Origin of the sequence: Sphingomonas limnosediminicola, assembly GCF_039537965.1 — a bacterium.
GTDB lineage: Bacteria > Pseudomonadota > Alphaproteobacteria > Sphingomonadales > Sphingomonadaceae > Sphingomicrobium > Sphingomicrobium limnosediminicola.
This window is the reverse complement of record NZ_BAABBM010000001.1, coordinates 2723279-2778421: the sequence shown is the minus strand read 5'-3', so window position 1 is coordinate 2778421 and position 55143 is coordinate 2723279. Positions and strand designations below refer to the sequence as shown.

Annotated in this window: 60 protein-coding genes (2 of these 60 only partly in view); 31 read left to right on the top strand and 29 right to left on the bottom strand. The window is 61.9% G+C overall.

The window, feature by feature from the left end:
- A protein-coding gene (locus tag ABD704_RS14315) for a cation-translocating P-type ATPase (protein ID WP_344700367.1) crosses the window boundary here: on the bottom strand, positions 1-1305 show its 5' portion. Its footprint begins 1200 nt before the window's first position; only the first 1305 of its 2505 coding nucleotides appear in the window; the start codon lies at positions 1303-1305; its stop codon lies off the left edge, out of view.
- 109 nt (positions 1306-1414) lie between these two features.
- Here ABD704_RS14315 and ABD704_RS14310 point away from each other — a divergent pair, with 109 nt between their 5' ends.
- From ABD704_RS14310 to ABD704_RS14270, 9 genes are all read left to right on the top strand, one after another.
- Positions 1415-2323, top strand: a complete 909-nt coding sequence (locus ABD704_RS14310) for a universal stress protein (protein WP_344700365.1) — start codon at positions 1415-1417, stop codon at positions 2321-2323.
- 135 nt (positions 2324-2458) lie between these two features.
- Positions 2459-4657, top strand: coding sequence for a copper-transporting P-type ATPase (locus tag ABD704_RS14305; protein WP_344700363.1), 2199 nt, complete (start codon positions 2459-2461; stop codon positions 4655-4657).
- Positions 4654-5076: a Cu(I)-responsive transcriptional regulator gene (cueR, locus tag ABD704_RS14300; RefSeq protein ID WP_344700362.1), complete on the top strand. Its 423-nt coding sequence runs from the start codon at positions 4654-4656 to the stop codon at positions 5074-5076. The genes ABD704_RS14305 and cueR overlap by 4 nt, the downstream gene beginning before the upstream one ends.
- Before the next feature lie 12 nt (positions 5077-5088).
- Positions 5089-5367 carry a hypothetical protein gene (locus tag ABD704_RS14295; RefSeq protein ID WP_344700361.1) on the top strand — a complete coding sequence of 93 codons (279 nt, stop codon included), beginning with the start codon at positions 5089-5091 and terminating at the stop codon, positions 5365-5367.
- Positions 5368-5402: 35 nt separating this feature from the next.
- Positions 5403-5732, top strand: coding sequence for a hypothetical protein (locus ABD704_RS14290; RefSeq protein WP_344700360.1), 330 nt, complete (start codon positions 5403-5405; stop codon positions 5730-5732).
- A 36-nt stretch (positions 5733-5768) separates the two neighbouring features.
- Positions 5769-5978, top strand: a complete 210-nt coding sequence (locus ABD704_RS14285) for a hypothetical protein (RefSeq protein WP_344700359.1) — start codon at positions 5769-5771, stop codon at positions 5976-5978.
- Positions 5979-6314: 336 nt separating this feature from the next.
- A complete protein-coding gene (locus ABD704_RS14280) occupies positions 6315-6731 on the top strand; it encodes a DUF2147 domain-containing protein (RefSeq protein WP_344700358.1) in 417 nt (138 codons plus the stop codon).
- Positions 6732-6929: 198 nt separating this feature from the next.
- A complete protein-coding gene (locus ABD704_RS14275) occupies positions 6930-8519 on the top strand; it encodes an arylsulfatase (RefSeq protein WP_344700357.1) in 1590 nt (529 codons plus the stop codon).
- 33 nt (positions 8520-8552) lie between these two features.
- Positions 8553-9824: a class I SAM-dependent methyltransferase gene (locus tag ABD704_RS14270; RefSeq protein ID WP_344700356.1), complete on the top strand. Its 1272-nt coding sequence runs from the start codon at positions 8553-8555 to the stop codon at positions 9822-9824.
- Positions 9825-9874: 50 nt separating this feature from the next.
- Here the strand turns inward: ABD704_RS14270 and ABD704_RS14265 are convergent, their stop codons facing one another.
- The 3 genes from ABD704_RS14265 to ABD704_RS14255 form a co-directional block, all read right to left on the bottom strand.
- Positions 9875-10315, bottom strand: coding sequence for an alanine-zipper protein (locus tag ABD704_RS14265; RefSeq protein WP_344700355.1), 441 nt, complete (start codon positions 10313-10315; stop codon positions 9875-9877).
- Positions 10316-10456: 141 nt separating this feature from the next.
- Positions 10457-11632: a sulfotransferase gene (locus ABD704_RS14260; protein WP_344700354.1), complete on the bottom strand. Its 1176-nt coding sequence runs from the start codon at positions 11630-11632 to the stop codon at positions 10457-10459.
- Positions 11633-11635: 3 nt separating this feature from the next.
- On the bottom strand, positions 11636-12088 hold the full coding sequence (locus ABD704_RS14255; RefSeq protein WP_344700353.1) for an RcnB family protein: 453 nt from the start codon (positions 12086-12088) through the stop codon (positions 11636-11638).
- Positions 12089-12413: 325 nt separating this feature from the next.
- Here ABD704_RS14255 and ABD704_RS14250 point away from each other — a divergent pair, with 325 nt between their 5' ends.
- From ABD704_RS14250 to ABD704_RS14240, 3 genes are all read left to right on the top strand, one after another.
- Positions 12414-12818: a hypothetical protein gene (locus ABD704_RS14250; protein ID WP_344700352.1), complete on the top strand. Its 405-nt coding sequence runs from the start codon at positions 12414-12416 to the stop codon at positions 12816-12818.
- Between the two features lie 242 nt (positions 12819-13060).
- Positions 13061-13744 (top strand): DUF2092 domain-containing protein, encoded by a 684-nt coding sequence (locus tag ABD704_RS14245; RefSeq protein ID WP_344700351.1) that lies wholly within the window; start codon positions 13061-13063, stop codon positions 13742-13744.
- Between the two features lies 1 nt (position 13745).
- Positions 13746-14105, top strand: coding sequence for a hypothetical protein (locus ABD704_RS14240; protein WP_344700350.1), 360 nt, complete (start codon positions 13746-13748; stop codon positions 14103-14105).
- Between the two features lie 43 nt (positions 14106-14148).
- On the opposite strand, the gene ABD704_RS14235 is transcribed toward ABD704_RS14240, so the two are convergent.
- Entirely contained in the window at positions 14149-14469 is a 321-nt protein-coding gene (locus tag ABD704_RS14235) for a hypothetical protein (protein WP_344700349.1), read from the bottom strand.
- A 153-nt stretch (positions 14470-14622) separates the two neighbouring features.
- On the opposite strand from ABD704_RS14235, the gene ABD704_RS14230 reads away from it, so the two are divergent.
- The 3 genes from ABD704_RS14230 to ABD704_RS14220 all read left to right on the top strand — a co-directional run bounded on the left by ABD704_RS14230 (position 14623) and on the right by ABD704_RS14220 (position 18689).
- Positions 14623-17004: an arylsulfatase gene (locus ABD704_RS14230; RefSeq protein WP_344700348.1), complete on the top strand. Its 2382-nt coding sequence runs from the start codon at positions 14623-14625 to the stop codon at positions 17002-17004.
- 157 nt (positions 17005-17161) lie between these two features.
- Entirely contained in the window at positions 17162-18121 is a 960-nt protein-coding gene (locus ABD704_RS14225; RefSeq protein WP_344700560.1) for a formylglycine-generating enzyme family protein, read from the top strand.
- 187 nt (positions 18122-18308) lie between these two features.
- A complete protein-coding gene (locus tag ABD704_RS14220; protein ID WP_344700347.1) occupies positions 18309-18689 on the top strand; it encodes a DUF1622 domain-containing protein in 381 nt (126 codons plus the stop codon).
- Here the strand turns inward: ABD704_RS14220 and ABD704_RS14215 are convergent.
- From ABD704_RS14215 to ABD704_RS14205, 3 genes are all read right to left on the bottom strand, one after another.
- Positions 18673-19521, bottom strand: coding sequence for a hypothetical protein (locus tag ABD704_RS14215; protein ID WP_344700346.1), 849 nt, complete (start codon positions 19519-19521; stop codon positions 18673-18675). The two genes, ABD704_RS14220 and ABD704_RS14215, sit on opposite strands and share 17 nt — an antisense overlap.
- 75 nt (positions 19522-19596) lie before the next feature.
- On the bottom strand, positions 19597-20508 hold the full coding sequence (locus tag ABD704_RS14210) for a bile acid:sodium symporter family protein (RefSeq protein WP_344700345.1): 912 nt from the start codon (positions 20506-20508) through the stop codon (positions 19597-19599).
- Entirely contained in the window at positions 20508-20981 is a 474-nt protein-coding gene (locus tag ABD704_RS14205; RefSeq protein ID WP_344700344.1) for a YidH family protein, read from the bottom strand. Before ABD704_RS14205 ends, ABD704_RS14210 begins: the two co-directional genes overlap by 1 nt.
- A 290-nt stretch (positions 20982-21271) precedes the next feature.
- Between ABD704_RS14205 and ABD704_RS14200 the strand changes: the two genes are divergently transcribed.
- The gene (locus ABD704_RS14200; protein ID WP_344700343.1) at positions 21272-21919 is read left to right on the top strand and encodes a response regulator; all 648 of its coding nucleotides are present in this window, start codon (positions 21272-21274) and stop codon (positions 21917-21919) included.
- Between the two features lie 28 nt (positions 21920-21947).
- Here ABD704_RS14200 and ABD704_RS14195 read toward each other — a convergent pair whose 3' ends face one another.
- From ABD704_RS14195 to ABD704_RS14180, 4 genes are all read right to left on the bottom strand, one after another.
- Positions 21948-22730 (bottom strand): sensor histidine kinase, encoded by a 783-nt coding sequence (locus ABD704_RS14195; protein WP_344700342.1) that lies wholly within the window; start codon positions 22728-22730, stop codon positions 21948-21950.
- Positions 22731-22940: 210 nt separating this feature from the next.
- The gene (locus ABD704_RS14190; RefSeq protein WP_344700341.1) at positions 22941-23630 is read right to left on the bottom strand and encodes a DUF3313 domain-containing protein; all 690 of its coding nucleotides are present in this window, start codon (positions 23628-23630) and stop codon (positions 22941-22943) included.
- A gap of 146 nt (positions 23631-23776) precedes the next feature.
- On the bottom strand, positions 23777-24985 hold the full coding sequence (locus tag ABD704_RS14185) for a patatin-like phospholipase family protein (protein ID WP_344700340.1): 1209 nt from the start codon (positions 24983-24985) through the stop codon (positions 23777-23779).
- A 66-nt stretch (positions 24986-25051) separates the two neighbouring features.
- Complete coding sequence (locus ABD704_RS14180) at positions 25052-25861, bottom strand: bestrophin-like domain (protein WP_344700339.1); 810 nt, start codon at positions 25859-25861, stop codon at positions 25052-25054.
- Between the two features lie 589 nt (positions 25862-26450).
- Between ABD704_RS14180 and ABD704_RS14175 the strand changes: the two genes are divergently transcribed.
- Positions 26451-27428 (top strand): P44/Msp2 family outer membrane protein, encoded by a 978-nt coding sequence (locus ABD704_RS14175; RefSeq protein ID WP_344700338.1) that lies wholly within the window; start codon positions 26451-26453, stop codon positions 27426-27428.
- 145 nt (positions 27429-27573) lie between these two features.
- On the opposite strand, the gene ABD704_RS14170 is transcribed toward ABD704_RS14175, so the two are convergent.
- The 3 genes from ABD704_RS14170 to ABD704_RS14160 form a co-directional block, all read right to left on the bottom strand.
- Positions 27574-27822, bottom strand: a complete 249-nt coding sequence (locus tag ABD704_RS14170) for a hypothetical protein (RefSeq protein ID WP_344700337.1) — start codon at positions 27820-27822, stop codon at positions 27574-27576.
- 166 nt (positions 27823-27988) lie between these two features.
- Complete coding sequence (locus ABD704_RS14165) at positions 27989-28450, bottom strand: DUF2721 domain-containing protein (protein WP_344700336.1); 462 nt, start codon at positions 28448-28450, stop codon at positions 27989-27991.
- A gap of 37 nt (positions 28451-28487) precedes the next feature.
- On the bottom strand, positions 28488-29006 hold the full coding sequence (locus tag ABD704_RS14160; RefSeq protein WP_344700335.1) for a DUF4136 domain-containing protein: 519 nt from the start codon (positions 29004-29006) through the stop codon (positions 28488-28490).
- Positions 29007-29225: 219 nt separating this feature from the next.
- Here ABD704_RS14160 and ABD704_RS14155 point away from each other — a divergent pair, with 219 nt between their 5' ends.
- From ABD704_RS14155 to ABD704_RS14130, 6 genes are all read left to right on the top strand, one after another.
- Positions 29226-29711: a DUF3833 family protein gene (locus ABD704_RS14155; protein ID WP_344700334.1), complete on the top strand. Its 486-nt coding sequence runs from the start codon at positions 29226-29228 to the stop codon at positions 29709-29711.
- A gap of 70 nt (positions 29712-29781) precedes the next feature.
- On the top strand, positions 29782-30564 hold the full coding sequence (locus ABD704_RS14150) for a nucleotidyltransferase (protein WP_344700333.1): 783 nt from the start codon (positions 29782-29784) through the stop codon (positions 30562-30564).
- Positions 30554-31282: a metallophosphoesterase family protein gene (locus ABD704_RS14145; protein ID WP_344700332.1), complete on the top strand. Its 729-nt coding sequence runs from the start codon at positions 30554-30556 to the stop codon at positions 31280-31282. The genes ABD704_RS14150 and ABD704_RS14145 overlap by 11 nt, the downstream gene beginning before the upstream one ends.
- Before the next feature lie 48 nt (positions 31283-31330).
- Positions 31331-32818 (top strand): sensor histidine kinase, encoded by a 1488-nt coding sequence (locus tag ABD704_RS14140; protein ID WP_344700331.1) that lies wholly within the window; start codon positions 31331-31333, stop codon positions 32816-32818.
- A 26-nt stretch (positions 32819-32844) separates the two neighbouring features.
- A complete protein-coding gene (locus tag ABD704_RS14135) occupies positions 32845-33255 on the top strand; it encodes a response regulator (RefSeq protein WP_425565461.1) in 411 nt (136 codons plus the stop codon).
- A complete protein-coding gene (locus tag ABD704_RS14130) occupies positions 33255-34289 on the top strand; it encodes a response regulator (RefSeq protein WP_344700329.1) in 1035 nt (344 codons plus the stop codon). The genes ABD704_RS14135 and ABD704_RS14130 overlap by 1 nt, the downstream gene beginning before the upstream one ends.
- 22 nt (positions 34290-34311) lie before the next feature.
- Here ABD704_RS14130 and ABD704_RS14125 read toward each other — a convergent pair whose 3' ends face one another.
- The 8 genes from ABD704_RS14125 to paaI are packed head-to-tail and all read right to left on the bottom strand — an operon-like array spanning position 34312 to position 42432.
- Complete coding sequence (locus tag ABD704_RS14125) at positions 34312-35526, bottom strand: dihydrolipoamide acetyltransferase family protein (RefSeq protein ID WP_344700328.1); 1215 nt, start codon at positions 35524-35526, stop codon at positions 34312-34314.
- A 2-nt stretch (positions 35527-35528) separates the two neighbouring features.
- Complete coding sequence (locus ABD704_RS14120; RefSeq protein WP_344700327.1) at positions 35529-37586, bottom strand: alpha-ketoacid dehydrogenase subunit alpha/beta; 2058 nt, start codon at positions 37584-37586, stop codon at positions 35529-35531.
- A gap of 2 nt (positions 37587-37588) precedes the next feature.
- A complete protein-coding gene (locus tag ABD704_RS14115) occupies positions 37589-38791 on the bottom strand; it encodes an amino acid aminotransferase (protein ID WP_344700326.1) in 1203 nt (400 codons plus the stop codon).
- A 19-nt stretch (positions 38792-38810) separates the two neighbouring features.
- Positions 38811-39884, bottom strand: coding sequence for a 2Fe-2S iron-sulfur cluster-binding protein (locus ABD704_RS14110; protein ID WP_344700325.1), 1074 nt, complete (start codon positions 39882-39884; stop codon positions 38811-38813).
- Between the two features lies 1 nt (position 39885).
- Entirely contained in the window at positions 39886-40713 is an 828-nt protein-coding gene (paaC, locus tag ABD704_RS14105; protein WP_344700324.1) for a 1,2-phenylacetyl-CoA epoxidase subunit PaaC, read from the bottom strand.
- A complete protein-coding gene (gene paaB / locus ABD704_RS14100) occupies positions 40713-40997 on the bottom strand; it encodes a 1,2-phenylacetyl-CoA epoxidase subunit PaaB (RefSeq protein ID WP_344700323.1) in 285 nt (94 codons plus the stop codon). Before paaB ends, paaC begins: the two co-directional genes overlap by 1 nt.
- Positions 40994-41974 (bottom strand): 1,2-phenylacetyl-CoA epoxidase subunit PaaA, encoded by a 981-nt coding sequence (gene paaA, locus ABD704_RS14095; RefSeq protein WP_344700322.1) that lies wholly within the window; start codon positions 41972-41974, stop codon positions 40994-40996. The genes paaB and paaA overlap by 4 nt, the downstream gene beginning before the upstream one ends.
- 32 nt (positions 41975-42006) lie before the next feature.
- The gene (paaI, locus tag ABD704_RS14090) at positions 42007-42432 is read right to left on the bottom strand and encodes a hydroxyphenylacetyl-CoA thioesterase PaaI (protein ID WP_344700321.1); all 426 of its coding nucleotides are present in this window, start codon (positions 42430-42432) and stop codon (positions 42007-42009) included.
- Between the two features lie 25 nt (positions 42433-42457).
- Here paaI and paaG point away from each other — a divergent pair, with 25 nt between their 5' ends.
- Entirely contained in the window at positions 42458-43237 is a 780-nt protein-coding gene (paaG, locus tag ABD704_RS14085; protein WP_344700320.1) for a 2-(1,2-epoxy-1,2-dihydrophenyl)acetyl-CoA isomerase PaaG, read from the top strand.
- Here the strand turns inward: paaG and ABD704_RS14080 are convergent.
- Positions 43234-44253 (bottom strand): phosphotransferase family protein, encoded by a 1020-nt coding sequence (locus ABD704_RS14080; RefSeq protein WP_344700319.1) that lies wholly within the window; start codon positions 44251-44253, stop codon positions 43234-43236. The genes paaG and ABD704_RS14080 overlap by 4 nt on opposite strands.
- Positions 44250-45485 (bottom strand): acyl-CoA dehydrogenase family protein, encoded by a 1236-nt coding sequence (locus ABD704_RS14075; protein ID WP_344700318.1) that lies wholly within the window; start codon positions 45483-45485, stop codon positions 44250-44252. The genes ABD704_RS14080 and ABD704_RS14075 overlap by 4 nt, the downstream gene beginning before the upstream one ends.
- A 46-nt stretch (positions 45486-45531) precedes the next feature.
- On the opposite strand from ABD704_RS14075, the gene ABD704_RS14070 reads away from it, so the two are divergent.
- The 7 genes from ABD704_RS14070 to ABD704_RS14040 all read left to right on the top strand — a co-directional run bounded on the left by ABD704_RS14070 (position 45532) and on the right by ABD704_RS14040 (position 50779).
- Positions 45532-46284 (top strand): SDR family NAD(P)-dependent oxidoreductase, encoded by a 753-nt coding sequence (locus ABD704_RS14070; RefSeq protein ID WP_344700559.1) that lies wholly within the window; start codon positions 45532-45534, stop codon positions 46282-46284.
- A gap of 10 nt (positions 46285-46294) precedes the next feature.
- Positions 46295-46693 (top strand): GFA family protein, encoded by a 399-nt coding sequence (locus tag ABD704_RS14065; protein ID WP_344700317.1) that lies wholly within the window; start codon positions 46295-46297, stop codon positions 46691-46693.
- Positions 46694-46753: 60 nt separating this feature from the next.
- Complete coding sequence (locus tag ABD704_RS14060) at positions 46754-47080, top strand: winged helix-turn-helix domain-containing protein (protein WP_344700316.1); 327 nt, start codon at positions 46754-46756, stop codon at positions 47078-47080.
- A gap of 94 nt (positions 47081-47174) precedes the next feature.
- Positions 47175-48044: a hypothetical protein gene (locus ABD704_RS14055; RefSeq protein ID WP_344700315.1), complete on the top strand. Its 870-nt coding sequence runs from the start codon at positions 47175-47177 to the stop codon at positions 48042-48044.
- Positions 48045-48067: 23 nt separating this feature from the next.
- Positions 48068-48895 carry a bestrophin-like domain gene (locus ABD704_RS14050; RefSeq protein WP_344700314.1) on the top strand — a complete coding sequence of 276 codons (828 nt, stop codon included), beginning with the start codon at positions 48068-48070 and terminating at the stop codon, positions 48893-48895.
- Between the two features lie 113 nt (positions 48896-49008).
- On the top strand, positions 49009-49899 hold the full coding sequence (locus ABD704_RS14045; RefSeq protein WP_344700313.1) for a hypothetical protein: 891 nt from the start codon (positions 49009-49011) through the stop codon (positions 49897-49899).
- A gap of 118 nt (positions 49900-50017) precedes the next feature.
- Positions 50018-50779 (top strand): OmpA family protein, encoded by a 762-nt coding sequence (locus ABD704_RS14040; RefSeq protein ID WP_344700312.1) that lies wholly within the window; start codon positions 50018-50020, stop codon positions 50777-50779.
- A 56-nt stretch (positions 50780-50835) separates the two neighbouring features.
- On the opposite strand, the gene ABD704_RS14035 is transcribed toward ABD704_RS14040, so the two are convergent.
- The 4 genes from ABD704_RS14035 to ABD704_RS14020 all read right to left on the bottom strand — a co-directional run.
- Positions 50836-51861, bottom strand: a complete 1026-nt coding sequence (locus ABD704_RS14035; protein ID WP_344700311.1) for a glycyl-radical enzyme activating protein — start codon at positions 51859-51861, stop codon at positions 50836-50838.
- 11 nt (positions 51862-51872) lie between these two features.
- Complete coding sequence (locus ABD704_RS14030) at positions 51873-53048, bottom strand: 6-phosphofructokinase (protein WP_344700309.1); 1176 nt, start codon at positions 53046-53048, stop codon at positions 51873-51875.
- Between the two features lie 102 nt (positions 53049-53150).
- Positions 53151-53822 carry a NifU family protein gene (locus tag ABD704_RS14025; protein ID WP_344700308.1) on the bottom strand — a complete coding sequence of 224 codons (672 nt, stop codon included), beginning with the start codon at positions 53820-53822 and terminating at the stop codon, positions 53151-53153.
- Positions 53823-53916: 94 nt separating this feature from the next.
- Positions 53917-55143 carry the 3' portion of an aconitase X gene (locus tag ABD704_RS14020; RefSeq protein ID WP_344700307.1) on the bottom strand. It continues 252 nt past the right edge of the window, so 1227 of the gene's 1479 nt are visible here — the last part of the coding sequence; its start codon lies off the right edge, out of view — the gene reads right to left on this strand; it ends in the stop codon at positions 53917-53919.

Below are 55143 nucleotides of genomic sequence, written 5' to 3'. Positions count from 1 at the left end.
CATATCGTGGATGGCCTGCTCCGCTTTGGTGCGGGTACCCTCGTCCAGCCGACACAGGTCGAGGATGGTTTCGGGAGCACCTTTCGCCGCGTAAACGAGCTGACCCTTAGTGTCGGTCCTCCAGACCTGAACGACTGCGAGGAACTGGGGGCTGAGTGGATAGGAACGGACCAGGTCGACGCCTGAACGGGGGCCTGCAGCCGCATGAACCGCAACGTCCATCGGATCGTGCGGCTGGACTGCCGATGCAAGCTGCGCCGCCTCAATGACAGTCCGAGGCTCGTCCAGAAGCTCGTCGGACAGCTCATGGCCCTGACCGGATCGCCAGATTGTGCGGAGAGCCATCCGGTTCTGAGTAATTGTGCCGGTCTTGTCAGCGCACAAGACAGTCGTCGCTCCTAACGTTTCAATGACAGCTGAGCGCCTCACCAAGACGTTGTGCTTCGCCATTCTCCAGGCGCCCAGCGCCATGAATATCACGAGCACCATCGGAAATTCTTCAGGGATCAGCGAGATCGCAAGCGTCAGCCCGCTGAGCGCACCTTGAAACCAGTCGTGACGTACCAAGCCGTAGGTGACCGCGACCACGACGCAGAACAGCAATGCGAGAACACCCAGACGGCTGATGAGCCATCGTACGTTCCGTTGAACCAGGGTCGGTTGTTCCTGGATATTCTGGAGCGCGGCTCCGATTTGACCGATGCGGGTGGCCATCCCCGTGCTCGTGACCTGCGCGAGTGCCTGGCCACGCAGCACGAGCGTTGAGGCAAATACCTTGGAGCTGTCCGATTCTGTCGGATTTTGATCGGCGCTTGCGGCTATCTTAGTGCATGCCGCGGCTTCACCCGTCAGGGTGGATTCGTCGACCTCCAGCGCGTTCCCTTCGATCAGTAATCCATCGGCTGGAATGCGTCCGCCTTCGTCAATCAGAACGATGTCACCCGGCACCAATTGCGTGGCTGCAATCGTAACAAGCACGGAGTCTCTCATCACCCGCGCTCTCGGCTCCGCGAGGGCGTTCAATGCCGCAAGTGCTCGCTCGCTGCGGGCTTCCTGCGCCACCACCAAAGAGAGTGAGAGCAGAGCGCCGGCAGACAGGAAAATGCCCTCCGCGAGATCACCAAAGATGAGGTAGAGGCCCGCCGCGGCCACGAGCAAAAGGAACATCGGCTCGCGAAGCGTCTCACGGGCAATTCTGCCTACGCTCCTGCGTTCCTGCCGCGCGATCGCATTTGGGCCGAATTCGGCCAACCGCTTCGCAGCCTCTTCGCTTGTCAAACCAGAGAGCAGTGCCCGATCGGCCATCGCCGTCACCTAGTCTCGCTACTGTGCATCCGGATTAAGGGATACTCCTGATTCTGGTTGGCCGTCGAAAGGACGAGTGATGCCGTCATCTCGACCTACGGAGGGCACAATGTCTCAGCGACAACTAGTGATGGAACACGAGGGCCAGCCGGTGAAGGCTCAAACCCCTCCTGATTCCGGCATTAAAACAATCCTTCTCCACGTCCTCGACGATGAGTTCCACGACCAGCGGATCGAGACAGCACTCACACTCGCTCGCGCGGCTTCGGCGCATGTTTCGTGCCTGCACGTTACGCCGATAGAAGCCTATGTCGCCTACGAGAATTTCGGCGGCGTGTTTGTCATGCAAGACGTCATGCGCAAACTCGATGAACGCAATGCCGATCTCGAGTTGCGGGTGACGAAGCGCTTCAAACGCGAAGATGTCAGCTGGGACTATGAGAACGTCACCGGCAATGTCGCCTCGATCCTGCTCAGCCGCGCTTCTCTTTCCGATATCCTCATTTCATCGCGCCAGCCGGTGCGCCGCGACTTCGCCGGACCCACGGTCGGGTTTCTTGGCGACCTGCTGCACCGCTCCCGCACGCCGCTTCTGATCCCCGGCTCGGACGGCAACGCGTTCGATCCCACCGGATTGGCGCTGATCGCCTGGAGCGGAAGTGTCGAAGGTGCGAATGCAGTTCGCGCCTCGGTGGGTCTGCTGAAGCTCGCGAGCAATGTGCGTGTCCTCCAAGTGCCGGAAACCAAGCAAGGCCCGAAAGATTTCCCTGCGACCAAACTCCTCGAATATCTTTCGCGTCAAGGAATCCATGCCGAACTGATGGTCGAACCTTCGCCAACGGGCGACGTCGGCCATGACGTGATCGCAGGCATGATCGTCGCCGAAGCCAAAGGCGCTGGGGCGGCCTATGTCGTGATGGGCGGATACAGCCACACGCGCGTGGGGGAATATGTCTTTGGCGGAGTAACACGTACGCTACTCAAGGATTGCCCCATATCGTTGGTCATCGCTCACTAACGAATCTCTGAAGCCGTGAATCAGACGATCGCCCTCGTTCGAGGGCAGGTTTCGGGTGGAAAGCCGCCATTAGATTGCGCTCATAGATCGCGCGCTTGACCTTGACATCATGTCAGGGTGCACAACGTTTTAATCATGAGTCGAAAAGAGCACGAACACGCCCACTGCGGGCATCACTGCCACGATCATTCGGCAGCGCCCGAAGTTCACCTGGAAGCCCCACCGGGCAGCGTCTGGACCTGCCCGATGCATCCGCAGGTCAGACGCAACGGACCCGGTCAGTGCCCAATCTGCGGGATGGCGCTAGAGCCGCTCGAGCCCACGTTGGACGAGGGGCCGAACCCTGAGCTCGTCGACATGACTCGGCGCTTCTGGGTGAGCGCCGCACTCTCGGTTCCGCTGCTGGTGCTTGCGATGGGGTCCGAGTTGTTCGGCTGGGAACCGCTCCCGATGCGCGTGTCAATGTGGGCGCAACTCGCCCTTTCCACGCCAGTCGTGCTGTGGGGCGGGTGGCCATTCTTCGACCGCTTCTGGGCATCGCTCAGGACGCGGAACCTCAACATGTTCACGCTAATCGGGCTCGGCGTCGGTGTCGCCTACGGATACAGTCTGGTTGCAGCCCTCTTCCCTCAGGCCTTTCCGAATTCCTTCAGGACGATGGGTGGAATGGTCGCGGTGTACTTCGAATCCGCTGCCATCATAACCACCCTGGTCCTTCTTGGTCAGGTGCTGGAGCTGCGGGCACGTTCGGCTACCGGCAAGGCAATCCGAGCGCTGCTTGGCCTCGCTCCCAAAACGGCGCGTCGAGTTGATGCGGATGGCAGCGAGACGGACGTCCCGCTGAATGACGTACATGTCGGAGACCTTCTGCGCGTGCGACCGGGTGAGAAGTTGCCGGTGGACGGTGAGGTCGTGGAAGGCCGAAGTCCCGTCGACGAGTCCATGATTAGTGGCGAACCGGTGCCGGTGGAAAAAGGGACCGGCGACAAGGTCATTGGCGCAACCGTGAACGGTACGGGCATGTTGCTTGTGCGCGCTACGCGCGTCGGCAGGGACACGGTGCTTTCCCAGATCGTCCGCATGGTAGCGGATGCTCAGCGCTCCCGTGCGCCCATCCAGAAGCTCGCTGACAAGGTCTCGGCCTTCTTCGTGCCGGCCGTGGTGATGACGGCCATTGTCACGTTCGGGGTGTGGGCGCTGTTCGGGCCGGAGCCGCGTCTGAGCCACGCTCTCGTGAACGCTATCGCCGTTCTCATCATAGCGTGCCCGTGCGCTCTCGGTCTCGCCACACCTATGTCCATCATGGTCGGAACGGGTCGCGGTGCGAGCGCAGGCGTACTCGTGAAGAATGCCGAAGCGCTTGAGCTGACCGAGAAGATCGACACCCTGGTTTGCGATAAGACCGGCACGCTCACGCTCGGCAAGCCAAAGCTGGTCGAGGTGATACCTCAAGGGGGGATCAGCGCAGATGAGCTGGTACGACTCTCCGCTGCACTCGAACGTGGCAGCGAGCACCCGCTTGCCGCAGCTATTGTGGAAGGCGCGCTGGAACGCGGCCTGGGTGTGCCTGCCACGACGGACTTCCAGTCGCACACCGGGCGCGGGGTTTCGGGGACCGTCGAGGAACACAAGGTGGCTTTGGGCAATGCTGCGATGTTGGCCAGCGTAGGTGCCGACCCAACCCCCCTGCAGAGCGAAGCGGACCGCTATCGCAGTCAAGGACAGGGCGTGATGTTCGCAGCAGTCGACGGCAAGCTGGCTGGGCTACTTGTCGTGGCGGACCCCATCAAGGAAAGTGCAGCAGGCGCGATTGCCCAACTCCACAAAGAAGGCATCCGCGTCGTCATGCTCACCGGGGACAACAGGCAGACAGCCGTAGCGGTCGCGAAGAAACTTGGCATCGACGAAGTGATCGCCGAGGTGCTTCCCGAAGAGAAGCAAGCCAAGGTCGCTCAACTCCGTCGCGAGGGACGTCGCGTGGCCATGGCTGGTGACGGCATCAACGATGCGCCCGCGCTCGCCGCAGCAGACGTGGGGATCGCCATGGGAACCGGAACTGACGTGGCGATGGAAAGCGCGGCGGTGACGCTGGTAAGAGGAGACCTAACTGGCATCGTTCGCGCGCGTCGATTGAGTCGAGCGGTAATGCGCAACATCCGCGAGAACCTGTTCCTGTCGTTCGTCTACAATGCGGCCGGCGTGCCCATCGCAGCGGGCATCCTCTACCCTTGGTTCGGCATACTCCTATCGCCCATCATCGCGGGGGCTGCGATGGCGCTGAGCTCGGTTAGCGTGGTTGGGAACTCGCTGCGGCTCAATGGCGTGCGGCTATGAAGATCGGTGAGGCGTCAGCCGCGAGCGGCATCAGCGAACGCATGATCCGCCACTATGAAAAGATTGGTCTCATCCCGGCCGCGGCTAGGCGAGACTCCGGTTATCGCGACTATGACGAGCGGGACCTGCACACGTTGCGGTTCATTGGCCGCGCTCGTGACCTCGGGTTCGCTGTGGAGGAAATCCAACGGCTTTTGGAGCTGTGGCAGGACCGCAGCCGGGCGAGCGCGGATGTTAAGGCTTTGGCTCTCGCTCGGGTTGCGGAACTCAAGCGGAAAGAACTGCTGCTTCATGAGATGCGGCGGTCGCTCCAGCACCTCGCGGCAAGTTGCCACGGCGATGACCGTCCGGACTGCCCCATCATTGGTGGGCTGGAAGGCAAACCAGCCGCCCTGTCGACGCGTAAGGTTGCCAACTGAAGGAGCAAGATGATGGCTACTCAGTCGATCACCACGCACAGGCTAGATGTCCTGCGTCTCGCACTTACTGGTGCAATCACAGCAGCGGTCGTGTTCGCCCTTTGTTGGTTGGGAACACTCGTTCCCTTCTCTAGCCCAACACACGCTTACATCCGCCTGTTCACGCCTGCCGAGATCAGTTCCGACGCGGCGTTAGCGCCAGGTTTGTGCTGGTCCTTCCTCTTCGGAGGACTCTCGGGCGCGGTACTCGCAATCGTCTACAATATCCTCGGCCCACTCGGACGGAAGTGATTGTGACCATTGCCCGTGAGGCGTAGATAGAGCCAATGAGCATCCTTGGTAGACTGCTGGTGCTCCTAGCGGTGTTGCTGATGCCAGTTGGCATGCAGCCCGCTGCGGCATCTGCGCCTGTCGCCCATCTTCATACCATGATGGCCGGAACTCCCACGGGACAATGCCCGGCGCAATCGAACGGCCATCGACACAATGATGGCTTGGCAACGTGCTCAATGGTGTGCGGATCGACATTGCCTGCGCAGGAGCTGGCGAGAGATGAGACGCACTTCAAGGATCATCAGCTCGTTTCACCGGTGCCCGCGCAGACATTGCATGGCATATTGCTGGAGATTGCCACGCCACCTCCCAAGCTAGCCTGAGCTTCGACACAGACACGCGAACTCAGGAGAACAACCATGATGATGTTGATTGCAGCGGCTGTCGCAGCCGCCCAGCCCGCACCAGCGGCTACCACTACTCCGCCACCCCATGCTCATGCACAGCACCAGCAGATGGGGCACATGAGGATGAGCGAGAAGGAAATGGCGGACTGCCACAAGTGCTGCGAAGAAATGATGGCCAAGATGCACAAGGGCCATGCGGAGCACAGCGGCCATAAGTCCTAATAACCCGTAAGAACAGTAGAGGCGTCGGCGCTGATGGCGGCGGCGTCTCCTACCGCCACGGTCCACTAAATGCCTCGATTAGCTAATTGCCGACATCAGTGACGTAGCGAGACAGAAACTTCCCAATGACCTGAGTGCCCACCATTCATGGCGGGTGCACCAGTCCCATGCGCGCGCGGACCCAGCTGCGGCGGCGCTCAACTCCGTCATTACCCCTATGTTGGCGGGCCACTGACCAACCTAGTCATCGCCCGAGCTACGGCAACTGCGGGACGCAGACGGGCTAATGACTCCAGGCGGCACGCAGCCCTCTGGGTGTGCGAGACAGGGGGAACGATGCGCCATTTCACGATATTCGTGCAGTTTGCCGCCGTTACGGCGTGCTTCGCCTGTTCCCCTGCGGCCTTTTCCCAGGCGAGCGCCCAGGACCTGGTTCTGCGCAACCCCTCGAACAGCGTCCATGTCCGTATTCATCGCTGCGGCAAAAGTCGTTGCGGAACGGTCGTATGGGCGAACGAAAAGGCCAAGGCGGATTCGGCCCGCGGTGGGACGCCTAAATTGGTAGGCACGGAGCTGTTCCGGGAGTTCCATGAGGTTAGCCCGAAAGTCTGGAAGGGAAAGGTCTTCGTCCCCGATCTCAACAAGGTCTTTACCGGAACCGGGACCGTCAAGGACCAGAACACCGTCGTGGCCCGCGGATGCCTTTTTGCGCGCATCGGCTGCAAGTCGCAGACTTGGACGAGGGTAGAATAAAGCCGTCGGCCGCCATCGTCCCTGCGGGTTTCGCCGTTCGTCCGCTCGGCGCGTTCGTAGCTAGCTTCCTTTGCCAACGTAGGGACTTTGACCGATGTTTGCGGTCGGAACGCTCGCCTAGCTCCGCCCCGACGCTTGGGCTGAATGCGGATTCGCGTGGTTCGGCAGCTCCGGCGCCTGCGCGAAACGGAGAAACACATGTCTGCGAAGAAACCCAATATCCTTATCCTCTGGGGCGACGATATCGGTATATGGAACGTCAGCCACTTCAGCCGTGGTGCGATGGGCTATCGCACGCCGAACATCGACCGGATCGCCGAAGAAGGCGTTACCTTCACCGATTACTATTCGCAGCAAAGCTGCACGGCGGGCAGAGCCTGCTTCATCTGCGGCCAGAACCCCATTCGCACCGGACTGACGAAAGTCGGAATGCCAGGAGCCAACGTCGGCCTGCAGAAGGAAGATCCGACGATCGCGGAACTGCTGAAGCCGCTGGGCTATGCAACGGGCCAATTCGGCAAGAACCACCTGGGCGACCGCAACGAATATCTGCCGACGGTGCACGGCTTCGACACGTTCTTCGGCAACCTCTACCACCTCAACGCCGAGGAAGAGCCCGAACTTCCGGATTATCCGAAGGACCCTGCCTTCTTCGCGCAGTTCGGCCCGCGCGGCGTGCTGGATTGCAAGGCGACCGACAAGGACGATCCCACGATCGATGAGCGTTTCGGCCGGGTCGGCAAGCAAACGATCGTCGATACCGGACCGCTGACCAAGAAGCGGATGGAAACGGTCGACGAGGAGATTACTGCGCGCGCGATCGCCTGGATGGAAGAGCAGGTCAAAGCCGACCAGCCATTCTTCCTCTGGTACAACTCCACCGCGATGCACTTCCGGACCCACGTCGCCGAGAAGAACCTCGGCAAGAGTGGGCAGGATCCATACAGCGACCGCATGGTCGTCCATGACGAGCAGATCGGCGAAATTCTCGACAAGCTCGACGAGCTTGGAATCGCCGACAACACGATTGTCATGTACTCGACCGACAACGGGCCAGAGAACGACACTTGGCCGGATGGCGCCAACACGCCGTATCGCGGCCAAAAGGATTCGAACTGGGAAGGCGGCTGGCGCGTCCCTTCGTTCCTCCGCTGGCCGGGCAAGATCAAGGCGGGGTCGGTGCTCAACGGTATCGTCTCGCACATCGACATGCTGCCGACCCTGTTGGCCGTTGCCGGTGCTGACCCGGACGACGTCACCAAGAAGCTGCTGACGGGCTATAAGGTCGGCGATGTCACCTACAAGGTGCACCTCGATGGCTACAACATGCTGCCGTACGTCACCGGCAAGGTGAAGGAGAGCCCAAGGAAGTCGCTGGTCTACTTCAGCGATGACGGCGAGGTCGTCGCGGTGAGAGTCGGCGACTATAAGTTCAACCTCGCGCTTCAGCGGGCCAACACGATGGCGCAGTGGGCCGAGCCGTTCGTCAAGCTTCGGTTGCCGCACATCACGAACCTGCGTCGCGATCCGTTCGAGCGCGCCGATTTCAATTCCAACACCTATTGGGATTGGATGGTCGACCATGCTCCGCAAATGTATTTGATGCAGGGGGTCATCGCCGAACAAATCGAGGGCTTCGTAAACTTCCCGCCTCGGCAGAAGCCGGCGTCGTTCAACCTCGATTCGGTGATGGAGCAGGCGCAGGCCATGGGCAAAGCCGCACAGTCTCCAAGGCCGAAGGCGGACCCGACGCCGGCGTCAAAGAGGCAACCGGAACCGGCGAAGTAACGACCTACCGTGGATGGACCTGGTTACGTACCAATGGCAGCGTCCGACGAGCATATCGCCGGCGCTGCCATTGGCGCCGGTGTAAGGGCATTCTACGATGAGCACCCCTATCCGCCTCCGGTAACCGATCTCACCGGCTACGCGCGGACATGGGACGACAGACGGCGCCGCGTCGAGGCGCATTTGCTGTGGCCAGGCGAACCTTATCGCGACGATCGCACCATATTGATCGCCGGCTGCGGAACGTCGCAAGCCGCGAAGCATGCGCTCCGCTGGCCCAGAGCGCGCGTGACCGGGATCGACTTCAGCCAGTCCAGCATCGACGCCACGGCGAAGCTCAAGCGTAAACACAGCATCCACAATCTCGAACTGCAGCAACTATCGATCGAACTTGTTGGTGAACTCGGTCGCAGCTTCGATCATATCGTGTGCACGGGTGTGCTTCACCATCTCCCCGATCCTGCGACCGGGCTTCGCGCCCTGGCTGACGCGCTTCAGCCAGACGGCGCCCTGCAGTTGATGCTTTACGCGCCTTACGGTCGCACCGGCATCTACATGCTTCAGGACTATTGCCGCCGCCTCGGCATCGGCACCGGCGTCGCGGACCTTCGCGACCTAGCCGAAAGCCTGAATGCGCTGCCCCCGGATCACCCACTCGTTCCATTGCTTGGCAAGGTTCCGGACTTCCGCACCCCGGCCGGCCTCGCGGACGCGTTGCTCAACCCGCAGGACCGCGCTTATTCGGTGCCGCAAGTCTTTGAGCTGCTGCGGTCGGCAGACCTTGAGTTCGCGAGATGGGCAAATCAAGCGCCATACCTGCCGACGTGCGGGGCGATGGTTCGCTCACCTCATCGACCGCGGATCATGCGGCTGCCCGCCGAAGAGCGGTACGCCGCACTCGAACTCTTCCGGGGTTCGATGATCCGGCACAGTCTGGTGGCGTACCGGCGGGATCGCAAACGTGACCGTCAGGTGGTCTTCGAAGGTGAGAGCTGGCTCGACTATGTGCCGATCCGCCTGCCGCGGACGATCATGGTCGAGGAACGCCTACCCCCGAACGCTGCGGCGGTGCTGATCAACCAGGGGCACACCTTCACCGATATCTACTTTCCGATCGAAGCGCCTCAGCGAGAAATCTTCGAGCGCATCGACGGTGTGAAAGCGATCGGCGACATCGCCACAAACGAGGCGGAGCGCCAAACCGCCCGCATATTGTTCGAGCAGCTTTGGCATTACGATCAGGTCGTGTTCGATACGTCGGCACTCCGCGCGGCACGAGCGCGCCGATCTAGTCGCGGGATGTGAATAGGGCTGCCGGAAAGGCAGCCCTATCGATCAGACCTAACGCAGCGGCGTTAGCCCTTCTTGGCCGCTTTCTTCGAATGCGACTTCTTCGAATGCGCCTTCTTGGAATGCGACTTCCTCTGGCTTACATCGCGCCACGTCTTGTGCGCATGGTGGTGCTCCAGGTGAGCCACTTCGGCCTCGACCTTGTCCAGCCGCCCGTTGGCGCGCGCCGCGTCGGCGGAGGCGGCCTGCGCCGCACTACCGGCCTGCTGAGCCGCGCTTCCGGCCTGCTGCGCCGCGCTCATGGCACCGTCCGCCTTCTGCGAGACTTCGTTCACACGGCCTTCGAGAGCGCCGAGCCTGGAGTCCGTCTGGTCGACACGGGCGTTTACGGTCGCAACCTGCTTGTTCACATAGTCTTCCGTCGCGCACGCGCTGAGGGATAGTCCCCCGACGGCAAGCACCGAGGCAAGCAGTACATTCCGGTAGGCAATGTTTGATTTGCGCATGATCGCATCCTTCCTCTCAAAGAAGGCCCTCATGCCTCGGCGTAATGCGCTGCGACATCCGCATTAACCCCTAAGTTAATACGTGATGAACCGCGGTCTGCGGGGATACAGAACTCAGGTAAATTCGGTAGCGGCTGTCGATCAGGCGGCGCTGGAAGCACGCCGGGAAATCTCCGGCGTCATCTTGCTCAGGCCGTCGTCGCTCTTTCCGCCCAGCCAATGGCTAAGATCTCGGCCGATCAGCTTCGCCAGACCTTGCACATCATCGCTCAGAAGTTCCCGGATTTCCTCTTGCAGTTCCGGCGGCAGATTGTGTGTCTTCACCACTCGCTGGTTCCACTTCAGCAGTTTGCGCCGGGCCCGCGTCAGCGCGCGCTCGATCAGCGAGCTAGGCTTGGCCGGTGCGGCGGCAAAGCGGTACTTGAAGGATTGTCCCGCGAGTGCGTTCTTCGTAAGAAATGTCGGCCGCTTCAGAAGCCGCTGAAGCCAGCCATAGCGAAAGCTGCGCGACGGCCGGTTTACACTGAAGTCACGGAATCCGTCATCCTCAAGCCCGAGAAATTCCAGCAGCTCGAGATAGGTGCTGGTGGGATCGTTCTGCAGATCGTCGAACAGTATGACGTGACAGTTCTCTCGCCCAACCGTCGCGAACATCCGGCGGACATGCTCGCCGAGCCGGGCTACTTCGAGATATTGAAGCTGGCGCGCATCGATGCAGCTGCGCGGTATGCTGCGTCCCTCTCGCCGCGCCTTCTGGAGACGCCAGGCGCTCGCGAAATCTTTGACTACCTCGTCGCCCTGAAACAGCAGTCTCTGGTGAACTGATGGCAGCATCGCGAACGGGTCGCGAAGAGCGATGATGAACTTCGCGTTCGGCCAAACCTTGAGCATGGGCCGCAGCCGCTCAGGCGCGTAAAGATACGATACCGATCCTTCAGCGAGTAGCTCCGTCGCGGCCTCCCGGTGCGGGAAGAACCGGTCGACATAAAGCTCCATGAGCATCGTCGGAACTTCGGCGTCCGATGCGTCGCGCAGATCGGCAAGCGTGAAGAAGTGTGGCTCTTTGATCTTGGAAAAGCAGACCTCGGGCCGACGTCGCAACCATCGCGCGTAGGTCGTCGTTCCACAGCGCGGCGCGCCGACAATGCAAGCCAGAGGCGGCAAGCCGGCAATGCGCTCGCAAGCGCGCCCATTGTTCGACGCACCCAGCTCGACGGGTCGAGAATCCCGGTCCGGCGTCGGGCGCGGCTGTTCAGGCTCGCGAGGCTGAAGCATCACCGTCGAAATCCCACGCGGTCCCCCCACCGTTGTAGGCATCGATCACCCGAATACTCCGTATCGTATGTCTACGACGTTGCCCGTGGCAAGGTTGACCAGCATCAAATCCGGACCGTAGCGAATCCATTGATAATTCGGCGGGGGCGCCATCAGACCCAGTGCCGCGTAGCCCGCATAATAATAGGCCGGCGTCAGGAAGACGCGCGCCAACGGACGGCCGACCGTCCACCGGTGATAGCTGTAGCCATGCGGGTAGTGATAAACGCCGCCATGAACCACCGCTCGGTTCCAATTGCCCGGATGATAGACCGGATGACCCGCCACCGGGCGATGATAATTTGCGTGACCGTGGCCGGTGCGTTTGACGGTCGTTGTCGATCGATGAACGGTCGTACCGCTCCTGTGCACTGTGGTTGATGAACGGTGGACGCGCTGCGCGGAGGCGAGCGACGGGACGGCCAGCAACGCCACCCCGAGCAGGAAGAACTCTTTCATTGTCTCTCGCCTTTCGGGTCGGATTACATGTCGTGCTTATATCAGGACAGAAGCAGCGCACCCGCCATTAGGAGAAATCCCTAGTCAGACATGCTTTCGCTGATTTGAGCTCAGGAAAGACGACCGACTGTTCACTTCTTCTGGAAAGAAGGGGCGTTGCGAGAAGCGCACCCCAAAGCGATTCAAAGACCTCCGAATGCCGCATCGCGCTCGGTATTTCGCCCGATGGCCCTCGCATGCGAAGGGCCTTCAAATAGGGCTGGCCGAAATGAACTTCGGCGTCCCTGCCGAAGGAGGCTGTCGTAAAAGTCTGCAACTTCAGGCCATGAGCGTTCAACTTGAGCGTCGGCGCTTGCTCGCAGTCACGGCGATCCTGGAAGCTGCAACGGGACTGGCACTCATTGCAACGCCGGCTATGGTCGCGACGCTCCTCCTAGCAGCTCCATTGGACAAGACCGGAGTGACGGTGGCGCGCATAGGCGGAGCCGCACTTATCGCTCTTGGCATCGCTTGCTGGCCAAGCAGATCGTCAACTCGGGACGGGCCCTACTTGGGGATGCTGGTTTACAGCGTGCTCGCGACACTCGTGCTCGCGGAAGTGGCGATCAGCGGGCAAGGCGGCGGGAAGCTCTTGTGGCCGGCAATCGTTCTTCATGCGATATTGTCCGGACTTCTCGCCCTGGCGCGTTTCGGCGGCGCGAGGCCAGACAGAGCTCCAGCACCGCTCTAAGGCCTGTTCGTCCCGTAACTACGGATAACCACCGATGGTCGCAGGGCGCGCCAGGCCCGACTTGTGCGCATTCCCGAGCTGACGTTGCACCCGACAGCGCTGGCCCGCGTGATGGAGAACAGCTCATGACCTGCAGAACTCTAAGTCACGGATCACCTGTCGTTGCGGCATTACTGGCGGGGAGCATTCTGTGGTCCGCGCCGGCTCTGGCCCAAGCCCAGGACGCGAGCGCGAAACAAATTTTGAAAACGATGTCGACCTATCTGGCGAGTCAGAAAGACCTGTCCGGCAGCTTCGACGCAGCGCTGGACGTGGTGACGCCGCAGCTCGAGCGCGTGACCTTCAACGCATCCGGCACGTTGCTGCTGGCGCGCCCCGGCCAGATTCGAGCGACGCGCAAGGGTGGCTATGCCGATATGGAACTCGTTTCCGACGGCACGACGGCGACGATCATCGACCGGTCAAGCGGGTCGTACGCGCAGGCCAAGTCGCCTGGAACGATCGACGGGCTCATCGACATGATCCGAACGGGTTATGGAATGGACATGCCCGCTGGCGACCTGTTGATGACCAACAGTTACGACCGGCTGATGGAAGGGGTCGTCGAGGCCAAGCATATCGGCCTCGGCGTCGTTGACGGCTACGACTGCGAGCATCTCGCCTTCCGCAACAAGGACACGGACTGGCAGCTTTGGGTCCGGACGGGCGACCGCCCGCTACCCTGCAAATATGTAATTTCCAGCAAGACCGTCGTCGGCTACCCGACCTACACGATTCAATTCCGCGATTGGTCGACAGGACGCGCCGCTGCGGCCAACGCATTCCGCTTCACCCCGGCCGCGGGCGCCAAGAAGGTCGGCTTCGATCAAATGTCGGCAATCGGCGAGCTACCCCCGCCCGCAAAGAGCACCAGTGGAGGACAGTGAGATGACTTTACGCCTCGGAAGACCAGCCCGCCTGGCGTTGGGCGCCGCGACCTTTGTCGCTCTCGTCGCTGGCGATGTCCGCATTAGCCTCCAAACCGGATTGTCGCTGGGCACGCCAGCTCATGCGATCATCGGCCGACCGCTGACGCCAATGAGCTACGCAGGCGTGGCCCGCAGGTCGACATACCGGGCCGTCGGCTATGGCGCGGCGGGTTACGGCGCGGTGGGTTACGGTGCAGCCGCATACGGCGCGGCTGTGGCCGCTCGCCCCGTCTACGTGGAACCCCCCGTCGTTGTGGTTCAACCGACCTGTGTCGACACCGTCGACGCTTATGGCGTCGTCACACGGGTCTGCCGCTGATCTCCACTAGGCGCAACGCCGGCGCGGCGCCGGCGAGTGGCCTCTAATGCTCGAACTCCGGCACGAGGTCGGGGGCTGTCTTGCTGCTGCTCAGTAGAGCCCGAAGAACCGTCAGCCGGTCTTTCTCAGGCCCTTGCACACGGCGGAAACGTCGGCTGTCCCACCCGCAATTGCCGCAGTTGCACGGCCCGCCCAAGTGGCACTCCGGCGTTACGTCGAAAAGGCGGACGCTGTATCCGTCGCCGATCTTCCGGACCGACTGGACCCGGTAGAGCCGCCCGAGTCGGGGCATGGTCTTGCTCTGCTTAAGAACCGGCGTGGCGTCGATGCATTCCACGACGTCCAACGCTTGCAGATCACACATCTCCCGTCACTCCAGGCCCCCGCCCGATCCTTGCGCCACCATAATCGGCTGGTTGCCCGGCGCCACAACGCAGTTTGCATAGGGGAAACCCCGATAGCGAGCAGTCATCGACAGTCATAATCGGACGGCAACTCTTACACCCGGGAGGTCCTAATGTCCGACGCAAATGACAACCTATCGAGGACGGTCCTGCCGATCCCCGCGAAACCCCGCGTCGGATTGGTCACTTACGATGCCAAAGACCCGGACACGCATTTTGACCCGATCTCCCAGCTCCGCCCGCCCAAGGGCGCGCCCAATGTCCTGATCATTTTGATCGATGACGCCGGCTATGGCTCATCGAGCGCATTCGGGGGGCCGTGCCAGACGCCGAATGCAGAGAAGCTGGCCGCCGGCGGTCTTAAATATCGCCGCTTCCACACGACCGCGCTTTGTTCGCCCACTCGCCAGGCTTTGCTCACCGGCCGTAACCACCACTCGGTCGGCATGGGCGCCATTACAGAGGTCGCGACGGGTGCGCCCGGATACTCCTCCGTACTTCGCAACACCGCGGCTCCGCTTGCCAAGACGCTCAAGCTCAACGGTTACAACACCGCGCAGTTCGGCAAGTGTCACGAAGTGCCAGTTTGGCAGACCAGTCCGGTTGGCCCGTTCGACCAGTGGCCGAGCGGCGGCGGCGGCTTTGAATATTTCTATGGATTCATCGGCGGCGAATCCAACCAATGGTACCCGGCTCTCTTCGAAGGCACGACACCCGTCGAGCCCGACAAGACACCTGAGGAAGGTTACCACCTCGTCGACGACATGACGAACAAGGCGATCAAGTGGGTCGGTCAGCAGAAGATGCTCGCCCCCGACAAGCCGTTTTTCGTCTATTTCGCGCCCGGCGCCACCCATGCTCCGCACCACGTGCCGAAGGAATGGGCCGACAAGTACAAGGGCAAGTTCGACCAGGGCTGGGACAAGGTGCGCGAGGAAACCTTCGCCCGGCAGAAGAAGATCGGCGCCATTCCGCCTGATGCGGAGCTGACCGTCCGTCACAAGGAAATTCCCGCCTGGGACGACATGCCCGAGGATCTGAAGCCGATCCTTAGGCGTCAGATGGAAGTCTACGCTGGCTATATGGAATATACCGACCACCACGTCGGCCGGCTGATCGATGGCATCGAAAAGCTTGGGCTGCTCGAAGACACGCTCATCTACTACATCATCGGCGACAACGGCGCGTCGGCTGAAGGAACGCTCAACGGCACCTTCAACGAAATGCTCAACTTCAATGGACTTGGTGCGCTGGAGACGCCGGAATATCTGACCAGCAAGATCGACGAGCTGGGCGGACCGACGTCATACAACCACTATGCGGTCGGGTGGGCCCACGCCATGGACACGCCTTACCAGTGGACCAAACAGGTCGCGTCGCACTTCGGCGGGACCCGCAATGGCACGATCGTGCACTGGCCCAGCCACATCAAAGCCAAAGGTGAAAACCGCGACCAGTTCCACCACGTCATCGACGTTGCGCCGACGATCCTTGAAGCGGCTGGCCTGCCGCAGCCTGAGGCGGTCGACGGAGTCATGCAAACGCCACTCGAGGGCGTCAGCATGCTTTACTCCTTCAATGACCCCAAAGCGCCCGACCAGCACGAAACCCAGTATTTCGAGATGTTCGGTAACCGCGGCATTTATCATTGCGGATGGACCGCGGTAACGCGTCACAACACGCCATGGGTCTTGGTCGGGGGAAAGATGCCCGCATTCGACGATGACGTCTGGGAACTTTACGACACGACCAAGGACTGGAGCCAGGCCAGGGACATCGCCAAGGAGAATCCCGACAAGCTCCACGAGCTTCAGCGCCTGTGGCTGATCGAAGCGGTCAAGTACAACGTCCTACCGCTCAACGACGACTTGGCATCGCGCATGAACTCCGACACCGCTGGACGGCCCGTCCTGTTGACCGGTAACAGCCAGATACTGCTATCGGGCATGGGGCGGCTTGGCGAGAATTGCGTCCTGAACCTCAAGAACAAGTCGCATTCGGTGACCGCCGAACTGGTGATACCGGACGGCAAACCCGCGCAGGGGGTCATCGTCGCGCAGGGCGCCAATATCGGCGGCTGGTCGCTGTACGCGAACAACGGCAAGCTTAAATATTGCTACAATCTGGGCGGCTTGAAATGGTTCTACGTCGAATCTGACAAGCCAATCCCGAGCGGCGAGCATCAGGCGCGGATGGAATTCGCTTATGATGGCGGCGGCTTGGGCAAGGGCGGCGACGTGACTCTATTCATCGACGGTGCACCCGCCGGCAAAGGACGCGTCGACGCTACCCTTGCGATGGTTTTTTCCGCCGATGACGGTTGCGATGTCGGCATCGACAATGGTGCCCCCGTTTCCCCGGATTACGGCGCAAGCGGCAACGCATTCAACGGAACGGTCAAGGGCGTGCAGCTGGCGATCAACGCCGATGCGGAATCATCCGATCATCTGGTCAGCCCGGAACAGGCTCTCGCGATCGCAATGGCACGGCAATAGCCTGCTGTCGAAGCCGGCGTTCCTGCTCCCGTGGGGGCGCCGGTTCTCGTCAGCCGCCTAGGGGAAAACCCCGATGGAACGTGATCGCGCCGAATGGTGATTGAAACGCATGAGCACCGCCCCTGAACTGACGAATCCCGCGCAGTCCGATGCCGACATGATCTGGATCCCGGGCGGCGAGTTCAACATGGGATCCGACAATCATTATCCTGAAGAGGCCCCGCGGCACCGTGTTCGCGTCGACGGTTTCTGGATGGATCGGACGCCGGTTACGGTCCGCCAGTTCGCGGAGTTCGTGGAAGCCACAGGCCACGTGACCACTGCTGAGATTGCGCCGGACCCTGCAGATTATCCCGGGGCGCTGCCGGAGCTTTGCCATCCCGGCTCGCTGGTGTTCTCGCCGCCCAACCACGCGGTCGACCTCGGCGATTGGAGCCAGTGGTGGGAGTTCCGCCTCGGCGCCGACTGGCGCCACCCCTACGGCCCGGGCAGCAGCAGCGAAGACTTGCTCGATCATCCTGTCGTTCACGTGACCCACGGCGATGCGGCGGCGTTCGCGCATTGGGCGGGTAAACGCCTTGCCACCGAAGCGGAGTTCGAGTTCGCGGCTTTGGGCGGAACGGACGAGGCCGAATTCGCCTGGGGCGACGAGCTCGAACAAGACGGTCGCCACCATGCCAACGTCTGGCAGGGGGAGTTTCCCTGGCAGAACCTGGCGACCGATGGCTTCGAGCGAACGTCACCCGTCGGGTCGTTCCCGCCGAACGGCTTCGGCCTGGCCGACATGATCGGTAACGTTTGGGAATGGACGGACGATTGGTATCGCGCCCGCCATCCGGAGGCCGCGAACAAGCCGTGCTGCATTCCCACCAACCCGCGCGGCGGACCCAAGTCCGACAGCCACGATCGCTGCGACAACGTCCCCATCCCGCGCAAGACGCTCAAGGGCGGTTCGCACCTATGCGCTCCGAACTATTGCCGCCGCTACCGGCCGGCCGCGCGTCATGCGCAACCGATCGATACGTCGACAAACCACATCGGCTTTCGCTGCGTCAGGAGCGGTTCGGCACAAACCTTATCTGAGGTCGCGTCCGCCGCCAGACCGTCTGAGGGATAGAACGGTGCGCGGCAGCGGACGCGCGAACGAGCTCAACGGCCTTTTGCTCCCGAAGCCCATCCGAAACAGTGAGCCCTAGCGCCTTCGGCGCCGAGCCTGTTTTGCGGAACTATGCTGTGCGCCCCCGCACGGCCATCAGGATAAGCCCGGATGGATTGGCCGGGCGCTGCCCCCCTAGCCTCCCCCGATGAACGACACTGTCCTGCAGATTTTCAGCTCGGCCGCTGGCCTAATGGAGCTGATTGTCGACGCCCTTGCGGTCTTGATGGTCGGCGTGGCCGCAATCGACGCCGCCTTCCGCTCGCTTCAGAACGCGTTCCGGCCGTCACGCGCGCTCAAGCAGCGGACCATCTGGCTCAACTTCGCGGGATGGATCCTGCTCGCGCTCGAATTCTCGCTCGGCGCGGACGTGATCGGCACCGCGATCGCGCCCACCTGGGACACGATCGGGAAACTGGGCGCGATCGCCGTGATCCGGACGTTCCTGAGCTTCTTCCTCGCGCGCGATTTCAGGGATGCAAGGTCACTCGTCCCAGAGTCAGAGCCAGCGCCTACATCCGATAAGTGATGGCCAGGATCGGCCCATCCAGCGCGACGTGCAGATTTAGTCTGTGTTCATCGTCCTTGACCGAATAGTGCCGCCATCCCCCGGCGATCTGCCAGTGATCGCTGAGCCGATACTGGACGGTACCCAGCAACTGCCATGAATGGGCGGGAGTAATCCCGAACCCCGCGACGTCCCCGTAGAAGGCCGCGCCCCAGCGCCCGCCGAGCGGTGCGCGGAAACGCGCGCCGAGGACGGGAGCGACACCAGAAGCGCTGGGATTGCGATGAACCGTCGTCAACGGACCTTTGAGGTCGAGGTCGAGCTTGAGGGACGTAAGCTGCGCTCCGGCGAGGAGGTCGAGGTACATCGGTCCTTGATCGACGACGCGATATCCTGCCTCGAGGTTCGTGATCAGCATTTTCACGTCGATGTTCGCATCGAGCGGCACTGGACCAAGGTGACCGTTGGCGGAGCTGCCGACGTTCGAATAGATGAGGTCCCCGATGACGACGAAGCGTTTGTGCCTCGCTTCCGCGGCGCCCATGAAGGCGAATTTCAAATCCTTCAGGATGTCGAAGAACGATTCCTTCGAAGTCACCTGTTCGCCTTGTCGGGTCGTGACTTGCGACTTTATGCTCGTCGCCCAAAGATATGACGTCGTGGCGAAGTGCCAGCCGTCATCTCCAGCCTCTACCGCCTTGGCCTCCGTCGGGACAGGAGCATCGGTGGCCGGCGCGACCGCATACTCGCTCGCTTGCGAAACCGGCGCAAGATCCTGGCCGTCGGCATGAGCGGCGGATGCGTAGAAACACGCAGCGGCCGAAGTCAAAAGCAATCCCAGGGCCTTGGTCATCTTTCCCTCCGCAGCGGCGGATCCCGCGTGGCTGTGGTACCCAAGCGCCGGCGATCGATTGATCCGTTAAAACCCCTAGTTGTGCGGAAGATCTTCGGCGTTCTTCGGCGAATGCCAAGCGGCGGACAGGACGACCGGAGAAGACGGATAGGCCCGCTTGAACCACACGCCGTACAGCGCAGTGACTACGAAGCTGGTCAGCAGGAAGAGAATGACCGTCAGCATCACGCGCGGCTCGGTGAAATTGTCCCGAACGATCAGCGCCGCGATCCCGGGGTGCCGGATCGCGGCGGAGACCGCGAGTACGTTACTGTGAAGCGGACTCGGTCTGCCGAGAAGATGTCCGGCGAGGATCCCGGCCAAGACGATTAGGACGATCACGACCAAGGTGCCGTCACCAATCAGGCCGACGATCGCTCCGCCTTGCTTGTACAATATTGCGGTCACCAGAAGGACAGCCGCGATCAGGCCTGTCCAGAATGTAACGGGGGCGACATAGTCCGCGATGCGAGGCGCCAATGTTGCGATGGCAACGCCGATGCCAATCGGCGCAAGAATGGTGAGTGCCACCAGCTTGCTCACCGCGCCGACGGAAATTGACGCATTCGGGGGATAGAGGGCGCTGAGTAGCGCAACCGTCGCCGGCACGAAGAACACCGCGAACAGGATCATCGTGACGTAATAGTGGACGGCCTTGGCAGGATCGAGCCCGGCCTGCATGAACCTGGCAGGGATAACGGGCGCAAGTGGCGAAACCGCCATCAACACGATTCCGATCGCAATCGTGCGGTCGATCGGCATGATCGTACAGATGATCACGGCCAGGGCTGGGACGACGATGTAAACGGCCAGTATCCCTTTGAGGATAAGGCCTGAGTGTCGCATCGCCTCGAAGACACGCGCCGCGTCTGCTCGAAGTCCGAATGACAGGACGACCAGCCACAGGGAACCCTGCGCGAAGAGCGGAATGAGCGTTTTGGGGTCCATCAGAACGGGCCCAGGCTCAGGCCGACGCGAAGGATCGCGAACAATCCCACCAGCAGCAGAAGAAACGCCACGATCGTCGCGCTGTTAGGCGTCTTAGACTCGGCATGGCCGATCAATTGCTGATCGAATAACGCCTGTCGCCTTCGCCGGCGGTTCCTGCTGTCGTGATAATGATTCAAAAGCCCGAAGAACAGCAGCACGATCCCAAGCGAGATCAGCGCGAAGCCAAACCGTCTTGGCGCGTCGGAAGGAAGCGCACCTTTGGGCAACACGCTGTCACTGAGCTTTCGGAAGAATTCAAAGATCGTGAACCCGAACCCGATCAGAGCAAGCGACGTGCGCACCACCGCCATGAGCGTCCGGTCGCTCGCCATTGCCGTCCGCTCGAACGACATTGCCGTTCGCTGCGATGACAGGTCGTTGCTGATCGTATCCCCGATCAAGTGCGGTGCAGGACTGATTTTCTGATCCAAGACTTCGCCCCCGATGGACCGGTAGATGAATCAACTATCAAGGTGGCGCTTTGGGGGCGCCATCGGGGAAAGACCGGAGGGTGGCCGCCGCTTCGGTCGGAAAATGCGAAACGGGGCTGTCGTTTTCCATCGGGTTTACCCCGATTGGAAGCTCGAGCGTGCTGGTTAATCTCGGCTGCAGGGGGCGGCGAATTCGCTCGCCCAAAAGGAATGCGATAGAAGCTTTATTGAGGACCGACGGGGGATCTGAAAGGCATCAGCAACCCGCAAAATCGAAGGTGTATTGGACAATGTCCACTCCGGTGAAACGGATCTTGATCGTTGACGACCACGACGCAGTGCGCCGAGGCGTTCGTCAGCTCATTGAGACGAAACCCTATTATCAGGTGGTCGGAGAAGCGTCCGACGGGCGAAGCGCTATCGACATCGCCAATGAAACGAAGCCCGACATCGCGGTTCTCGATTATTCGATCCCGGAACTGAACGGCCTAGGCCTGGCCCAGGCATTGCGGCGCACCTTTCCGCGCATCGAGATACTCCTCTACACGATGCACGATCGCGAAGAGATCGTCATGGACGTTCTTCGCGCCGGCGTGCGCGGGTTCATCCTCAAATCGGATGCCGAGCGGCACTTGCTTGCGGCCCTGGACGCATTGTCACTTCACCGGCCATATTTCTCGGCCGCGATATCAGAAACGCTGCTTGAGAAGTTTCTGCAATCGAGACCAACGCCCCATTCGGGGAGCCTGACTCAGCGCGAGCGAGAGATCGTTCAACAGATTGGCGAAGGACGCATCAACAAGCAGATCGCCGAGGTCCTGAACATCAGTGTGAAGACGGTGGAAACGCATCGCGCCAGCGCAATGCACAAGTTGAAGCTGCGAACGACCGCCGACCTCGTCCGCTACGCAATTCGCAACGGCATCATTCAGGCTTGATAGAGCTGCGACGCGCGCTGTGGTCGCGCTACGCTGCTGTGGGGGCCGACGGAACGATGGCGACGATTTTCGTGCCATTCTTCATCCGTTCAATGAAGAGCTCTCCGCCAAGCCGTTCCGCGCGGTCGCGCATCCCGATCAGGCCCACGCCGTGGTCTCGATCGAAGCTCTGGTTCGGCGGCATTCCGCACCCATCGTCTTCCACCGTGAGCTCGAGGCCAGCCGGCGATCTGACCAGATTGACATGTACGACGGACGCATGCGCGTGCCGATAGACGTTCACGAGCGCTTCCTGACAGATCCGCAACAGGGCTAACGCCGTCCGCTGATCGGTGACGCCGCCGCCCATCCGGTGACAGTCGAAATGCAGCTGCAAGCCGGTGCGCTTCGCAAACCCCCTGGAGAATGTCTCGACGGCCGGCACCAGTCCCGCGTTCAGCTCGGCGGGGAATTCCAGAAATGCAAAGGTACGAATTTCCCGATCGATCTGTCTGATCGTGTCCCCCATTTCGTCGAGCATCACATCAAGACCGCTGTCGTGCGGGGTTTGTCTGAATCGTGCGAAGCTGAGAGACAGGGAAAGGAGTAATTGACCAGTTGAATCATGGAGAGCCCTGCCCACCCGGATGCGGTCAATGTCCTGGGCTTCGGCAAAGAGGTCGCGGACGACGTTGGGCTCAGTTTTTCCCGTAGAACCATTTGACCTGGACGCGAGTAGCCCGTTGACCACTTTCGCGGATCCATCATCACGAAAGCCCGGTTTCGCCTGGCTCGTCCGCTCTTTCGCGGCGATTGGGCGACGCTTGATCACGGCCTTGGCCCGAGATGCGGTGATACACTCATAGGACACGTCCTGCGAAAGCCGGATGTACTTACCGAGCGAAGCACGCGGACTGGAAACACGGTAAACGCCCCCGTGAACGCCAGGACTATACCAGCGCTTATGGGGTTAATCCAAGTTAAATTTAGGTAGATGTCCTGATGGCGACCTTCTGCGGCATTCGCGTGGACCCTGCGGGAGCTACGGCGCTACCGTCATTTGCTCCAGGCGCTGGCGTGCAGTGACGGCAAAGTCGCGAGCCACTGCCTTGACCGTGTCGGTCGTGGACAAGGTTGCCGGAATATCGAGCGCGTCAGGAGCACGACGGCGGACGGCCGCAAATAGGAGTTCGCCGGTCTTGGCGTCATAGCCCTGCACAGAGAACAGGACGGAGCCGGTCAGCGACCCCTGCCTGCCGGTGATGCTTTTCAGGGCGCTCAGGCCAAAACCAATCGGGGTCACGCGGGTCGCGGTAGCGACGCCGCCGACGGTGTTCTTCACCCCAATCAAGTCAACATGCACTCGAATGGTGTTCGGGGCGGTGCGCGCCGCTGTCGGGAAGGATTTTCCGATTTCCGCATGAAGCGCGTTCGACAGGATCATCGCATATTGTGCCCTGTCCACATCGCTTACGCCGTCGAACTGGGCATCGGGACCCTGGTATACGACGCCAGGCTCAACATTGACGTTCTTGTATTTGGTCAGGACCGCGTTCGGATTGATATAGGTCCAATTCTCCTTGTCGGCCTGGTCCTGCGTCAGTTCCGGTGCCGACTGGAGGCCGACCGGCGCATGGTCGCGCGTCTGCGCAAAGCTGGGGCTCGCGATTGCCAGCCCCCCGATGGCCAGGACGCTGGTCAGGAACATCTTATTGACTGAATAGATCGTCATGGTCGCTCGCTCCCTGCCGACCATCAACGGCGGCTCAGCTGAGCAACTGGCATCGCCGGCTGCGGCGCTCCATCGGCAAAAACCCGGATGTCAGTTGAAACAGCGTGACGTGACGCTTGCGGGAGTCGACGCGGGCGATGCCCTACCTATTTTTGTAAGTCGGCGCCGATCGGCCGTTCATACCCGGGTGGGTACTTCTCCCACTTAAGGCCTGATGCGGCCATTTGCCGTCCGGCGGCGTAAAGCTCGCGCATGTAGGCGGTATTGAACTCCTCCTTGCCGTGCTGCGTGAATGTCGAAGGAATGTAGGCCAGGTTGAATTCAACGCCGTCGCGCTGCGTCGTGGAATAGATGCGGTACAAATCGCCGATACCCTGCGTCGTCGTCAGGGAACCGATCGCACGAGTGGCGATCGACATGGTCTTGCGCGGAACACTCTCCCAAGGGGAGTCAAAGCGGGCATTGCGAATGACATAGAGGACGCGCCGCCGCTGGGTTTGCTGGAAGATCTTCGCATCGATCGAAGGCGGATAGACGAAGACTTGCGCGACGGTGCCGCCATCGGAATGCATTTCCTGGTGACGGACGCCGTCCGACGTGACGTCTATCATCACTGGGGGGAAAGCGCCCGGGATCGAAGCGGATGCGAGCAACACGCTCCTAAACAGCGCCAGCCGGTTCGGGTTCTGGCTGGCCGCGATTGCAGTCATGTTCCAGATGACAGGCTCGAGCGAGTCCATGTTGGTCGTCCCGACCAGCAAGATTCGGCCCTTCGCATATTCGGCGGCGATCTCGTCCAGCATTTGCTCACTGGTGTTTTGCGCAATCAGGTTCGCAAGCGGCTTTGAATCCGCCATCGCGTCGCTCATGACGCCCTTCAACATGCCTCGCGACTTGAAAATGTCTTTGGCAGAAATGGTCGTGTAAAATTTCTCGATTGCGCCGTCGTAGCGCGAGCCCAGGAAGGCAAAGGGTGCGATCAGTGCGCCGGTGCTGACGCCTGTGACCATCTTGAATTCCGGTCGGGTGCCTGAGGCAGTCCAGCCGTTGAGCAGGCCGGCGCCGAACGCGCCGTTGTCGCCGCCTCCTGAAATAGCCAGGATGTAAGTTGGTGGCAGCGGGCCAGTCACGCCCTGAGAGGCCAGCCAGGCTTTCTCCTTGGCCAGCGATCTCATTCCTTCGGCCTGGAACTCAGCACTGTCGCGGGCCACAAGGTAGCGAACGTTGTCGACGGTCGGCCTTGCTTGGGGCATCGCTGTGAAGGGTTCGGCAGGCAGACGCGGCAGCGTCGAGCATCCGGGGGTCGCCACCAGGAGAACAGCAGCCGTCAGGATGAGAGTTCTTCTGTTTCGCATCGCGCCCTCGAATGAAGAAAGTCTTGTGATCGACTCAATTTTGGCAGTGAGCCATCAGGGTTATCCCTACTCGGCTCGGCCGGGCTCCAGCTTGACCTTGTCGAGGGCGGTGACGAGATCCTTCATCGCAGTTTGCGGGACCCTGATTGCTCCGGCTTGAGCGCTGTCCAGATCGACGATCATCATGATCGCAATGGCAAACAAGATGAACAGGACGGCAAAGGTCAGGCGAGCCTGGATGGATCCGCTGCCGGTGACGAAGCCGAGGATGAAGCTCGCACCGAGCAGGTAGAGCAGCAGCGAGTTGAAGATCCGCGCGGGGATGTGCGTTCGTCCTGCCAATTCGCGGCGAGTTCCGATGTCCAGCGTCTCGTTCAGTGACACGACGAAATATGACGCAAGTTCTGTCGTCCGGATTGGATAGAGCGCCGCGTGAGCCTCATTCCAAAGCCTATCCTGAATCTGATGGCTTTGCGCCAACCGGGCATTCATCCGCTCGTCCCAGATTCCGTCCGGCGAAATCCGGCTGTGCGCATACATTCGAAGGGTGGATTGGATCTGCGTTCGGAACGGTTCGTCCAGCAGCGATGCGCGCAGGAACGTCGTATTGATCGCGTTCGCCTCCTGCGCTACCCACCCGCGCCGTTCGTCGTACCGGTTGATCGCGATCGAAAAAGTCAGAGCCATCAAGAGCGCGAGAAGGCCGAAGACCGCACCGACAACGTACCCTTGGATGTCCGATGGGAAGTCCGCATCGGGCCGCGAGGGAAGTTTGCGCCGCACCACGCGGCCCAGCTCGCTTGCAATCACGCATGCGGAGACCAACAGCAGCCCGAAGAGCCAGAACGGGATCACTTTGAGGATGAGCTCTGACATCAGTCGGGTTCTCGCTTGTGCAGGTCGCGCGACCTGGAGCGCGCAAGGGCCAAACTGTAAGTTCCAAGGCTGGACTGGCTATCGGGGCAAATGCCGACCTTCGCCCGTCGTTTGCGAAGCGCGATCGACCAAACTGGATCAGGAAAAGCATGGGACTTGCGCCCCGGCGCCCGACGCCGGCGCTCAGTCGATGAAACCGGCTCTGCGGCGTGCGGTTCTCCCTCGAAACCCCACGAGGAAAAAATTTAATGTTCTTGGACTTGCAGTCATATGAGCCGCGTGGCCCGAGGTTCCGCTTTGCCGCCGATGCCAAAGGCCCGTTCGCTTTGGTGAACCGGCAGAGGTGCTGGTTTTCCAAGACGTTCCCGACCATCCGCTGAGCGAATTGAGCGGCACTTATCATGAAAAATGTGCGCGGCCGCTCGTCGGATTGAAGCGGGCGTTCGACCTGCTTGGTCGGAGCGAGTTCTAACCCCCTCACAGCGGCGATACGCATTAACCCTGATAACAATGGACGTGCGCGACTGCGAAAGGAGGTGCACGGCACGCTTAGCGCGTGACCGATCCAGATTGCTGAAAGGTCATTTTCATGCGCAAACTGCTATTGGGGACCGCGCTAGCGCTTCTCGCTTCTTCACCCGCGATAGCCAAAGACGGTTCGCCCTATATCGGGCTGGATCTTGGCATCCTCTTTCCAAAAGACCCAAGTGGCGGAAAAGTCCTGGTCGACTATTCGGCCGTTCAGACTCCTGCGACGCCACTCGCGCCGATTCCCGCCGATACTTCATTCGCTGACATCGGCGGCAACCTGAATGCGAAGACCGGCTACGACATCGACCTGGTCGGCGGCTACGACTTCGGCATGTTCCGGCTCGAAGGCGAGCTTGGCTACAAGCATTTCAAGGTCGAGGCGGGTAACATCAACCAGTCCTTCCTCGATGCCCTGAACAACGCTCTGAATCGGCCCGTGGTCAATCCATTGGTATTGCCCGGCATCGTCGCGTCCGACTTCAACATCGACAACAAGGCGCATGTCTTTTCCGGCATGATCAACGGCCTGCTCGACTTCGGCGGAGAAAACGGCGGAATCGGGGGCTATGTCGGCGTTGGCGGCGGCTATGCCAACTTCCACGCCTTGGACAACAGCAAGGATAGCTTCGCTTACCAATTGCTGGCCGGCGTCTATTATCCGATCTCCGACAGCATCGATATCGGACTGAAAGGGAAGTATTTCGCGACCGGTAACCTCAGTGGCAGCGACCACCACACGCTTGTCGGCAATCCCCGCACGGTGATCGTCGGCGAAACGCCCGTCGTCCAGACGGTTACCGCCGACGTTTTCACCAATTCGTCCTACAAACTCAGGACGCTGAGCCTGATGCTGAGCCTGGCGTACAATTTCGGCGCGCCACCGCCACCTCCGCCTCCGCCACCCCCGCCGCCACCTCCGCCTCCGCCTCCCCCGGCGACGCAGACGTGCCCGGATGGTTCAGTGATCCTGGCGACCGACGCGTGCCCAGCACCGCCGCCACCGCCACCGCCGCCAGCACCGGAGCGCGGAAACTAAAGGGACACAGTTCCGGATTCTTGATCATGTAAATTCGGCCTGGGCGATGCATCATTGCATTGCCCAGACCGCTTTTTTGGGTCGATGAGTTGCTGGCAGCTGTCGGAGTTAAGGCGCTGCGTACTCGCCCGCCCGGAGCTTATTTCTAACCGGCGGATCTTTTGGTGACGTCGCTAGCGTTCGTTAGCCGGTCGCCCAGATCGCACTGAGCCAGGAAATCCAACATTACCGCCGTGACGGATTTTTGACTTCCAAGCCTGACCGACGCGATCGCACCTGGCCAGCTCGCCCACACGAAACCATCACGCAAGCTGAAAACAACGTCGCTTCGGGGCTGGTCGAAGTCGTGTTCACGCGCACTCTTACTCTCAGTCATCGCGATCACCTCGTACATCTCGTTCCTATCGGCCTGCGCGGACCCGCCCAATCAGCTGAAATAACCAGCGGCGTCGCGCTCAACCCCATAGGCAAACGGCCGCAACGGGCCGAAATAACTCGTTACATTCCACACATAACCTGAACGGGGGAAACACAACGTTTACGCCCGCAAAGGGCGCAAATCACATATACTTATCGGGCTCGCCAAGGCTGATGCTGACCTCCTGCGCGAAGCGAACTAGCGCGATGCCCAGGAAGAGCGTGGCGATCACGAACATTAGGCCTGCCCCATAGGCATATTCAGCGCCGACGAATTCCGTGATGAAGAGGTCGGCAAGAAGTAAAGTCGCGCAAACGCCTGCGGCAAGTGCCGAGAAGATGCCGCTCTTGAGCAGCGCCGCCCGACGCAACAGGCGCTCGATATCCGCTTTCAGGTGCGCGCGGTTTGCATCGTCGTCAGGGATCGCGTTCAACGTTCTGACACGGTCCATGGCGGCTGCCATTCTCGAGGTCATCAGCGACGCGAAGGCGGCGACGGCCGCAAGGAAAAATGTCGGTGACGTTGCCGAGGAAAAAATCCTTGCCAGCCGGTCCACGTCGGGCACGAACCCTGGCAACGCCGGCAATGCAATGATGTCGATCATCGGTTGGTCCCTCGCTGTTTCAGCGCAACTCGCGCACTTAGCGGGGCGGAGTCGAAGGCGCAGGTGCTGCAGTTGGCGGGAAATGCAGCATCAGCTTTGCAATCGCCGCGTCGATCGCCTTCAGATTCGGCTTGTCCGGATTGACCGTCTGACTTGCCTGTCCGTGCCACAGCGCCTGCTGTGTCTTGGTATCGAACACGTCGAGCGACAGCTGCCCCTGGGTATATTGATAGACGTTGGTCTGCAGCCCGAAGCGGCCCCAACTTTGGACATCGGTTCTTTGCTGCGCACCTGTTGTGATGATCATGCTCAGGTCGCCGGGGTCGCCCTTCTGATAGCCTAGGCCAGCGAGCGCTGCGTCGAAGTCGGCCTGGATGCGTTGGTACATCACCGGGTTTGCCACCGAAGAGACGGGCGCAACCCAAGTGTATGTCTTGTAGGCGCTGAAGTTCACGCCCGGAACGACGTTGGTTGAAATGGTCGGGCCAGCATTGGCGGCTCCTGAGACGGCGACGCCAAGTGCCAAGGCTGAGATCATCAAGTATCCGCGGCGCATCTTCATCGCTCCTCAACCCGCGTGATTGCGGCATTCCGAACAACAGCATCATTGCTCGCTATTCTATCGGGGGTTTCCCTGACGGTGTTCCGAATAGGCGCGAGGGATCGGATTGAGGGCCGAACCCCGACACGCTCTGAGGCGCGTGTTCTCCCTAATTTCCCCGATGTTGTTCCGGGGCGCAGCGCTGCATACTCGATGAGCCAATTGGGAGATCGAATGCCTCGCCTGTCTCATCTGCCGGCCGCGCTCCTTCTATGCGGCACTGTGCTGACCGCCAGCGCGAGCCCTGACCCGAACCCGAAGCAAGACGCGCTGCGCTTCTTCGAAGGCACCACGGAAGGTACTGGCGTCGTCAAGATCGTGACGAGAAAACCCTATCGCTCGCATTCCACGGGCAATGGCGTAATCAAGGCGGACGGCTCGCTTTATCTGGTTCAGCGCATCACAGACGAAGGCTCAGCGCCGAAAACGCGGCGCTGGAACATGCGCCGCGTGGGTCCGGGCCGTTACACCGGAACGATGTCCGACGCTGTCGGACCGGTCGACGTGGAAGAGGTCGGCGGCAAATACCGCTTCCGGTTCAAGATGAACGGCCATCTTTCAGCCGAGGAATGGATGATCCCGGACCCGAGCGGGCGGTCCGCCACAACCCAGACCAGAATTCGAAAATTCGGATTCCGCGTGGCCACGCTGGAAGGGTGATCCGCAAAGTCGGTTGATCATGGAGCGTTGGGGCGGAACCCGGCTCCCTTGCCTCCCGTTGTGGGGGCGCATGGACCAGATGACCCTTAAGCGGCCTAGCGGCAACTTGATCAAGCCCGCGCCCGAGGCCGAAGCCTTCTATTGCGAAGTGCTGCAGCTGATGGCCGCATCGAACATCCCGTTCCTCGTCTCGGGGACGTTCGCGCTCGCAACCTACACCGGCATCGACCGGCCGACCAAGGACGTCGACGTCTTCACCAAGGCCGGCGATGCGCTGAAGCTGCTCCATTACTTCAAGGAGCACAGCTTCGACGTCGAAATCGTCGACGAAAGGTGGCTCGCCCGCATCACCCGGGGCGAGCTGTTCGTCGACGTCATCTACAACATGCCGACCGTAACCACCCATGTGACCGACGAATGGTTCGAGCACGCACCCAGCTGCGAACTGTTCGGCGCGCACGTGAAGCTCGTACCGCCGACCCAGTTCGTATGGTCGAAGATATTCGTTCAGGATCACCATCGTTACGACGGCGCGGATGTCGCCCACATGATCCTAAAGCGACACGAGGATATCGATTGGCGCCAGCTGCTCAGCCACATGGAGCTCTATTGGGAGGTGCTGTTAATCGCCCTCCTGAACTTCCGCTTCGTTTATCCCAGCGAACGGCACGTCGTTCCCGAGTGGCTGATGACGGAGCTTCTCGAGCGCCTGCGCGACCAAGCGGACGTCAAAGGGCCGGGTAAGCGCGTATGCCGCGGCCGCATCTTCTCCCCGCGGGACTATGCGATCGACGTCGAGCGCTGGGGATTTTCCGAAGCCGTCGGCAATCTCGAAGAGCAATATGGCGAGTGAAAACGGCAAGCTCCGCGTTGCGGCGATCGGCGATCTTCACGTGCAGGAAAACGACGTCGCACCTTATCGCGAGCTGTTCAGTGAAATCTCGAGCATGGCGGATGTGCTGGTCCTCTGCGGCGACCTGACGAATTTCGGAAAGACCGGCGAGGCAAACATCCTCGCCGATGACATTAAGTCCTGCTCGATCCCCGTGGTCGGCGTTCTCGGCAACCACGATTACGAGTGCGGCCAGCCGGAGAAGGTCTGCGAAATCCTGCACGAAGCGGGGATGACCATCCTCGATGAGCAAGCAATCGAGATCCAGGGTGTCGGCTTCGCCGGCGTTAAGGGCTTCATGGGCGGCTATGGCCGCGGTGAGCTGGCGCCGTTTGGCGAGCCAATCGCCAAAGCCTTCGTCGACGAAGCCATGAACGAAGCGCGCAAGCTGGAGAACGGCTTGCGCTCGCTCCGCACCGACCGCAGCGTCGCCGTCCTGCACTATTCGCCCACCGTTGAAACGCTCGAAGGCGAGCCGGAGGCGATCTTCCAATATCTTGGGTCACAGCGCCTGGCGGATGCGATCGACCGGTTCGATCACGTGAAAGCCGTCGTTCACGGCCACGCCCACCACGGAACTTATGAAGGCCGGACGCCAGGCGGGACGCCCGTCTATAACGTCGCGCAGTTCGTGCTGAAGCCGACCTTCGGCAAGCAATATGTCGTGCTGGAAATCTAAGCCCTAACGGCTTGAACCAACGGCCGTAATCCCGCAACGCGCGCGGCAATGTTGCAGATCGACGACCGCCGCTTCAGTCGGCTTGCCCTCTTCGGCGTAATAATCGGCTTCGGGCTGCTGCTGACGGCACTCGTCGCCGTCATCATGGCCTTTGCCCTGAACCAACGCAGCAACGCCCTGGTCACGCACACCTACCAGGTCGCCGACCAACTCGCTCAACTCGAAATCTACGTCGAGCGGTCAGAAACGTCCTCGCGCGGCTATCTGCTGGTGCCCGACCCGGCTCGCACCCAAACCTTCCGCGACAACTCAAGCAAGATTCCCGCAGCGACTGCGCGGCTCGCCCGGCTGACTGCCGACAACCCAAGGCAGCGCGAAAACCTGAAGCGGCTGATGCCGATCCTGAACACGGAAATTCAAACGCTGAAGGGCGTCATCAGGCTTGCTGGCAGCGGCAAGCTCGACGAGGCGCGCAGGATCTTCGCCGCCGAAGTCGCGAAGAAGCGCGTCAACGCGATCCGCGCGCTGAGCACTGCCATGCGCGCGGAGGAAGAGCGCCTTCTCGAGAGCCGATCGAAAACGGTTCGCAATTTTACGACGATCCTGTTCATCATCCTGTCGATCACAGCCGTTCTGCTGCTGCTTTTCGCGGTCGCCGTGATCGTCATCGTCCGACGCTACACGGAGACCCTGCTCACGGCGCGCAACCGCCTGAACGTCCTGAACAACGATCTCGAAGGCGCGGTCCAGGAGCGCACGGCGGATCTCCAGCGCGCAAAGGATGAAATCCAGCGCTTCGCCTACATCGTCAGTCACGACCTCCGCTCACCTTTGGTCAATATCCTCGGCTTCACCGCAGAGCTTGAGGAGACGAACAAGTCGCTGGTCGCGCTCCTCGATCGCGCCCAAAAGGAGGCGCCGCAAATCCTCACGACGGATAGCCTGGCCGCGCGTCAGGATCTTCCGGAGGCCATCGGCTTCATCCGTTCTTCGACCCAAAAGATGGACCGGCTGATCAACGCCATCCTCAAGCTATCGCGCGAAGGTCGGCGGACCCTGTCGCCCGAGAGGTTGAAAATGACGGACGTCGTGAAAGGCATCGTCGACAGCCTCGAACACCGGATCACCGAAACCGGAACGACAGTCACGGTCGACAAGGCCTTGCCGGACATCGTCAGCGACCGCGTCGCGATCGAGCAGATCTTCTCGAACCTCATCGAGAACGCGATCAAATATCTCCAGCCCGGACGTCCCGGTCAGATTGCCGTGCGCGGTTTCGCAAAGGGCGACCGCCTCATCTTCGAAGTCGAAGACAATGGCCGCGGCATCGACGTGAAGGACCATGAGCGCGTGTTCGACCTCTTCCGCCGCTCCGGCATGCAGGACCAGCCCGGCGAGGGCATTGGCCTTGCCCACGTCCGCGCCCTGGCCTACCGCCTCGGCGGTTTCATCGACTTGAAATCCGCACTTGGCCATGGTGCTACGTTTCAGGTAAATCTTCCAGCCACTTACGCAGACCAAGGGGTTCGAAATTGAACGACCAACGCCCGGTCAACATTGTCATGATCGAAGATGATGAAGGCCATGCCCGCCTGATCGAAAAGAACATCCGGCGTGCCGGGATCAACAATGAAATCTGCCATTTCACCAATGGCGGCGATGCCCTGAATTACCTCATGAACCACGACGACGGGCCGAAGCTGAACGGCCCTGCGCTGGTCCTCCTCGACCTCAACCTGCCCGACATGAGCGGCACCGACATTCTGGCGAAGGTGAAGAGCGACGAGAAGCTCAAGCGGACGCCGGTTGTCGTCCTGACCACTACCGACGACAAGGTCGAGATCCAGCGCTGCTACGATCTCGGTTGCAACGTCTACATCACCAAGCCGGTCAATTATGAAAGCTTCGCCGACGCGATCCGTCAGCTCGGCCTCTTCCTGTCGGTGATGCAGGTCCCTGACCCCGAAGCCTGATGCATCTGCCGCGCCGCATCCTGTACGTCGATGACGACGCGGGCACGCGCCGCCTCGTCGAGAAGCTGCTTGGCCGTCGCGGCCATAACGTCGTTCCCGCCGAAAGCGGCGCGGAAGCAGTCAGCCTCGCGCAGGCCGAGAAGTTCGACCTCATCGCGGTCGACCACTACATGCCCGGAATGGACGGCCTTGAGACGCTAGGCGAACTTCGCAAGATCGCCGGCTGCCCGCCCGTGGTCTACGTCACCGGGTCTGAGGAGAGCAGCGTTGCGGTCGCCGCGCTGAAAGCCGGCGCCTACGAATACGTAGTCAAATCGACCGGTGACGACTTCGTTGATTTGCTTGAGCGCGCATTTGCGCATGCACTACAGACCGAACGGCTGAAGGCCGAGAAGGCGCAAGCAGAATCCGAACTGCGAGCGGCCAATGAGCGGCTCGGCGTTCTCCTGCGCGAGGTAAACCACCGCGTCGCCAATTCACTGCAGATCGTCTCGACGATGATCGGCATGCAGGCGCGTGTGCTTCCTGGTGGCGCCGCGCGCGAAGCGCTCGACGATACGCAGCGGCGCATCGATGCCATCGCGCAGGTGCATCGTAACCTTTACGCGTCGGACGACGTGCAAAGCGTCGCCGTGGATCAATATTTCGACGCCCTGATCACCGAGCTCCAGCACACCTGGTCGACCCCGGCCGCGCCGCGCGTCATCCGGCTCTCGGTCCAGCCCTTTGAGCTTCAGGCGGAGAAGGCCGTGTCCCTTGGCGTCATCGTCAACGAACTGGTGAGCAACGCCTGCAAATACGCTTATTCGAACGGAGCGCCTGGCGAGGTCCGCGTCGAGCTTGGCCTCGACGACGAGCGACACTTCCGCTTGCTCGTCGAGGATGACGGACAGGGCATGGAAGCCGGTGCGGCCCCGAGAGGAACCGGCATGGGATCGAAGCTCATCGCCGCGATGGCGCGCTCGCTCTCGAGCGAGCTGGTCTACGACCCCAGCCATGCCGGCGTGCGCGCCACCCTACGAGCGCCAGTCTGACGGGAAGCGCTGCGGCGCCCGCTTAGGACCGCTGAAGCGGCGGCCAGTTTTCCAGAATTTCGACAAAGCGCGAAAGCCATGCGTTGGTCTGATGACCGTCAACCACGCGATGGTCGATCGTCAATGTCACATAGGCCATCGGCCGGATCAGGATCGCGTCCTGACCACCGACTTCTCGAACGACCACGCGCTTATCCAGCTTGCCTACGCCGAGAATCGCCGCCTGCCCCTGATGAAGAATGATCGGCGCCGCGAGCAGCGAACCCGACACGCCGTGATTGGAAATGGTGAAGCTTCCACCGGAGACATCCGAACGCTCCAGCTTTCCCTCTCGGGCGCGACGGGTGAGGTCATCGAGCTTCGCACCCACCTGTTCCAGGCTCAGCGATCCGGCATCCTTCACGACCGGAACGACCAGGCCCTTCTCGCCCAGTGCAGTGCCAACGCCGATGTCGATCGTCGGCGAGATCGCGATGCGATCCTTTTCCCAGCGCCCGTTGATCGCCGGCGCCACCGCCATTGCCTCGGCGGCCGCCTTCACGATGTAAGCCGTGTAGCTGAGCTTCGTGCCCCTCGCCGCAAGCGCTGCCTTGTGCGCGGCGATGCCCGAGAAATCCGCTTCGAACAATGCCGTCACGTGCGGTGCATCGCTGACGGCGCGGACCATGTTCTCCGCGATGGTCAGGCGCATGCGGTCGTGCGGAATGTCCTGTGGCGAGAACTGACGCGGCTGCGCGGTGGTAGGTTCGCCGACGCTGACCACCGTCGCCGATGCAACCGCCCGGTCGACATCCTCGCGCGTCACCCGCCCGTTCCGTCCCGTGCCCCGAATGCGCGAGGGATCGATGCCGTTCTGCAAGCACGCCCGGCGAACCGACGGGCTGAGGCGCGTTTCCCCGCCTCCGTTCGGGCTGAGTTTGTCGACGCCCTGAGCCTCATTCTCCGGGACTGATGGCGAACGCAGCCCTTCGACACGCTTAGGACGAGTGGCGGGAGTAGCCGCTCCATCAGTCTCAATGCGCGCCAGCAGCGCCCCCGGCACCGCCTCGGCGTCCGTATCGAGCAGGATCTCCGCCAGCACGCCCGCCACCGGCGCCGGCACTTCCTGCGTCACCTTGTCGGTTTCGAGCTCCACCAGCGGATCATTCTCCGCCACGGCATCGCCCACCGCCTTCAGCCAGGCGCGGACGACGGCCTTGGTGCCCTCCTGCTCATCGGGAACGCGGACCTCGATCAACGTCAGAACCCCACCAGCCGCTCGATCTCGGCACGAATGCTGGCCGCGTTCGGCAGCGCCCATTCCATCAGCTTCGGGTGATGCGGGCTCGGAATGTCCGGCATCGTTACGCGAGCCACTGGCGCGTCGAGGTCGAGGAACGCCTCATCCGCCACCACCGCAGCAATCTCGGCGCCGAAACCGCCCGTCCGCAAATCCTCGTGAACGATCAGGCAACGGCGCGTGCGGCGGACGCTGTCGAGAACCATATCCTTGTCCCACGGCTGCAGCGTACGCAGGTCGATGACGTCGGCGCTGAAGCCCTCGGCCGCCGCCTCGCAGCGTGGGACCATCGCACCCCATGTGACGATCGTGATCTTGTCGCCTTCCCGTGTCTTCTTCGCACGGCCGAACGGCAGGACGTACTCGTCACCGGGCCACGGCCGCCGTGCCCAGCTGTCGTCCAGCATGGCGCGATGTTCGAAGAACAGCACCGGGTCGTTGCCTCGCAGGCTTCCGCGCAGCAGCCCGACCGCGTCCTCAGCGTTAGACGGCACCGCGACCTTCCAGCCAGGATTGTGCACGAATTCGACCTCGTTGGTCATCGAATGCCACGGGTCCCCGCACTTGAAGAAGCCGCCGGGCACGCGAAGCACCATCGGCGTCGCAAAGCGATTATGCGTGCGCCAGCGCATCGTCCCGCAGTCGTGGATCTGCTCAGTCGCCGGCTCCGCATATTTGCGGAACTGGATTTCCGGGACCGGCATCAGCCCGGCGAGCGCCATGCCCACGGCCCGTCCGACGATCCCCTCTTCATTCAGGCTGGTGTCGAACACACGATCGCGACCGAACTTTTCCTGGAGCCCGAGCGTCACCGCGTGGACGCCGCCCTTCGGTCCGACGTCCTCGCCGAACACCAGCACGCGCGGATTGCTCTCCAGCTCCTGGTCGAGCACGCGGCGGATTGCCGTGACCATGTTGATGCGCTGGCCCGAACTCGTGGGCTCGTCAGTCGAAGCTGGCGCCTCGTAGCCGCTGTTCCACAGCCCACCGACTTCCTGCAGCTCGCCTTCGAAGAAGACGTTGCTCGTCACATTCTCCGGCGACGAAACGCCGCGCGCTTCCGCTTCTGCAACCGCGGCCTGCACCTGCCACGACGTCTCGCGCTCGAGGTCGGCCCATTGCTCATCGCCGACCTGATAGCGCGCGGCATGCGCCTTCAGCTTGGGCAACGGATCGCGCGCCCACTCGGCCTGAACCTCGGCCTCGGACTTGTAGGTCTGCGTGTCCTGGAAGCTATGCCCTTCCAGCCGCGGCACCGTCAGGCGAAGCAAAGCGGGCGCTCGCTGGCTGCGAACATGGTGAACGGCATCGTGGATCAGCTTAGTAGCTTCGGCCGGATCGGTGCCGTCGCCACTGAAGATCGTCAGCCCGGCAAAGCCCGCGAGATTGGATGCGATATCCTTGCCAGGTGTCTGATATTCCGACGGAACCGAGATGCCGTAGCCATTGTCTTCAACGTAAATTAGCAGCGGCAATTGTTGAGTGGTGGCAATGGTTAACGCAGACCAAAATCCACCCGTCGCGCAGCTGGCGTCGCCGCCGAGCACCAATGCAATCGCGTCGGCCGGTTCTTCCTTCAGAACCTTTTGCTTGTAAGCGATCGCCTGCGCCCAACCGGCCGCCGGCGTATATTGCGCCCCAACCCCGCCGCACATCGGCAAGGCATGCGCACCGCCGGGATTGGGGTAATTGAACACGACGCCGATATCGCGCCCGTCCGAATAGCCGCCGGCCAGGCCCATGCCCGACCCAAGCGCATCCGCCAGCTCCACGCCCAACGCTAGCAACAGCGGGCGCGAGCGGTAGTAGCCGCAAGCCGCGTCCCCGTCCTTGAGCTGGAGTCCAAGCAGAACCTGCGCCATGTCATGGCCGCGCGCGCTGAATTGATACAGGACCTTCTTGGCAGGAACGAGTTCCTGCTCCTCGATCCGGTCCATTTCCCGGCTGGTCAGAACCAGCCTTGCAACCTCACGCCAATCAACTTCGGCAGATACCTTGCCCGGATCTCGATCGGCCATGGTCAGGCGTCCATTACCTCGACCACGGCCTCGATAAATCGATCGATGTCCGAGTCTGCGATCCCGACGACGTTGAAACGGCCGCTATCCGCCATGTAGATCGCGCCGTCTTCGCGCAGCGTAAGAACCTGCTCGCGCGAGATCGGCAGCATCGAGAACATTCCATACTGCCCGCCGATGAAGGCAAGGCGCGGGTCGGCAGAGGCAATGCGCTGGCGCACCGCATTGATCCGGTCGCGCATCGCGGCCAGCTCGACCAGCCAGTCAGCGCGAAGCTGCGGGTCCTCCAGGATGATATGCACCGCCGCCGCGCCATGATCGGGCGGCATCGACCACATCTCGCGCGCGCGCTGGAACACGTGGCCCATCGCGGTCTTGGTGGTCTCGACCGTGCCCGTCTTCACGAACAGCGAGCCGACGCGGTCGCGATAGACGCTGAAATTCTTGTCGCAGCTTTGCGCAACGATCACCTCGTCACAGGCCGCAAGGATACCGCGCAGCCCGTGCGCATCATCGTCCAGCCCGCGCCCGAAGCCCTGGTAAGCAATGTCGACCAGCGGCAGCAGCCCGCGCGCAGCCACGAGGTGCGTAACCTCCCGCCATTGCTCGTGGGTCAGGTCGGCGCCGGTCGGATTGTGGCAGCAGCCGTGGAGCAGGACGACATCGCCCGCTTCGGCCGTGTTGAGGCTGGCCATCATTTCGTCGAACAGGACATGCCTGCTTTGCCGGTCGTAGTAGCCGTATTCGACGATCGGCAGCCCGACTGCTTTGATGATCGGCGGGTGGTTCGGCCAGGTCGGCGTCCCGACGAACACGCGCGCCTGCGGGTTTACCGTCGCGATCAGCTCGAAGCCCAGGCGAAGCGCGCCGCAGCCGCCCGGAGTCTGAAGTCCGGCGATCCGCTCGTCATGGGCATGCTCGTTGCCCAGCAGGATAGGCCGGATAAGCTCGGCGAACCTCTTGTCGCCAGAGCTGCCGAGATAGGACTTGCTCCGCTGCGTATCGACGAGGCGCCGCTCGGCCTCCTTCATCACCTTCAGGATCGGCGTATTGCCAACCGCGTCGCGAAAAACGCCGACGCCGACATCGATTTTCTCGGGCCGCGGATCCGCGTCGCACAAGGCGATCAGGGCAAGAAGGGAGTCGGCCTGGACCGGCGGAAGATCGGCAAGGCCTCTCGCCTTGGCGTCGGTGCGCGTGAGCATGGACAAGCGATTAGCTAAATCAGGCGTCGTAATCCACTGCGACTCCATCACCGACCGGGACGGACTGGCAGGTGAGCACATAACCCTCCGCTACTTCCTCGTCGGTGAGGCCATAGTGGACGGCCATTTCGACCTTGCCCTTGGTGACCCGCGCCCGGCAAGTCGCGCATACGCCGGCCTTGCAGGCAAAGGGCGCGGGCAGACCCGCCTCGCGCGCGCTGTCGAGGATGTTTCCCGCGGTGAACGGCACGCGCCGTGTCCGTCCATCCAGCGTGACGGCGACGGTAACGCCCGCCGCCTGCGTCTGAAGCTGCGCCATTTCCTTCGCCACCGCCCCGGCAGGGCGGTCAGCGGTGAAGCGCTCGATGTGGATGCGCTCCTTCGGGATGTTGCGGTCAAGCAGCGCGCCCTCAGCCGCGTCCATCATCGGGCCGGGACCGCAGATGAACCAGCCGTCAACGTCCACGGCGTTCGGCACCAGCAGCGCGATCGCCTCCTCGAGCCGCTCGCGGTTGAGCATGCCGTTGAACAGGTCGATGTCCTGCTCCTCCTGGTCGAGAAAGTGATATATCTCGAGCCTGCCGAGATGCTTGTCCTTCAACCCTGCAAGCGTTTCGAGGAAGATCACCGACGAACTGTCGCGGTTGCCGTAGAGCAAGGTGAACCGGCTTTCCGGCTCTTCGCGCAACAACGTCTTGATCAGCGACATCACCGGCGTGATCCCCGACCCCCCGGCGATGCCGACGAGATGGCGCTTTCCGACACCCGTAAAATCGGTCGTGAAGCTGCCGTGCGGGACCATCACTTCGACGGTATCGCCGGCCTTCAATTGATCGCCGACCCAGTTCGAAAACAGACCGCCGCCGATGCGCTTGACGGTGACCATCCAGTCGCCGTCGGCGGGTGCCGTGCATAGCGAGTAATTCCGCCGCACCTCCTCGCCGTTGATCGTCGCCCGCAGCGTCAAATGTTGCCCCGCGCGGAACCGGAAAACCTCGCGCAACTCTTCCGGAATCTCGAAGCGGATCGAATTGGCTTCAGCGGTCTCGGGAACAATCTCCGCGACCTTCAGCGTGTGGAAGTGGACAGACATCCTACCAGGTCGCGTCGGGGTAGGTGCGCGGCAGGAACTGCATCACCGCGAGCAAGTGGCCGAGATGTTCGCTGTGGTGCCCGCGCCGCCCGCCAAGGATCGCGCGCTGATCGGCAGGCTGCTGAAGCTGCGCCTCGGCCAGCACCGCTGCGATAGCCGACCGATATTCCTCCTCGAATGCGCGGGGGTCCGGCGCGATGCCGCCGTCGATCGCGCCCTGCATGACCTCGTCGACCTCGAACAGCTCGGGCACGAAGCGCCAGTTCCACTCCAGCCCTTCGGACATCCGCCGCGCGCTCTCTCCCGTCCCGTCGCCGAGCCGGATCGTCCACTCCGCCGCAATCTCACGGTGATAAGCGACTTCCTTCACTGCCTTGTGCGCAAACTCGCGCAGGAACTGGTCGCTCGATTGCTGTAGCCGCTGAAACAGCATGTGCTGCCAGGTCGTGTAGAGCAGATGCCGCGCGATCGTCTGCGCGAAGTCGCCGTTCGGCTGCTCGACCAGCAGGCAATTGTGGAAGTCCAGCACGTCGCGATGAAAGGCGAGCTGGTCGCCATCGCCGGCCGCGTTCAAAAGCAATGTCGCCTGCCCCACCAGGTCAAGCGCCAAATTCGCCAGGCTAATATCGACCTCGAGCACCGGCCCATGCCCGCACCACTCGCTCACCCGCTGCCCAAGCACGAGCGAATCGTCGCCAAGGCGCAGCAGATATTCCTTGCGAACCGCGCCATGCGGCTCGTCGTCGCGCAGATCGAAGGCACCGTGCGGCGGCAGCTTTTCCGCCACGACTTCGTCCTCCGGCCGGATTGGCGGCAGCGAAGGCGCCATTAGATGTGCTTCACCTCGTCCGGGATGTCGTAGAACGTCGGATGGCGGTAGATCTTGCTCTCCGCTGGCTCGAACATCTCGCCCGCCTCGTCAGGATCGCTCGCGACGATCTCCGCCGACGGCACCACCCACAGGCTCACCCCTTCGAGGCGCCGCGTGTACGTGTCCCGCGCATGCCGGAGCGCGAGCTCCGCGTCAGGAGCATGAACGCTGCCAACATGGCGATGCGAAAGGCCGCCCTTGGCACGGACGAAGACTTCCCAGAGCGGCCAATCGCCACTCACGCGGCCTTCCTTGCGCGGCGCTTGGCTTCATGCGCGTCGGCCGCTTCGCGAACCCAGGCGCCATTGTCCCAGGCATCGCGGCGCGCCTTCATGCGCTCCTTCGCAACCGGTCCTTCGCCGCGCACGACCGAGTAGAATTCCTCCCAGTCGATCTCGCCGAAGTCGTAGCCGCCCTTTTCCTCGTTCCACTTGAGGTCGGCGTCGGGCACCGTGAGGTTCAGGAAATCCGCCTGCGGCACCGTGATGTCGACGAACTTCTGGCGAAGCTCGTCATTCGTCTCGCGCTTGATCCGCCAGCGCATCGACTGCGCGGTGTTCGGGCTGTTTTCGTCCGGCGGACCGAACATCATCAGGCTCGGCCACCACCAGCGGTTGATCGCGTCCTGCGCCATGCGTTTCTGCTCAGGCGTGCCGTTGGCCAGCGCGATCATGATCTCGTAGCCCTGGCGCTGGTGGAAGCTTTCTTCCTTGCAGACCCGCACCATCGCGCGGGCATAGGGACCGTAGCTCGTCCGCTGCAGCGGCACCTGATTCATGATCGCCGCACCGTCGACCAGCCAGCCGATCGCGCCGATGTCCGCCCAGGTAAGCGTCGGATAATTGAAGATCGTCGAGTATTTGGCTTTGCCCGAATGCAGCGCCTCGATCATCTGCTCGCGGCTCGTGCCGAGCGTCTCGGCGGCGCAATAGAGGTAGAGGCCGTGTCCCGCCTCGTCCTGGACCTTTGCGAGCAAGATGGCCTTGCGCCGAAGCGAAGGCGCCCGGGTGATCCAATTCCCCTCGGGAAGCATGCCGACAATCTCGGAATGTGCATGCTGCGAGATTTGCCGCGTCAGCGTACGCCGGTACGCCTCGGGCATCCAATCCTTGGGCTCGATGAACTCATCCGCCGCAACCCGCGCCTCGAACGCCTCGAGGAGCTTCGGGTCCTCGAGATTCTCGATCTTGGCGGTCTTCTGAAGCTCGGTCGTGTACATGGCGGTCGATGTAGTCCGTCAGCGCCGAACGTTCAAATATCTACCACCCGGCCGCCAAGTGTCCGCGAGTATCCGGTAAACTCGGCGACCTTTCGCCCATCGCCGGCGCTGACCGCGACCCGCGTCACGCCCGCACGACCCTCTCGCGCCACCTCCGTCGCTTCGGCGATGAGCGTCTCGCCTTCGCGGACCTTGTCGAGGAAGACGATCGACGCCTGCGCCGCCATGCTCGCGTGGTTGGCGCCATTGCAGACGTAAGCGAAGGCGCTGTCGGCGAGCGCGAAGATCATTCCGCCGTGCGCGAAGCCGTGGCCGTTCAGCATTTCGGCACGCACGACCATCGACACTCGCGCATAATCCTCGCGTACTTCCTCGATCTTGAGGTCCCACGCCGGCCCCGTCCCTTCCGCGGCCAGCATGTGGTCGGCGACCCGCCTGGCCAGTTCGTTTGCGTCCACGCCCCCTCCTTCGCTAATTCAGGGCATGGCTTACGAGACCATCGACTTCAAGGCGGACGGCCCGATCGCCCGCATCACGCTTAACCGGCCAGACCGGCTGAACAGCTTCACCGCGAAAATGCATGAGGAACTGCGCGATGCCCTCGCGAACCTCGGCGATGCGCGCGTCGTCATCCTCACCGGCGCCGGTCGCGGCTTCTGCGCCGGACAGGATCTTAACGACCGTGCGGTTGCGCCCGGCGAAGTGGTCGATCTCGGCCAAACGGTGGAAGTAAGCTGGAACCCGCTCATCCGCATTCTGACGACGCTGCCTCAGCCGGTGATCGCGCGGGTCAACGGCGTCGCGGCAGGCGCCGGCGCCAACGTCGCCCTCGCCTGCGACATCGTCGTCGCCGCGAAGGAGACGAAGTTTATCCAGAGCTTCTCCGCCCTCGGCCTCATTCCCGACAGCGGCGGTAGCTGGCACCTGCCGCGCATGGTCGGCCAGGCCCGCGCGCTCGGCCTCGCGCTGACCGGCGAACCGCTGATGGCCGAGCAGGCCGCCGATTGGGGCCTGATCTGGAAAGCGGTCGATGCCGACGCGCTCGACGCCGAGGTGGACCGCATCGCAGAGAAGCTCGCATCGCTTCCGCCACTCGGCCTCGCTGCGATCAAGTCGATCATCCGTACCACAAGCTCGCGCACCCTAGACGAAGAACTCGAGCTCCAGCGAGACGAGATGGGCCGGCTCGGCTTCACCGAGGATTATCGCGAGGGCGTCGCTGCATTCCTCGAAAAGCGCACCCCCACCTTCAGGGGGCGTTAGGCGCCAGCCTTTTGGGCGAAGCGCCAGGCGGCCTGCGCGAGCATCGGCACGCGCTTCGCCATTTCCTCCGCGCGAGCATGGCTCGCCGTTCCGTCGAGCACCCTCTTCTTGATGCCCTGGACGATGCCGGTCAGCCGGAACAGGTTGTAAGCGAAATACCAGTCGAGCTCGCCTGCGACCGGCACGCCTGAACGCTCCGAATAACGCGCGACAATCTCGTCGAGGCTGGGAATGCCGAGCGCGGCAAGATCCAGCCCGCCGAGACCCGCGCCGCCATCCGCCGGCATCATCCACTGCATCGCGAGATATGAAAAATCCGCCACCGGATCACCGAGGGTCGCGAGTTCCCAGTCCAAGACGGCGGTCAACGTGCCGTCTCCGTCGAACACCACATTGTCGATGCGATAGTCGCCATGGACGATCGAGGTTCGCGATTGCTGCGGGATCGTCTCGGGAAGGAAAGCGATCAGCCGCTCCACCTCCGGAATATAGTCGGTCTCGCTGTCGCGATATTGGCGGGTCCAGCGCATCACTTGCCGCTCGAAATAATTGCCCGGCTTGCCGAAATCGCCGAGCTCTGCGGTCTCGGGATCGATGACGTGCAGGTCGGCGAGCGTGTCCACCAATTGCTCGTACATCCGTCGCCGCGTCTCCGGGTCGAACTCCGGCAGCGCGCCATTCGCGTAAGGTCGACCCTTCGCCAGCTCCATCACATAGAAGATCGCGCCGATAACTGCAGGATTGTCGCAGATGGCGAGCGGCTGCGGCACCGGGAAACCCAGCGGGTACAGTCCCGAAAGAAGGCGGTACTCGCGGTCCACGGCATGCGCCGACGGCAACAGCTGCCCGAACGGCTTGCGCCGAAGCACATAATCGCCCGACGCCGCGCGAATGCGATAGGTCGGGTTCGATTGGCCCGACGGAAATTTGGTGAGGTCGATCGGGCCCTGGAAGCCCTCGATATTCGCGCTCAGCCAGCGCTGCAGGGCTTTTTCGTCGAGCGGCTGCTCGCTCATCGATGCTTCTTGTACTCGAGCCGGGCGATTGCGCGCCGGTGCACCTCGTCCGGCCCATCCGCCAGCCGCAGCGTGCGGATCTGCGAATAGGCCCGCGCCAGCCCCGCATCCTCCGAAACGCCCGCCGCGCCGAATGCCTGGATCGCGTCGTCGATGATCTTCAGCGCCATGATCGGCGCCGCGACCTTGATCATCGCGATCTCGCCCTGCGCCGCCTTGTTGCCCGCGCGATCCATCATGTCGGCAGCCTTCAGGCACAGCAGCCGCGTCATCTCGATATCGATGCGCGCATTGGCGACGCGCTCTTCCCACACGCCCTGCTCGGCGATCGTCTTGCCGAACGCCGCGCGCGACATCAGCCGCTTGACCATCGCGGCGAGCGCTTCCTCGGCCGCGCCGATGGTGCGCATGCAGTGGTGGATGCGCCCCGGCCCAAGCCGTCCCTGCGCAATCTCGAAACCCCTGCCCTCGCCGAGCAGCATGTTCGACGGCGGCACGCGCACGTCGGTCAGCTCGATCTCCATGTGCCCGTGCGGTGCGTCGTCGTAGCCAAACACCGGCAAATGCCGCTTGATGTTCACACCCGGCGCATCAAGCGGGACCAGGATCATCGACTGCTGCTTGTGCGTCTCCGCCGACGGATCCGTCTTGCCCATCAGGATGGCGACCTTGCAGCGCGGATCGCCCGCCCCGCTCGACCACCATTTGCGGCCGTTGACCACATATTCGTTGCCGCGCATTTCGATGCTGCACTTGATGTTCGTCGCGTCCGAAGAGGCGACGTCCGGCTCCGTCATCAGGAAGGCGGAGCGGATGTCGCCGTCCATCAACGGCTTGAGCCACTCGTCCTTCTGCTCGCGCGTGCCGTAGCGGTTGAGCACCTCCATGTTGCCGGTGTCCGGCGCGGAGCAGTTGAACACTTCTGACGCCCACAGAAAGCGCCCCATCTCCTCGGCGCAGAATGCATATTCGAGGTTGGAAAGCGCCGGCCCTTCGAACTTGAAGCTGTCGTCGACAGGGGTTGCGCCGTGCGATGGCGGCATGAACAAGTTCCACAGCCCCTGGCCGCGCGCCTGCTCCTTCAGCTCTTCGACGACCGGAAGCACCTTCCAGCGCTCGCCCTCGCGCTGCTGCGCGTGATAGTCGCGGTCACGCGGACGAACATGCTCGTCCATGAAGGCGCGGACCCGGTCGCGCCACTGGGTTTCGGCGGGCCCAAGGCTGAAATCCATGGCTGAGCGCCTATCAGTTGTTCGCAGCCGTGGCTATGACGTCAAAATGGCAAGGCTAACGGGCAAGGTAGCGGTGGTGACGGGCGCTGCTTCCGGCATCGGCAAGGCAACCGTAGACTTGTTCCGAAGCGAGGGCGCGACCGTCCTCGGCGCCGACGTCAGCCAGGGCGCGGACCTTACCACCGACGCTGGCGACGAAGCGCAAGTGAAGGCGCTCGTCGACCAAGCCGTCGCCACGCATGGCGGCATCGACATCTTCTTCGCCAACGCCGGCATTTCCGGCGGCCTCACTACCATCCGCGATCAGACCGCCGATGATTGGGCGGAAATCCTGCGTATCAATCTCATCGGCCCGTTCCTCGCGATCAAATATGCCGCGCCCGAGATCGCCAGGCGCGGCGGCGGATCGATCGTCTGCACCGCAAGCGTCGCCGGCATCCGCTCCGGCGCGGGCGGCGCGGCCTATTCGGCCTCGAAAGCGGGCGTCATCAACCTAGTCCAGACCGCCGCGCAGCAGCTTGCTGGTAGCGGCGTCCGCGTGAACGCCATCTGCCCGGGCCTGATCGAGACCGGTATGACCAAGGACATCTACGACCTCGCCCGCGCGACCGGCCGCGAGGATCGCCTTGGCGACCTCAACCCGCTGCGCCGCGGCGGCCAGCCGATCGAAATCGCCAACGCCGCTCTGTTCCTCGCGTCGGACGAGTCCAGCTACGTCAACGGCGCCGCGATCGTGGTCGACGGTGGCCTCGCCAGCAGCCACCCGACGACGCGCAAGTTTGAACTGAGGATGCTCTGAGGCGACCGCAATGAGTAGTTGGGAAGCAAGCTGCGCCTGCGGGCAATTGCACGTGACCTGCACCGGCGACCCGACACGCGTGTCAGTCTGCCACTGCCTCAACTGCAAGCGCCGCAGCGGAAGCGCCTTCGCCTACCAGGCGCGCTGGCCCGACGACGAAGTCGAATTCACCGGCGACCATCGCGAATGGACCAAAGCCAACGAAGGCGGCTCCAGCGCCACCTTCCGCTTCTGCCCCAGTTGCGGCTCGACCGTCGCCTATTTCCTCGACAGCATGCCCGGCCTCACCGCCATCCCCGTCGGCGCCTTCGCCGACCCTGCTTTCCCGCAGCCCGAATATTCGGTCTACGAAGGACGCATGCCCGCCTGGCTCGCCATCACCGGCGACGACATCGAGCATTGGGATTAGCTTCCCTTCGGGGAATCTCCCGATGGGTGCGGGACTTCGCCGGGCGCAGCAGGGATCATCATGCCCATGCCCGAATATCCCTCACTGATGCTGCCCGTTCTGGAGCTTTTCGAACAGGGAGCAACGAGCATCAACCAGTGCATCCCGGCGATCAAAGCGAAGTTCGGGATCACCGACGAAGAGGCCAGCCAACTTATCCCTGCCTGCACGGTGACCCTTCTCTTCAGTCGGATTCACTGGGCGCGCATGTGCCTTTCCAAGGCAGGGTTCCTTACTTTCACTCCGAATAGGACGCACGTGGTCAGCGAAAAAGGCAGGCGCCTTCTCGCGTCTATTCGGCAGGCGGACGGCGACCCGCATCACGATTTGCTGCGTCAAAATGCTTAAGCCCTAAGGGGGATATGCCTGTCTCATGTCGGGAGTTTTCCTGATGAGCAGCGGGTGTCAGCGGACTGTATGTCCTAGTCGCGTTAACCCAATCATGAGCACCCAGGAAATCTTCCTCCTCGCGCTTCAGCTGAGCCTGATCGCAATCGTGCTGTCGGTGGGCATGCAAAGCCGCTGGAGCGACCTGACGTACATGTTCGGCCGGCCGGCGATTCTTTTGAAAGCGATCGTCGCAGTGAACGTAATCGTCCCTGCGGTCGCGGTCGCGCTCTGCCTGCTGCTGTCCATCCCGCCCTCGACCAGGGCCGGCCTGATTCTGATGGCGGCATCGCCGCTCGCGGCATCGGCGCCATTGAAGATGCTCCGGACAGAAGCGGAGCGAAGCTACGTCGTTGGCACCTATGCTGCCGTGATTCTGTCGGCGCTGGTGACCATTCCCGCAACCGCCGAGGTGTTGAAGCTGATCAGTCCGCATACCTTCAAGGTTCCGATGGACCTCGTCGCAAAGTTCATTTTCATCAATGTCTTTCTGCCCCTCCTTGTCGGGGTCGCGATCAATGCGGCGCGGCAGCGCTTGGCGGAACGCTTGGCTCCCGCCGTGAAATTCGTCGGACTGGTCGGAACTGTGCTGATCGTGCTGCTGATTTTCGTGCGATTTGCGCGGGAGTTCATGCCGCTGACCGGCGATGGAACCGTCTTTGTGATTATTGCAACCATGGCCGCGGGAGTCGCGGCCGGCTACGCGCTCGGTGGTCCGGACCCGGCCAATCGAAAGACTCTCGCGGAAGCTGCATCGACACGACATCCCTCGCTTGCCGTCGCAATCGCCGGAGTTAATCCGCAATACACGCACGTTCTGGCGGCAATCATCCTGTTCCTGTTCTGCAGCACCTTGTTCGGACTCACGATGGCGGGAGTGCGGTCAATTAAGTCGCGACGAACGCCGCAACCCGTCGCTCCCTAGCCGCGCGGATGGGAGGCTAAGCGATGGGCGAATGGTTCCGAACCGCTCCGATCTGGCTCTTGGGCCTGCTGCTCTTTGTGGCCACCGTCGGTTGCGCGCTGGCGGGAGCGCGCGTGAATCGATGGTACACGCAACGCAATCGCGAGCAGGAGAGGCTGTCGGAATCGCAGGCCGGCCACGTCGTCTCAATGATCTACGCATTGCTGAGCCTGCTGATCGGCTTCACCTTTCAAATGGCGGCTGAACGGTTCGAGGTGCGGCGCCAGCTGGTCCGCGAAGACGCGATCGCGATAGAAACGCTTTATCTGAAAGCCCAGTTGCTCGCGGATCCGTATCGCTCGACACTGTCTGGCCTGCTCGTCCGGTATGCTGAAAACCATCTTGCCCTCGCGCAGGTGCGGCGCGAGGATTCTGACGCCAGGAGGTTGATGGCAGACGACGATCAATTGCGTCGGGAACTTTGGACCGCGCTCATTCCGGCTTTCGACAGCATCAAGGATCTGGATTTCTCCACGTCGCTGGTCGAATCGAGCACTGAAGTCGTGAGAGTCGATACCGCTCGACGAGCGGCCCGTGGTTCTCCGATCCCGACGACGATTATCCTAGGACTGATCTTCTATTCGCTCGTCGCCGCGGCAGGTCTCGGTGCGATCATGAAATCGCGCAAAGGCGAGATCGCCAGCGCGTTTTTGCTCGGTCTTTCGGCGCTGGCTTTGATGTTGATCAGCGATCTCAACCGCCCGGTCGATGGAACGATTCACGAGTCTCAGGAGCCGATGCGCCAGATGCTCGTACGTCTGCAGAATAATCCGCCTACAGTTTTCCAACCGATCGCTGCTCAGCCTCACTAACGCCTTCTCGCGATGCATGCGCGTAGCTTCGCGCGATCAACTCATGGGAAATACGGATATCTAGGGCTGGGCTCGACCTGACAGGTTACGGGTCTGAAGAGCGAGGACTCGCCATGAAGTTTGCCTTGATCGAGGCGTGTGTATTCTCATGGCTAGTCGTCGCGCCGGCTTCCGCGAATGCCCGGGCCGTCGACACTCCGCCTGTCACGGCGCTGGGTTCGGACCCGGCTCCTTCCGGCGCTGGGGATGAAGCGGCGGCTCTCGCCAAGAAGCTCGCCAATCCGATCGCGGCGCTCATCAGCGTGCCGCTTCAGAATAATGTCGATTGGGGCGGTGGCCCTGACGGAGATGGCGTCCAGTACAAATTGAACATTCAACCCGTGATACCGATCACGCTCAGCTCGGACTGGAACCTGATCTCACGAACCATTCTTCCGGTCTTGGCGCAGAAAGATATCGTTCCAGCGCCTCCCGGACGAAGCAGCTCGCAATTCGGATTGGGCGATACGCTCCAGAGCCTCTGGTTGTCGCCGCAGCACCCGAGCAAGAGCGGCATCATCTGGGGTATCGGCCCCGCCTTGCTGCTGCGCACGGCAACGGACAAAGTACTGGGCTCCGGGAAGTGGGGAGCCGGACCGACGGCAGTTGTCCTCAAGCAAACGGGAAGGTGGACCATTGGCGGGCTGGCGAACCACGTCTGGTCCGTCGCCGGCGACAGCAGTCGTGACAAGGTGAGCAGCAGCTACGTGCAGCCTTTCCTCAGCTACACGACGCCGCAGGCCACGACCTTCACCATCAACTCGGAGACGACCTACGATTGGATTCACCACACGTGGACGGTGCCGGTGAATCTGATGGTCTCGCAACTGCTTCCGCCGAAGAAGACCGGCTTATCTTTCCCGATCTCGATACAGGGCGGTTACCGCCATTATTTCGAAGCTCCGGAAGGCGGGCCGAGCAACGGCATCCGGATCGCGATCACCGCCCTCTTCCCGAAGAAGTGACCGGCAAGGCCCTCGCAAGCGCGGCCGCCGCATACACCTGCGGGGGTAAGTAGTTTCCCCGATTCTTGGCACCTCGGCCGAGCGATACTTGTCGAGCATATTCGGCGGAGAATGGAACATGCAATTTCGTAAACTCGCACCGGGCATCCTCGCCGCGGCTTTCGTCATCTCGAGCTCGGCCATGGCTGCGCCTGTAAAGACCGAAGCCGTCATTACGAAGGTCGAAGGCAACACCATCACGGCCCGCACCATGACCGGGCCGCTCACGGTCGTCCTGACGCCTTCTACAGATATTGCTCAGACGAGTGGGCTGGCCAGTAAGAAGACGCGCGACACGAAAAGCCTGATTCCAGGCCTGATCTTCACCGTCGATGGCGATCTCCAGGGCCAAACGGTCACCGCCGAACATATTCGGTTCAAGGAGAAAGACTGGCGTACCGCCGTCGCTGCCAAGGCGGGAACGGTCGAGCAGTTCTCCGAACTCCGCAAGGCCGTCATCGAGGGCCAGGAATATATCATTCGCGAGGAGACCGCGGTCTATTTCCCGACAGGCAGCGCGGTGATCGGCGCGACTTACAAGCAGAAGCTGCGCGAGATCGCCGAAAAGGCCCCCTCGTTTGGAAACTATCGAGTCTCAATCCTCGGCTTCGCCGACCCCCGGGGCAATGCTGCAGCCAATGAGCGCCTGAGCGAAAAGCGAGCGAAAGCGGTCAGCAACTTCCTGCGGCAAACCGGATACATCCAGCCTGGACGCGTCCTCTCGCCCTCGGCGATGGGCGAAGGCACGGTAGCGCCGGGCGAAGCGGCTCCAACGGGCAATGACGCCGCGCGCCGCGTGGTGGTGCGGATCGTCACGCCGAAGACGCAGCTCACCAAATAAGGCGGATCAGCTCGGTCCGCGAATTGCGGATCGAGCCGGCGCGTTCCGCTCGTCGATCAGGCCGCGCCTTCCATTTGCAGCGTCGATCCGCGGGACTTGTCCTGCGGCGAAGCTTGGCCAGGCGTTGTTGCGCTACGACCGAACGCTTCATCGATGATCGCGCGAAGACGCTGCATCGTCTCGTCGGGCACGTAGGGAAAATCCTTGAGTTCGTAGACGCGACCGAGGAAGCCGTACTTGCCCTCGCCGTAGCGATGATAGGGCAGCAACTGGTAGTCGATCACGTTCTTGTAGGGCTTGATGAACTCGAGCACGGATCGAATGTGCTCCTCGTCGTCATTGACGCCCGGAATCACCGCTGTCCGCGCGATGAAGGTCTTGTCCGGAAATTCTTCATAGGCGCGCTTGAAATTCGCTTTGATCTTCGAATTGTCCGTGCCGACCCAGCGCGTGTGTCGCTCGTGATCCATAACCTTGTGGTCGTGAAGGACGACGTCGGCATGTTCGACGACCTGGCGGAATTTCTCCCATGGAGCATTTCCCGCCGTTTCGATGGCAGTGTTGATGCCCCGATGATGCGCTTCCTCTAAAAGCGCGGCGGCAAACTGCGGCTGCAGCGTGCATTCGCCGCCTGACAGCGTGATGCCCCCGCCGGACTCGATGTAGACGGACTGGTCCTGCTCCACTTCGGCGAGCACTTCTTCCACGGTCATCTCATGTCCGAACATATACAATGCACCGGTCGGGCAGACGGATGCGGTTTCCTCACCGCATTCGCTCGCCATGTCCCAGTTCACACGCACCCGGTCGTCAGGGCCGTCGAGCACATAGAACGCGCCCTCGGGCGTGGGCGGTTTCAGGCAGCGGCCGCATTCTTTGACGCCGATGCATTTGTTGATGTTGTACGCGAGCTCGGGCTTGAACCGGATGCTTTCCGGATTGCAGCACCATTTGCAGCGGTTCGAACAGCCCTTGAGAAAGACGTTTGTTCGAATGCCTGGCCCGTCGTTGATGCAAAAGTGCTGAATGTTGATCACTCGTCCGGTCAACTGGGTGGCGTCGTTCTTGAGATGAGTAGCCATGGCTGTTCCCTCTAGTCGCCGAATGCGATGCCAAGGCCGCGCGCGATCTGCATGAGCTCGCTCTCGGCCGGTACGGTGCGAACACGTTTGAGGGCATCGACCATCGGGATGGTCTTGAGGTCCGGAGAATCGAACATGACCATCACGCCATCTTCGCCGCCGTGCAGCGCGCGGACCGCGCCCGCGCCATAAGCAAGCCCCAGTTGACGATCGACCGCGGTCGGCAGTCCACCGCGCACCAAATCGCCCAGGGAAAGCGGCAGGATGTCACGGTTGGTCAGCCGCTGGAGGGCCACGCCGACAGATTTCGCTGCAGCGCCGGCACGGTCGATCGTATGCTCTCCCTCGCCGAGCTCCGGATCTGCATTTGGCGTCAGGCTTGCGCGCATGCCGTCCGTGTCCGGGCCGGCCGTAGTAGGTAAATTCACCGGCCGGGCTCCCTCGGCCACTACCACCAGCGCGGGCCGCCGCCCTGATTCCTCGTGCCGGGTGAGCGTGTCGGCAACCTTCGCGAGGTCGTAAGGGATCTCGGGCAACAGGATTGCGTCGGCAACGGCGGCCAGGCCCGATTGCAGGGCCAACCATCCAGAGTGCTGCCCCGGAACCTCAACGACCGCCAAACGCCCGATATCAAGCGCTGCGGCGCGGATCCGTTCGAGCGTCTCCGCCGTGTGAGACAACACGCTATTGTAACCGAAAGCCTGCGGGACGGAGGAAATCTCATTTTCGACGGACTTCGGAACGCAGACCGTACGCAGCCCCTGGCGATGCAATTTGAACGCAACGCTCAGCGCGTGCAGCCCCGTGACGGTACTACCCCCGACCAGTGAGATCACGCCGTCGATCCCCGCGGCGTTCAATGCTTCGAGGACGTCGCCGGACCGATCGACTTCCTCGACGGAGTTCTCGTCGTTGAGCGTGCGGACGTTGAACGGATCGGTGCGTGCGGCAGTGCCGAGCAGGCTTCCGCCGTGGCCGTCGGCCTCCAAGATTTCAGGACTTAGCGAAACCATCCCGCCGCCGGGATAGCGCTCCGGATAAAGCAGCCCGTCATATCCGTCGCGGATCCCGACGAGCTCCACTCCGAGCTCGTTCGCCGCCAGCGTCGCGCCGGCCACCACCACGTCGAGACCCGGGACGTAGCCGCTTCCGATATTGATGGCGATGCGTTGCGCACTTGCGGTCATGACACTTATCTCCTTCGTCAATCGCCGAAGCGATCGACTTGCTCGACCTGGTTCCTGCCCTTGCAGTCCTTGGCGTCGGACACCGTCAAAGGCCTGTCACCGCTAGGCATATGGGCTTTTCCCATCTGCGTGTTTGGTGACGTCGCGAACTTCCGTGATTTCCGGGAAGCTTCTGCGGATGGATGCCTCGATGCCGTCTTTCATGGTGGCGCCGGCCAAGCGGCACCCCTGGCAACCGCCCGTCAGCTCAAGGAAGACGACACCGTCCTTGAAATCGACAACGACGGCGCCGCCACCGTGCGTGGCCAGCGCCGGAATGACCTCCTCGTCGAGAACCTGCTGGATTTTCGCGGCGGTTCGGGATTGAGGGGTGTCCAGTCTTCGCAAAGGCGCTTCAACCTTGAAGTCGCTGCTGAGCAAGCTGAACACGAAGTCGATGGTCGCGCCCTCCAGGTAGGGGGCGCTGTCGGAAGCGACGTAAAGATCGATGCCCTCGTAACGATGGATTGAATCCGCGGGCGAATCTTCTTCCCCGGCGGGGACGAACCGCAGGGAAAAATCCGCCCGCAACACCGAGCGCGGATGAGCACTCACCCTGAGGCCCTTGACCGGCAGACCCAGCTTTTGCTTGGCTTCGACAATCTTCTTCAACGCCTTGTCGGTGATGGTGACCGGCGGGCCGCAGGGGAATGATTTCTCTCTCTGCGGCAGTCCGAGCGTCTGCCCGCGGGCGGATGCTTCGGAACGGGCCGGAGTTGCGTAGGTCGTTTGCATTGGACGGGGCTTCCGTTGGTTGCCCGTGCTTTCAAGGAGCAGGGCCAGTCGAGCACCCCCGGCTTTCCAGGGGCGCTCGCTGTGCTTCAGTCAGCTAGCCAATCATCGGAACGGGTACTTCGTAGAGCGGCCGATCCTTTTCACTGGCGAGCCGCTCCTCACGCGGGCGGTTCCAGTAATCCCAGCGCGCCGTAGGCGTGAACACGCCGGTCACCGCCGCCATGACGATTGACTCCGGATTTCCGTAGATCCAGGTCGTCCCTTCCGATCCGAAACCGGCGCCCAGCTTCACATACTTGAAGCTGCTCGTCGCGATGACGATGTTCTCGGGGTAGTGGCGGAACGGCGTCATCGCCATGCACGTCTGGTGGTAGATCTTACCACCGGCGTCCTCGATGGCTTTGGTATCGCCATACTGCTGCGCCATGAAGTAGGTCGGCGTGTCGGTCTGCACCCACAGCTGCACCCCTTCCTTGACCTTCTTCCCCTTGATCAGGCGGGCAACCTCACGGACCTCGTCGAAGGTCGCGTGCGGGCAACCGACGATCACGATGTCCACCGGCTTTGCGCGGTCCGGACCGGGCGCGGGAGCAAGGTTATTGAGGTACTGATACATCTCGATGATGTCGTCCATCGTGACCTTGTAGCGCTCGGGGTTCTTGGGCATGTTGCCCTTGAACGCCGCTTCCAGCGTCGGCGATTCAGGCGTGATCCCCATCAGATGCAGCATCGGGTCGTTCATGCCCGGCGAAGCGCACGAGATGAGATTCTTGGTCGCGCCCGCGCTCAGGTTCTTGGGTAGGTTGAGCACGGCCATGATGCGGTTCTCCGCCTTCGCCGCGATGCACGCGCCGAGTGCGCCGAAATCGGCCATTCCCTTGACGTTGTCGCGGACCTCATCGTCCAGTTCGACGATACATTTGGCCGCCCGATTTTCGTCCAGGTGAGTGCCGTACTTGGGCATGCAGCCGGTGTAGGCGCAGTAGACGGTGTTGACCGGGGACTCCCGGTTGGTCCGTGCGCTGAGGATCGTGTTGATATAGCAGGCCGCACTCGACTCCGAGCTGGCGGCATACTCACCCATCTTCGGGATGCGCGTATTCAGATACGGGTTGCACGACAGCCAAGGCAGCCAGCCATGATCCAATAGCTTGTCGTACCCGGCCCTGAAGTCGTCGACCATTTCGTCGTCGACCTTGAAGCTGCCTTTGCCTGGAATTTCGAAATTCCAAGGGTAGCCTTTCTCCTCGACCTTATCGAGTTGCACGAAGTACGGGTCGTTTCCACACGCGGTGCCGGTTTCATCGGCCACATGCGCGTC

Coding starts and splice junctions, on each gene's coding strand:
- ABD704_RS14310 (WP_344700365.1), top strand. CDS start 1,415: ATGTCTCAGCGACAACTAGTGATGGAACACGAGGGCCAGCCGGTGAAG.
- ABD704_RS14305 (WP_344700363.1), top strand. CDS start 2,459: ATGAGTCGAAAAGAGCACGAACACGCCCACTGCGGGCATCACTGCCAC.
- cueR (WP_344700362.1), top strand. CDS start 4,654: ATGAAGATCGGTGAGGCGTCAGCCGCGAGCGGCATCAGCGAACGCATG.
- ABD704_RS14295 (WP_344700361.1), top strand. CDS start 5,089: ATGGCTACTCAGTCGATCACCACGCACAGGCTAGATGTCCTGCGTCTC.
- ABD704_RS14290 (WP_344700360.1), top strand. CDS start 5,403: ATGAGCATCCTTGGTAGACTGCTGGTGCTCCTAGCGGTGTTGCTGATG.
- ABD704_RS14285 (WP_344700359.1), top strand. CDS start 5,769: ATGATGATGTTGATTGCAGCGGCTGTCGCAGCCGCCCAGCCCGCACCA.
- ABD704_RS14280 (WP_344700358.1), top strand. CDS start 6,315: ATGCGCCATTTCACGATATTCGTGCAGTTTGCCGCCGTTACGGCGTGC.
- ABD704_RS14275 (WP_344700357.1), top strand. CDS start 6,930: ATGTCTGCGAAGAAACCCAATATCCTTATCCTCTGGGGCGACGATATC.
- ABD704_RS14270 (WP_344700356.1), top strand. CDS start 8,553: ATGGCAGCGTCCGACGAGCATATCGCCGGCGCTGCCATTGGCGCCGGT.
- ABD704_RS14265 (WP_344700355.1), bottom strand. CDS start 10,315: ATGCGCAAATCAAACATTGCCTACCGGAATGTACTGCTTGCCTCGGTG.
- ABD704_RS14260 (WP_344700354.1), bottom strand. CDS start 11,632: ATGCCTACAACGGTGGGGGGACCGCGTGGGATTTCGACGGTGATGCTT.
- ABD704_RS14255 (WP_344700353.1), bottom strand. CDS start 12,088: ATGAAAGAGTTCTTCCTGCTCGGGGTGGCGTTGCTGGCCGTCCCGTCG.
- ABD704_RS14250 (WP_344700352.1), top strand. CDS start 12,414: ATGAGCGTTCAACTTGAGCGTCGGCGCTTGCTCGCAGTCACGGCGATC.
- ABD704_RS14240 (WP_344700350.1), top strand. CDS start 13,746: ATGACTTTACGCCTCGGAAGACCAGCCCGCCTGGCGTTGGGCGCCGCG.
- ABD704_RS14235 (WP_344700349.1), bottom strand. CDS start 14,469: ATGTGTGATCTGCAAGCGTTGGACGTCGTGGAATGCATCGACGCCACG.
- ABD704_RS14230 (WP_344700348.1), top strand. CDS start 14,623: ATGTCCGACGCAAATGACAACCTATCGAGGACGGTCCTGCCGATCCCC.
- ABD704_RS14225 (WP_344700560.1), top strand. CDS start 17,162: ATGATCTGGATCCCGGGCGGCGAGTTCAACATGGGATCCGACAATCAT.
- ABD704_RS14220 (WP_344700347.1), top strand. CDS start 18,309: ATGAACGACACTGTCCTGCAGATTTTCAGCTCGGCCGCTGGCCTAATG.
- ABD704_RS14215 (WP_344700346.1), bottom strand. CDS start 19,521: ATGACCAAGGCCCTGGGATTGCTTTTGACTTCGGCCGCTGCGTGTTTC.
- ABD704_RS14210 (WP_344700345.1), bottom strand. CDS start 20,508: ATGGACCCCAAAACGCTCATTCCGCTCTTCGCGCAGGGTTCCCTGTGG.
- ABD704_RS14200 (WP_344700343.1), top strand. CDS start 21,272: ATGTCCACTCCGGTGAAACGGATCTTGATCGTTGACGACCACGACGCA.
- ABD704_RS14190 (WP_344700341.1), bottom strand. CDS start 23,630: ATGACGATCTATTCAGTCAATAAGATGTTCCTGACCAGCGTCCTGGCC.
- ABD704_RS14185 (WP_344700340.1), bottom strand. CDS start 24,985: ATGCGAAACAGAAGAACTCTCATCCTGACGGCTGCTGTTCTCCTGGTG.
- ABD704_RS14180 (WP_344700339.1), bottom strand. CDS start 25,861: ATGTCAGAGCTCATCCTCAAAGTGATCCCGTTCTGGCTCTTCGGGCTG.
- ABD704_RS14175 (WP_344700338.1), top strand. CDS start 26,451: ATGCGCAAACTGCTATTGGGGACCGCGCTAGCGCTTCTCGCTTCTTCA.
- ABD704_RS14170 (WP_344700337.1), bottom strand. CDS start 27,822: ATGTACGAGGTGATCGCGATGACTGAGAGTAAGAGTGCGCGTGAACAC.
- ABD704_RS14165 (WP_344700336.1), bottom strand. CDS start 28,450: ATGATCGACATCATTGCATTGCCGGCGTTGCCAGGGTTCGTGCCCGAC.
- ABD704_RS14160 (WP_344700335.1), bottom strand. CDS start 29,006: ATGCGCCGCGGATACTTGATGATCTCAGCCTTGGCACTTGGCGTCGCC.
- ABD704_RS14155 (WP_344700334.1), top strand. CDS start 29,226: ATGCCTCGCCTGTCTCATCTGCCGGCCGCGCTCCTTCTATGCGGCACT.
- ABD704_RS14150 (WP_344700333.1), top strand. CDS start 29,782: ATGGACCAGATGACCCTTAAGCGGCCTAGCGGCAACTTGATCAAGCCC.
- ABD704_RS14145 (WP_344700332.1), top strand. CDS start 30,554: ATGGCGAGTGAAAACGGCAAGCTCCGCGTTGCGGCGATCGGCGATCTT.
- ABD704_RS14140 (WP_344700331.1), top strand. CDS start 31,331: ATGTTGCAGATCGACGACCGCCGCTTCAGTCGGCTTGCCCTCTTCGGC.
- ABD704_RS14135 (WP_425565461.1), top strand. CDS start 32,845: ATGATCGAAGATGATGAAGGCCATGCCCGCCTGATCGAAAAGAACATC.
- ABD704_RS14130 (WP_344700329.1), top strand. CDS start 33,255: ATGCATCTGCCGCGCCGCATCCTGTACGTCGATGACGACGCGGGCACG.
- ABD704_RS14120 (WP_344700327.1), bottom strand. CDS start 37,586: ATGGCCGATCGAGATCCGGGCAAGGTATCTGCCGAAGTTGATTGGCGT.
- ABD704_RS14115 (WP_344700326.1), bottom strand. CDS start 38,791: ATGCTCACGCGCACCGACGCCAAGGCGAGAGGCCTTGCCGATCTTCCG.
- ABD704_RS14110 (WP_344700325.1), bottom strand. CDS start 39,884: ATGTCTGTCCACTTCCACACGCTGAAGGTCGCGGAGATTGTTCCCGAG.
- paaC (WP_344700324.1), bottom strand. CDS start 40,713: ATGGCGCCTTCGCTGCCGCCAATCCGGCCGGAGGACGAAGTCGTGGCG.
- paaA (WP_344700322.1), bottom strand. CDS start 41,974: ATGTACACGACCGAGCTTCAGAAGACCGCCAAGATCGAGAATCTCGAG.
- paaG (WP_344700320.1), top strand. CDS start 42,458: ATGGCTTACGAGACCATCGACTTCAAGGCGGACGGCCCGATCGCCCGC.
- ABD704_RS14080 (WP_344700319.1), bottom strand. CDS start 44,253: ATGAGCGAGCAGCCGCTCGACGAAAAAGCCCTGCAGCGCTGGCTGAGC.
- ABD704_RS14075 (WP_344700318.1), bottom strand. CDS start 45,485: ATGGATTTCAGCCTTGGGCCCGCCGAAACCCAGTGGCGCGACCGGGTC.
- ABD704_RS14070 (WP_344700559.1), top strand. CDS start 45,532: ATGGCAAGGCTAACGGGCAAGGTAGCGGTGGTGACGGGCGCTGCTTCC.
- ABD704_RS14065 (WP_344700317.1), top strand. CDS start 46,295: ATGAGTAGTTGGGAAGCAAGCTGCGCCTGCGGGCAATTGCACGTGACC.
- ABD704_RS14060 (WP_344700316.1), top strand. CDS start 46,754: ATGCCCATGCCCGAATATCCCTCACTGATGCTGCCCGTTCTGGAGCTT.
- ABD704_RS14055 (WP_344700315.1), top strand. CDS start 47,175: ATGAGCACCCAGGAAATCTTCCTCCTCGCGCTTCAGCTGAGCCTGATC.
- ABD704_RS14050 (WP_344700314.1), top strand. CDS start 48,068: ATGGGCGAATGGTTCCGAACCGCTCCGATCTGGCTCTTGGGCCTGCTG.
- ABD704_RS14045 (WP_344700313.1), top strand. CDS start 49,009: ATGAAGTTTGCCTTGATCGAGGCGTGTGTATTCTCATGGCTAGTCGTC.
- ABD704_RS14040 (WP_344700312.1), top strand. CDS start 50,018: ATGCAATTTCGTAAACTCGCACCGGGCATCCTCGCCGCGGCTTTCGTC.
- ABD704_RS14035 (WP_344700311.1), bottom strand. CDS start 51,861: ATGGCTACTCATCTCAAGAACGACGCCACCCAGTTGACCGGACGAGTG.
- ABD704_RS14030 (WP_344700309.1), bottom strand. CDS start 53,048: ATGACCGCAAGTGCGCAACGCATCGCCATCAATATCGGAAGCGGCTAC.
- ABD704_RS14025 (WP_344700308.1), bottom strand. CDS start 53,822: ATGCAAACGACCTACGCAACTCCGGCCCGTTCCGAAGCATCCGCCCGC.